The 40,820-nt window shown below is 38.4% G+C and carries 29 protein-coding genes (1 of these 29 cut by a window edge); 15 read left to right on the top strand and 14 right to left on the bottom strand.

Going from position 1 to position 40,820, the window contains the following annotated elements; all coding sequences use genetic code 11:
* The 3 genes from JL102_RS09630 to JL102_RS09620 form a co-directional block, all read right to left on the bottom strand.
* Positions 1–1,747 (bottom strand): GEVED domain-containing protein (locus JL102_RS09630; protein ID WP_202244173.1); only part of this gene is annotated, 1,747 nt, incomplete at its 3' end.
* 393 nt (positions 1,748–2,140) lie between these two features.
* The gene (locus JL102_RS09625; RefSeq protein ID WP_202244172.1) at positions 2,141–4,783 is read right to left on the bottom strand and encodes a GEVED domain-containing protein; all 2,643 of its coding nucleotides are present in this window, start codon (positions 4,781–4,783) and stop codon (positions 2,141–2,143) included.
* Between the two features lie 131 nt (positions 4,784–4,914).
* Positions 4,915–5,667 (bottom strand): NUDIX hydrolase, encoded by a 753-nt coding sequence (locus tag JL102_RS09620; RefSeq protein WP_202244171.1) that lies wholly within the window; start codon positions 5,665–5,667, stop codon positions 4,915–4,917.
* A 206-nt stretch (positions 5,668–5,873) separates the two neighbouring features.
* Between JL102_RS09620 and JL102_RS09615 the strand changes: the two genes are divergently transcribed.
* From JL102_RS09615 to JL102_RS09585, 7 genes are all read left to right on the top strand, one after another.
* Positions 5,874–7,001 carry a formylglycine-generating enzyme family protein gene (locus JL102_RS09615; RefSeq protein WP_202244170.1) on the top strand — a complete coding sequence of 376 codons (1,128 nt, stop codon included), beginning with the start codon at positions 5,874–5,876 and terminating at the stop codon, positions 6,999–7,001.
* A gap of 29 nt (positions 7,002–7,030) precedes the next feature.
* Positions 7,031–8,755: a sulfatase family protein gene (locus tag JL102_RS09610; protein WP_202244169.1), complete on the top strand. Its 1,725-nt coding sequence runs from the start codon at positions 7,031–7,033 to the stop codon at positions 8,753–8,755.
* Between the two features lie 195 nt (positions 8,756–8,950).
* Complete coding sequence (locus JL102_RS09605) at positions 8,951–11,194, top strand: TonB-dependent receptor (RefSeq protein WP_202244168.1); 2,244 nt, start codon at positions 8,951–8,953, stop codon at positions 11,192–11,194.
* Between the two features lie 140 nt (positions 11,195–11,334).
* Entirely contained in the window at positions 11,335–13,656 is a 2,322-nt protein-coding gene (locus JL102_RS09600; RefSeq protein WP_202244167.1) for a glycoside hydrolase family 3 protein, read from the top strand.
* Positions 13,653–14,543: an alpha/beta hydrolase gene (locus JL102_RS09595; RefSeq protein WP_202244166.1), complete on the top strand. Its 891-nt coding sequence runs from the start codon at positions 13,653–13,655 to the stop codon at positions 14,541–14,543. The genes JL102_RS09600 and JL102_RS09595 overlap by 4 nt, the downstream gene beginning before the upstream one ends.
* 9 nt (positions 14,544–14,552) lie before the next feature.
* Entirely contained in the window at positions 14,553–16,910 is a 2,358-nt protein-coding gene (locus JL102_RS09590) for a beta-glucosidase (RefSeq protein ID WP_202244165.1), read from the top strand.
* A 103-nt stretch (positions 16,911–17,013) separates the two neighbouring features.
* On the top strand, positions 17,014–17,556 hold the full coding sequence (locus tag JL102_RS09585) for a hypothetical protein (protein WP_202244164.1): 543 nt from the start codon (positions 17,014–17,016) through the stop codon (positions 17,554–17,556).
* Between the two features lie 439 nt (positions 17,557–17,995).
* Here the strand turns inward: JL102_RS09585 and JL102_RS09580 are convergent, their stop codons facing one another.
* The 4 genes from JL102_RS09580 to JL102_RS09565 all read right to left on the bottom strand — a co-directional run bounded on the left by JL102_RS09580 (position 17,996) and on the right by JL102_RS09565 (position 25,643).
* Positions 17,996–19,543, bottom strand: coding sequence for a S41 family peptidase (locus JL102_RS09580; RefSeq protein ID WP_202244163.1), 1,548 nt, complete (start codon positions 19,541–19,543; stop codon positions 17,996–17,998).
* A 576-nt stretch (positions 19,544–20,119) separates the two neighbouring features.
* Positions 20,120–23,410 carry a T9SS type A sorting domain-containing protein gene (locus tag JL102_RS09575; protein WP_202244162.1) on the bottom strand — a complete coding sequence of 1,097 codons (3,291 nt, stop codon included), beginning with the start codon at positions 23,408–23,410 and terminating at the stop codon, positions 20,120–20,122.
* 1,116 nt (positions 23,411–24,526) lie between these two features.
* Positions 24,527–24,997, bottom strand: a complete 471-nt coding sequence (gene yiaA / locus JL102_RS09570; RefSeq protein WP_202244161.1) for an inner membrane protein YiaA — start codon at positions 24,995–24,997, stop codon at positions 24,527–24,529.
* A 76-nt stretch (positions 24,998–25,073) separates the two neighbouring features.
* Positions 25,074–25,643 carry a Crp/Fnr family transcriptional regulator gene (locus tag JL102_RS09565; protein WP_202244160.1) on the bottom strand — a complete coding sequence of 190 codons (570 nt, stop codon included), beginning with the start codon at positions 25,641–25,643 and terminating at the stop codon, positions 25,074–25,076.
* 279 nt (positions 25,644–25,922) lie between these two features.
* Here JL102_RS09565 and JL102_RS09560 point away from each other — a divergent pair, with 279 nt between their 5' ends.
* Together JL102_RS09560 and JL102_RS09555 are read left to right on the top strand one after the other, a co-directional pair.
* Positions 25,923–26,468 (top strand): DNA-3-methyladenine glycosylase I, encoded by a 546-nt coding sequence (locus tag JL102_RS09560; protein ID WP_202244159.1) that lies wholly within the window; start codon positions 25,923–25,925, stop codon positions 26,466–26,468.
* A 126-nt stretch (positions 26,469–26,594) separates the two neighbouring features.
* Positions 26,595–27,692: an MBL fold metallo-hydrolase gene (locus tag JL102_RS09555; protein ID WP_202244158.1), complete on the top strand. Its 1,098-nt coding sequence runs from the start codon at positions 26,595–26,597 to the stop codon at positions 27,690–27,692.
* An 84-nt stretch (positions 27,693–27,776) separates the two neighbouring features.
* Here the strand turns inward: JL102_RS09555 and JL102_RS09550 are convergent, their stop codons facing one another.
* Entirely contained in the window at positions 27,777–28,634 is an 858-nt protein-coding gene (locus JL102_RS09550; protein ID WP_202244157.1) for an aldose 1-epimerase family protein, read from the bottom strand.
* Positions 28,635–28,792: 158 nt separating this feature from the next.
* Here JL102_RS09550 and JL102_RS09545 point away from each other — a divergent pair, with 158 nt between their 5' ends.
* Positions 28,793–29,221: a DoxX family protein gene (locus JL102_RS09545; RefSeq protein ID WP_202244156.1), complete on the top strand. Its 429-nt coding sequence runs from the start codon at positions 28,793–28,795 to the stop codon at positions 29,219–29,221.
* A 5-nt stretch (positions 29,222–29,226) separates the two neighbouring features.
* Positions 29,227–29,721, top strand: coding sequence for a MarR family winged helix-turn-helix transcriptional regulator (locus JL102_RS09540; protein ID WP_202244155.1), 495 nt, complete (start codon positions 29,227–29,229; stop codon positions 29,719–29,721).
* On the opposite strand, the gene JL102_RS09535 is transcribed toward JL102_RS09540, so the two are convergent.
* Positions 29,710–29,865, bottom strand: coding sequence for a hypothetical protein (locus JL102_RS09535; protein ID WP_202244154.1), 156 nt, complete (start codon positions 29,863–29,865; stop codon positions 29,710–29,712). The two genes, JL102_RS09540 and JL102_RS09535, sit on opposite strands and share 12 nt — an antisense overlap.
* A 219-nt stretch (positions 29,866–30,084) precedes the next feature.
* A complete protein-coding gene (locus JL102_RS09530) occupies positions 30,085–30,555 on the bottom strand; it encodes an OsmC family protein (RefSeq protein WP_202244153.1) in 471 nt (156 codons plus the stop codon).
* 97 nt (positions 30,556–30,652) lie between these two features.
* Between JL102_RS09530 and JL102_RS09525 the strand changes: the two genes are divergently transcribed.
* Positions 30,653–31,603 (top strand): bifunctional helix-turn-helix transcriptional regulator/GNAT family N-acetyltransferase, encoded by a 951-nt coding sequence (locus tag JL102_RS09525; RefSeq protein ID WP_237390533.1) that lies wholly within the window; start codon positions 30,653–30,655, stop codon positions 31,601–31,603.
* Between the two features lie 39 nt (positions 31,604–31,642).
* The gene (locus tag JL102_RS09520) at positions 31,643–32,488 is read left to right on the top strand and encodes an NAD(P)-dependent oxidoreductase (RefSeq protein WP_202244152.1); all 846 of its coding nucleotides are present in this window, start codon (positions 31,643–31,645) and stop codon (positions 32,486–32,488) included.
* A gap of 46 nt (positions 32,489–32,534) precedes the next feature.
* Here JL102_RS09520 and JL102_RS09515 read toward each other — a convergent pair whose 3' ends face one another.
* The 3 genes from JL102_RS09515 to JL102_RS09505 all read right to left on the bottom strand — a co-directional run bounded on the left by JL102_RS09515 (position 32,535) and on the right by JL102_RS09505 (position 35,577).
* Entirely contained in the window at positions 32,535–33,494 is a 960-nt protein-coding gene (locus tag JL102_RS09515; RefSeq protein WP_202244151.1) for a bestrophin family protein, read from the bottom strand.
* A gap of 142 nt (positions 33,495–33,636) precedes the next feature.
* The gene (locus JL102_RS09510) at positions 33,637–34,599 is read right to left on the bottom strand and encodes a YeiH family protein (RefSeq protein ID WP_202244150.1); all 963 of its coding nucleotides are present in this window, start codon (positions 34,597–34,599) and stop codon (positions 33,637–33,639) included.
* An 84-nt stretch (positions 34,600–34,683) separates the two neighbouring features.
* Complete coding sequence (locus JL102_RS09505; protein ID WP_202244149.1) at positions 34,684–35,577, bottom strand: LysR substrate-binding domain-containing protein; 894 nt, start codon at positions 35,575–35,577, stop codon at positions 34,684–34,686.
* Between the two features lie 193 nt (positions 35,578–35,770).
* Here JL102_RS09505 and JL102_RS09500 point away from each other — a divergent pair, with 193 nt between their 5' ends.
* A complete protein-coding gene (locus JL102_RS09500) occupies positions 35,771–38,470 on the top strand; it encodes an ATP-binding protein (RefSeq protein WP_202244148.1) in 2,700 nt (899 codons plus the stop codon).
* Between the two features lie 113 nt (positions 38,471–38,583).
* Positions 38,584–40,119, top strand: a complete 1,536-nt coding sequence (locus JL102_RS09495) for an alpha-N-arabinofuranosidase (RefSeq protein WP_202244147.1) — start codon at positions 38,584–38,586, stop codon at positions 40,117–40,119.
* A gap of 44 nt (positions 40,120–40,163) precedes the next feature.
* Here the strand turns inward: JL102_RS09495 and JL102_RS09490 are convergent, their stop codons facing one another.
* A protein-coding gene (locus JL102_RS09490) for a DUF3298 and DUF4163 domain-containing protein (protein ID WP_202244146.1) crosses the window boundary here: on the bottom strand, positions 40,164–40,820 show its 3' portion. Its footprint extends 294 nt past the window's final position; 657 of the gene's 951 nt are visible here — the last part of the coding sequence; its start codon lies beyond the right edge, outside the window — the gene reads right to left on this strand; the stop codon is at positions 40,164–40,166.

Raw genomic sequence — 40,820 nt, 5'->3', positions numbered from 1 at the left:
GCCCAGTTCCTCCTGTAGTGATTAAGGAGATCGATCCATTATTAGCATTGATACAGCTTAGGTTTTGAGCGGAGGGAGTCACTGCAAGTCCATTACAAGACTCTGAAGCTTCTAAGGTGATAATGTAGTCTTGTCGGTTTCCTAGTCGCGAACTGCTTCCGCACGCTTCATTGGCCCCTGGATTAGTACTAGCTATATCTGTAAATTTAATTCTTATTCTTGTTTTTCCAGGAATAATGTTTTTAGGAATCTGTACAGTATTCTCGATGGAACGTTGAGATTTGCTGGCAATACCGATTTGGAATTTTTCTTTATTTGTCCATTGGTTGTCACGGTTGAGGTCTATATATAACCAGACATTATAACGGTTGTTGTTATCATTAGCGATCTGATTTTTTAAGGAGAAGTTATAGGTTTCACCTCCCTTTAAGGTGGTGGTGTAATTCTCTTCTGGTAATAGTATGAGTTCTTCTTCCTCACTGTTTCTATAATATTCGATTTCGTTGAATCTGAGGAAGCTTATTTTTTCTTTTCCTCCTTCCAAAGGTGATGGCTGACAATAGTCGGGGTATCTTTGAGTAGTAAAAGAAGCCTGACATGAATAAAGGACATTGCCTTGGCTATCTTTAGCTATCCTTTCAATAGTGTAGTTGGTGCTAGGGAGCAGTTGAGGTAAATTAATTTTTTTGTCAGTAAGGTTGCGTGCTAGAGTGTCTGGTGCTTGCCCTGTTACGCTGAGGAGAATATCATAGTTGTGGTCTTTTTCAGAAGCGGCGGCCCAGGCTACGGTTAAGTTGGAGGTAGGGGCTTTAGAGAAGCCATCAAGCAGATTATAGTATCCAATGAAATCAGAATCATCTAAAAGTCGGGTGGACTGTGCATCAGGAAAGCCTTCGTAGGTAATTAAATAAAATGGTTTACTGCAAGGAGGGACAATGCCTTTTGGGGCTTCAAAGTTATAGATCCACCAGTCAGTCAGCTCGCCTTTAGGGGCTACGAAAATATTTTCTTTCACCTCGCAGACGGCATTAAAGTCGTTTACTATTTCAGGGTCAGCCCAGGTATTTACTCCTTCCTGAATATTGAGTAATGAAATGTTGCCTGCTGAATTCCCTCTGAGGCCTACAGTAAGTTTTTCAATTTGATGTAGCAAGCCTCCCTTGTGTTGGATATATCCTAATCTAAACGAGTGATCTTTTTCAAACAGGATGAGCTGAGAAGACATTCCACGACGTGAGGTTAGGTTTTGGTATGCGAATACAAAAACAGAAGTTCTTTCTCCGGGAAAACCAAAGAGACTAACTAGAATGTTTTTGACTTCTGGCAGGTAATTGTTGGTAATTCTGGCGTGAGCGATAATATTATTATACAAAGATGAGGTGTTGGAGGAAAATACCTGATCAAAAGAGGTGGGAATACTAAATGGCGCTTGCGAAGTGCCTAATTTAATATACCCATTATTTGAAAATGCTATTCGGTCAAAATAATTTCCACTAAAATAGAAAGGAAAACCCAATTCGTACCCTGTACCGGTAACGGAGTCTTTGTTGACTGCCGTTTGTTCATTGATGAAAATCTTCCAAGGCTCACCTAATTCACCAAATGAGTAGTTGGGAGTGGGGGCGATCGATTCGCCTCCAACCGAAAAAGAGTAGCCTTCAATCTGAGCATGAGCAGTGCTATAAGTAAAATAAAGGAAAAAGAGTATAATGCTCCTCTTTATGAAAAAATTAAAGTAGTCAACCATAACCTTAGAATAAGATCAAAAAATTCCTTACAAAGGTATGAGTTGTGAATATATATTAATTCTTTAATTAGTTACATAACTTACGTTTGAATGTAAAAGGGTTAAAACAAGACTATATATTGGAATGTAATGTGGGTTTATTTTGTGTAAAAAATTAATAGAGAGTTACTTATGGATGCTTGGCCGTATGGTGTGTAGGTGATTTTAAATTTTAATTCCTTGTTTTAATATAAAACGCAGGAATTCGTTTGATTTTAATTTTGTTTGTAAACAGTTGAAAAGTAGTTGATTGTAAGTGTAGGTGCATGGGTAGATTAAATTGCGTCTTACTTTTATTAGAAAGAAATTAATTTATTCCTTAAAATCTTACATTGTATTAATTTTAGTTGATTGCTAATTAATCATTATTCTGAATCGTGATGTGTAAGATAAATAGGTGCACTTCATCACATATACCCCCGGTTCTAACTCTGAGATATTGAGTAGATGGGGTAGGTTAGCCTTTAGTTGCAGATGATATGCTTTTATGATTTGACCTGTGCTGCTAATTAAATTGATGTCTAGGGTCTTGTCTTGCTGACTCTTAATCCAGATGTGGTTTTGAGCAGGGTTAGGATATACTTTTAGGCCTGCCATCACTGGGTTTTGGGTGCTGGTAATAGAAGGTACGTCTATATTTTCTACAGTAGTACTGCAACCTTGGCTATCAGCTATGCTTACGGTGTAATTGCCAGGAGCTAATAAGGCATTTTGTTCTTGAATGGAAGGATCTTCCCATTCATATTTATAAGGCGGGGTTCCTCCCTCGCAGTTGATGAATATTTTTTTTGTTTGCCCTGTGGCGTCTTCTATGGTATAGCTACACGCTAGCGGCAGCAGAGCGTCTATGATGGAGACATCTTTTACTTGTTGGCAGCCTTTAGCATCTTCGAGTATAAGTTGATAATCTCCAGCTAAAAGTTGATCTTGAGAGAAATCATCGTATCCATTGAGTTGATATATTACCTCATCGTTTTGAAGTATTGAGAGCGTGTATGGAGCCGTGCCGCCATTAGGGTAAATCTCAAGTGTGCCTGTTTGCGAATTAGCACACATTGGTGAGGTTGCCTGATATTCAACAGACAAAGGATAGGGTTGGGTTATTCCAATCAATTCGGTTTGTACCTGACAGCCAGTGTTAATGTCCTTAATCCATGCCTGGTAATAGCCGGGAGCTAGATTAGTAATCTGCTCCGTATTAGCGCTTATGGTAGCTCCATTGCGAGTCCATGAGTAGGTGAATTGCCCAGTTCCTCCTGTAGTGATTAAGGAGATCGATCCATTATTAGCATTGATACAGCTTAGATTTTGAGCGGAGGGGGTCACTGCAAGTCCATTACAAGACTCTGGAGCTTCTAAAGTGATGATGTAGTCTTGTCTTCCTCCTCCATGGAGGTCTCCTCCGCAACCTTCATTAGCACCAGGAGAGGTGGATGCTGAGTTAGTGAGTTTGATTCTCATTCTGGTTTTCCCAGGTATTACGTTTTCAGGAATGGGAATTGTCATACTTAAACTTCTATCATTGTATGCAGTGGCCCCTATCCGGAAAGATTCTGTTTCAGGGTCCCAGTCACCATCTCTATTAAAATCAATATGTACCCATACATTATACTTGAGAGGATCCTTTCTACCAATCAGGCTCTTAAAATCAAAAGTATAGCTTCTGTTGGCTTTTAGAGTAGTGGTATATTTGTCTTCTGGTAATAATGTAGCTGCTTCAAATTCAGGATTTTGATTGTATTCTAAAGTGTTGATTTTGATGTGATTGATATAGTTATATCCTCCAGTTAGAGGTTTTGGTTGGCAGTAGTCCTGATAATGTTGAGTAGTAAAAGAAGCCTGACATGAATAAAGGACATTGCCTTGGCTATCTTTAGCTATCCTTTCAATAGTGTAGTTGGTGCTAGGGAGCAGTTGAGGTAAATTAATTTTTTTGTCAGTAAGGTTGCGTGCTAGAGTGTCTGGTGCTTGCCCTGTTACGCTGAGGAGAATATCATAGTTGTGGTCTTTTTCAGAAGCGGCAGCCCAGGCTACGTTTAAGTTGGTGGTAGGGGCTTTAGAGAAGCCGTCAAGCAGATTATAATAATGCTCATTCGACGGGTGATCATTTAAAAGTCGGGTGGACTGTGCATCAGGAAAGCCTTTGTAGGTAATTAAATAAAAAGGTTTACTGCAAGGAGGGACAATGCCTTTTGGGGCTTCAAAGTTATAGACCCACCAGTCAGTCAGCTCGCCTTTAGGGGCTATGAAAATATTGTCTTTCACCTCGCAGACGGCATTAAAGTCGTTTACTATTTGAGGTGCAGCCCAGGTATTTACTTTTTCCTGAATATTGAGTAATGAAATGTTGTCAGCCGAATTCCCTCTGAGGCCTACAGTAAGTTTTTCAATTTGATGTAGCAAGCCTCCCTTGTGTTGGATATATCCTAATCTAAACGAGTGATCTTTTTCAAACAGGATGAGCTGAGAAGACATTCCACGACGTGAGGTTAGGTTTTGGTATGCGAATACAAAAACAGAAGTTCTTTCTCCGGGAAAACCAAAGAGACTAACTAGAATGTTTTTGACTTCTGGCAGGTAATTGTTGGTAATTCTGGCGTGAGCGATAATATTGTTATACAAAGATGAGGTGTTGGAGGAAAATACCTCATCAAAAGAGGTGGGAATACTAAATGGCGCTTTCGAAGTACCTAATTTAATATACCCATTATTTGAAAATGCTATTCGGTCAAAATAATTTCCACTAAAATAGAAAGGAAAACCCAATTCGTACCCTGTACCGGTAACGGAGTCTTTGTTGACTGCCGTTTGTTCATTGATGAAAATCTTCCAAGGCTCACCTAATTCACCAAATGAGTAGTTGGGAGTGGGTGCGATCGATTCGCCCCCAACCGAAAAAGAGTAGCCCTCAATCTGAGCATGGACAGTGCTATAAGTAAAATAAAGGAAAAAGAGTATAATGCTCCTCTTTATGAAAAAATTAAAGTAGTCAACCATAACCTTAGAATAAGATCAAAAAATTCCTTACAAAGGTATGAGTTATGGATGTATATTAATTCTTTAATTAGTTACATAACTTACATGTGGTTTTTTCGCTGGCTGAATGATTCGTTAATTTATGCGCATAATCACCAACTCTCCTGAAGCCCTTCTTTAAGGGTTTTTTCATAAACCTCCTGATTAAAGGAGTATAGATCTGGGGCTTTGTGTGCTCCTCCTTTTCTGGTTTCGTTTAGCTTAGTAAGTATTCCGTATCGCATCATTTTTCGATAAAAATTGCCTCTGTTTAGTTTTTTGTCTAGCAGAGTCTCATAGAGTTTTTGTAATTCAGGCATGGTGAATTTTGGAGGTAATAAATTGAGGCCGATGGGCTTATAGTTCAGGTCTCTTCTCAGTTGGATCAGTGCATCTTCTAAAATCTGGCCATGATCCATCATAAGCTCTGGTAGCTCATGCAGATCTATCCACTCAGCTGATTTGGTGTATTCTCCAGGGGTAGGAGTAAGTGTAGAGAAATCAATAAGTGCATAATAAGCAATGGAGATAAAGCGCTGTTTATTCCATAAGTCATCAGGGTAATCTTTAAAAAATCCCTGAGAGCGGTAAGGAGCTCCGTAGGTGTTAAAGTGGTTAAGGAAAATCTCCCCCGCACCTGTTCGGTCTCTTAAAATACGCTGAGCTGCCGTATGTAGATCTTCTTCCTTTTTAAGGTAGCCGCCAGGTAGCCCCCACTGTTTTGCTTGTTTTAGCCTAATCAACAAGACTTTTAATATTCCTTCACTAAAGCCAAAAACAGTACAATCTATGGATACGCTGGGAAGATATAGCTCCTTGTTTTTGTTAGAATCATCTATCAGTTTCTGTTGTACCTTATATGTCATTGGTATATGATTAATTTATTAGTTGATGCCTTACTTCAAACTAACTAATTATATATGTATAAATCTAAAACGTTTGCAGATTTCTATTGATTCATTTTGAAACAATAGAAAAATTGATTTATATTGCTTCTCAATGAAGCGTTTAGTGAATCAGTTTCAGAAAACGATTGAAATAAATCAAGTCTCAATATAATTTCAATGATGGAATGAGGAGTAAATTGATTATAATAGTAGGCTTGTTGATTGCTTTTTCTTGTAAGCATCAGCAAAAGAATGGGGGGGAAGGAGATGAAATGGCTAAAGATACTGCTGTAACTAGTTGTCATAATAATCTGCCTTCTAGGATTTCTTCGATACCTTCCACTGAGTCGGTAGAACCAAGGAAGGAAAGCAGTACTGAAGGAATGGTGCTTTTGAAAGGGGGCACTTTTTCTATGGGTGCTTCTGATAAAAATGGAAGGCCCGATGAATACCCCCAACATCAAGTAAAATTATCATCTTTTTATATAGATGAAACATCCGTTACTAATGCCCAGTTTGCCGAGTTTGTAGAGGCCACTGGCTATGTTACCACCGCAGAGCAAGCTCCAGACTGGGAAGAGTTAAAAAAGCAACTTCCTCTTGGTACACCCAAACCTGCTGATTCTTTGTTGGTCCCATCATCATTGGTTTTTCATGGTACTGATGGCCCTGTACCTTTAGATAATGCAGCCCTGTGGTGGAGATGGACTACAGGTGCTGATTGGAGGCATCCACATGGGCCGGGAAGTAATATAAACGGGAAAGAGAACTACCCTGTAGTACACGTTTCTTGGTATGATGCTAATGCTTATGCCAAATGGGCCGGTAAGCGCTTACCCACGGAAGCAGAGTATGAATATGCTGCTCGTGGTGGAATGAAAGATAAGCTTTACCCCTGGGGAAATGAAGAACCATACCAAGGAGAGCCTAAGGCCAATACTTGGGACGGAAAGTTTCCTTATAAAAATACGGGCAGAGATCAATTTATATCACTTGCTCCTGTGAAATCATTCCCTCCTAATGGCTATAAATTATATGACATGGCTGGGAATGTTTGGGAGTGGTGTGCAGATAATTACCGACATGATTACTATCAATCTTTAGTAGGAGAGCTCTCAGTTAATCCTACAGGGCCAGAAAGTGGGTATGACCCCAGGCAACCCACAGTACCTGTAAAAGTTACCCGTGGTGGTTCATTTATGTGTAATGAAATGTATTGCTCAGGTTACAGAACTACCTCTAGGATGATGTCATCGCCCGACAGTGGTTTTGAGCACACAGGTTTTAGATGTGTAATGGATTTGGAAGAATAGAATATATATATACTTTAAAACAAGATGTAATGCATAAAACAATATCAGCAATTCTTTTAGCTCTATTTGTAGGGTTGCTAACCGGTTGTGGAGGAGGCTCTTCACAAGAAGTGGATGATAACAGTGCGGCTAGCACTCAGCGACCTAACATTATTTTCATCATGTCAGATGATCATGCGGTAGATGCTATAAGTGCTTATGGCTCTGAGGTGGGGAAATTGGCACCTACTCCAAATATTGATCGATTGGCTGATGAGGGGGCTATTTTTACTAGAAATTATAATACCAACTCTCTTTGTGGCCCAAGTCGTGCTACTATAATTACCGGTAAATTCAGTCATTTAAATGGCTTTAGAATGAACGGAGATAAATTTGACGGTTCACAGATTACCTTGCCAAAATTACTTGCAAAAGCAGATTATAGCACCGCTGTTATTGGTAAATGGCATTTAGGTACTGAGCCTACAGGTTTCGATCATTATGATATTTTCGAGGGTCAGGGTAATTATTATAACCCAGATTTCATCGCTGATGGAGATAGTTCTGTAGTAAAAGGCTATGCCACAGATATTGTTACTGATAAGGGGATTAGCTGGATAGAGAAACAAAAAGAAAGTGGAAAGCCATTTTTCCTTATGCTTCACCAGAAGGCTCCTCATAGAAACTGGATGGCCCCTGCACGTTATTATAACGTTTATGATTCAGTGGAATTTCCAGTGCCTAGTGACTACTTCCGTAAGTTTGACGACACTCAGAAGGCTGCTAAGAATCAGATCATGACTATATATAAAGATATGTATGCTGGTTATGACCTGAAAATGACCGAAAAAGAAGGAAGTCCAGAATTAGCGCATGATCCTTTTCATATTGAGTTTGAACGTATGACTCCTGAAGAAAGAGCTGCGTGGGATAAGGCTTATCAGCCTAAAAATGATGCTTTTCATAAAGCGAATTTAAAAGGTGAAGATTTAGCCCGATGGAAATACCAAAGGTATATGCAAGAGTATCTTGCTACTATAAAAGCAGTAGACGATGGTGTAGGAGAGGTGCTAGATTATTTGGAAGCTAATGGTTTAGCTGAAAACACAATTGTAGTTTATACCTCAGACCAAGGATTTTACATGGGGGAAAACGGATGGTTTGATAAAAGGTTTATGTATGAAACCTCTTTCAGACAGCCATTCTTAATTCGATATCCAAAAAAGATAGCAGCAGGAAAAGAGGTGGCTGCTCTTACGCAGAATCTTGACTTTGCAGAGACCTTACTTGATTATGCTGGTGTAGAAATTCCTGAGGATATGCAAGGAAAGTCTTTCAGACCATTACTTGAAGGAAAGGTGAAGGATGAAGATTTTAGAGATGCCTTATTCTATGAGTTTTATGATTTTCCTGCATTCCATATGGTAGATCGCCATTACGGAGTTTCTGACGGAAAATATAAACTAATGCATTTTTATGATGCTAATGACTATTGGGAAATGTATGATCTTGAGAAAGATCCAAGAGAGCATAACAATGTTTATGATAATCCAGAATATGCTGATGTTCAAAAACGTCTTCAGGAAAAGCTCAATGCTTTAATGCAAGAATATAACGTGCCTCAAGATGAGTGGAAAAAATCGTCTCCGGAAAAAATAGAGAAGTTTTACGATAACTTCCAAAAGATGTATGAAACGGAAGATTATTTCCACAAAGTAATCCTAAAAGGAAACAAAGCTATTCTTAATGGAGAAAAAGCGAAGAAATCTAAATAACAGATGAATTGAGCAAAGAGGTTTTATCGAAAGAATTTATATGAAGGCTTTCAAAATGTGGCTCCGTTCTAAGGAAATGCCATTTAAAGAGGCTTCATTTAAATAAAAGTGGCTTTTGATATAACCTCTTTTTTTATATCCTGTTATTGCTTCAAAAAGAATCTATGAATTAAATTTTACTGTTAACTAAATACCATGAATAAATTTCAAATAATAATTATTGCCATGTGTTTCTGCTTTACGATGCAGAAGTCTTGGGGTCAGGAGAGAGAACTGTCAGCGTCTGATTCTGTAAAATTGAAACAGAAGATTTCTAAAGATAAACCCAAGGAAGGAGGAGACAGAAATGTAATGCTTAATGCAGCAAGCAATACTGGCCCACGAGATGTTAATATTGGATTGCCCCCTTCGGTAGGTGGTATTACCATTTTAGAAAATGATTTGCCAGCAGTGTATTATTTCTGGCCTGAATTGCCCAATAGAACATGGAGGCCTAGTGTAAGCTTGGAAAGAACAGGTCTTTTGAAAATGGATGAATTGGCCACTTCCATGGGAGATTTAGGTTTCGCTGTTAATAGTTACACTCAAACAGGTACTAAAGACTTTCAATTTAAAGGGAAAGTGTCAGGTAGTCATTATGGATGGATTCAGGGAGATGTGAATGTATCGGGCCCTATTAGTAAAAATGGATGGTCTTATTCTGCAGGAGCATTTTTGAATTATGATCCAGATACTTATGATCTAAAGTCTGTGAGAAATGCTGATGAAACTAAAATTTTTAGAGCAGGCATCACGAAATATTTTAAAGACAATAAAGGAAAGATTACCGCTGCTTATAAATATGCCAATTCTTACTCAGTAACTAATTATGCTTTATTTAGATACAAAGAGGGAGGAGAGGCGAAAGAGCTTGACGGCTTTACTTTTGGAAAAGGTTCTTTTGTTGTAAATGATGGCAAATACCGATTCAAAGATTTAATGACGGGAGAATATTATACGGCTGATATAGATGGTAATGAAGCTACTACTGAAAGTCACAACATAGATATATTTGGTAACTATCAATTGAATAATGGTTGGGATTTTCAATATTCTACACGTTATCACAGTGCCAAAACAAGCTTATTATATCAAATTCCTTTAAGTATTACTGAAAGTGTAGATGCTTCTGCAGGATACACTTATGCCAATACAGGGGATGCTTATACCGGAAATGTGGCTACGCAATTGGCTATGAATTCACCCAATATACCCACTAAAACTTTGATGGGAAGGTTCTCATTGAATAAGACTATAAAGAATCATGAGCTTCAGTTGGGTGTTTTAGAGCAATACTATCATGTAGATGACTATCATTCAAACCGTTCTTTTTTCTACCAGACAGTAGAGGATCAGCCTAGCAAATTAATAAGTCCAAATACAGATGAATTTGGTTTCTTTGGCTATAATACTGGTGGTGAATTTTATAGGGGGTCTGAAAATAAATTGTCATTCTTCGGTACTGATAACTGGAAAGTGAATGATAAATTTAACTTGAGCTACGGTGTGCATATTCGTTACCACCATATCAATGGAGATTTTGCCAGAGAAGCGGTAAATACTTCTACTATAATGAACGAAGAGCAGACAGCTTCATTCGATGAAGGTTGGTTGCAGCTAGGAGGTAAAATTAACGCGAACTACAACCTTACTAAAAACTTCGGTCTAATTGGTAACTTCTTATATACTGAAGAAAACGGACGATTAAATGACTTTTCTACTTCTTTCGTACCTAACTTAAAGAGTAGAAAATCGCCTCTTGGAGCTTTCGGTGTGTTTTGGAATACGCCTTTCTTAAGTTTAGTTTCTCAAGCTACCTACCTGTATAAAAACAACTACTTGCAAAGGTTTAATTTTGTGAATCCGGTAAATAGTTCTGAGTCGCAAAACGGTTCAGTTAACTATGACATTCAAACCATAGGATGGACTACCGACTTGGTATTAACTCCATTTAAAGGATTCAGATTACACTACCTCATTACATTACAAGATCCGGTATATAAGAAGTTCAATTTCAGTGCCTTTGGAGATGACTATAATTATAGTGATAATAATGTTTTGCAAATCTCTAAGACACTTATGGAGATTGACCCAAGTTATACTTTCGGTAACTGGAGAATCTGGGCGAGCTTCAGATACTTTAGTAGACAATACGCCAGCCTTACCAATGTACTTTATTTCAAAGCCCGTTGGGAAAATTTTGGTGGTGTAAATTATAAGTTAAACGATCATGTTGATCTGGGAGCTACTGTTGTGAACTTCCTTAATCAGCGTGGAGCAAAAGGAACTATTAACGGCTCTGAGCTTATTACTGATCCTAGTCAATATTATGGTCAGTTGCTTACAAGTTCATATATCCGTCCTTTTACCGTGCAGGCTTCAGTGAGTGTGCATTTTTAAAGCTTGATAAAGCTATAATGTTTATGGTGTGTAAAATGGAGTAAGGCAAAAAATATAAATGTGCGGATACTTGAAAAAGTATTCCGATCTGTGCGTTTGCCGAAATGTTTTAATGCACTGTTAATTCAAAAAGATTAGTTATGAAAATAAAAAACATAATGAGGACCGCTGCTGCGGTCTTCATGGCATGTAGCATTCAGACTTCAATGGCTCAAACTTCTGATATTCATTGGATGGATGTGAAGCGTGGACCAAAGTTAGGGTGGAGTGAGAACTCAGGTGTTAAGATTATTAAAGTAGGTGGAAAGGCTTTTAAAGATTTAAACAAAAACGGAAAGCTTGATCCTTATGAAGATTGGAGACTGACTCCAGAGAAGAGAGCTGAGGATTTGGCATCTAGAATGACCGTGGAGCAAATAGCTGGTCTTATGTTGTACAGTAGGCATCAGGCTATTCCTGCTTCGAAATATACTCCTTACCCTGGTACTTATAACGGTAAGGCCTTTGAAGAGGGAGATATAGATCCTTCTTTATTAACAGATCAACAGAAGAAGTTCCTCAAAGAGGATAACATGAGGCATGTTTTAATTACCAAAGTACAGTCTCCTGAAGTAGCCGCCAAGTGGAATAATAACCTTCAGGCTTATGTAGAGGGCCTGGGTTTAGGTATTCCTGCTAACAACAGCTCAGATCCGAGGCATACAGCTACTGTTACTTCAGAGTTTAACGCTGGTGCTGGCGGTCAAATTTCTTTATGGCCTGACGGTCTGGCAATGGGAGCTACCTTTGATCCTGAGTTGGTGAAACAGTTTGGAGAAATAGCTTCTAAAGAATATAGAGCACTGGGTATTTCTACTGCACTTTCCCCACAAATAGATTTGGGTACTGAGCCTCGTTGGTATCGTATTGCCTATGTATTCAGCGAAAGTCCTGATTTGGTAAGAGATATGGGTAAGGCATACGTAGAGGGCTTTCAAACTTCTGAAAAGGACTTTGAAATAAATAAAGGCTGGGGATATCACAGTGTGAATGCTATGGTGAAACACTGGCCCGGAGGTGGACCTGAAGAAGGAGGTAGAGATGGACACTGGGCTATGGGTAAATTTGCCGTATATCCCGGTAATAATTTTAATGACCACGTGAAGCCCTTTACAGAAGGGGCATTTAAGCTAGACGGAGGTACTCAATCAGCCTCAGCGGTTATGCCTTACTACACTATTAGTTATGATCAGGATAAGATGTATAATGAAAATGTAGGTAATGGCTTTAGTAAATATATGATTACGGAGCTGCTTAGAGATAAGTACGGTTATGACGGCGTAGTTTGTACTGACTGGCTGATAACTGGAAATGAAGGAGCTACTCCTGGTACTTTCGCAGGTAAGCCTTGGGGAACAGAAGAGCTAAGTATAGAAGAAAGGCATTATAAAGTGCTTAAAGCAGGCGTAGATCAGTTTGGAGGTAATAATGAAAAAGGACCTGTTTTAGCTGCTTATGAAATGGGAGTGAAGGAGTTTGGAGAAGAGTATATGAGAGCACGCTTTGAGCGTTCGGCAGTAAGGCTTCTGAAAAATATCTTCAGAGTAGGGTTGTTTGAAAATCCGTATCTAAACGTAGAAGCCACCGTCGCTACAGTGGGTAAGCCTGAATTTATGAATGCTGGCTACAAAGCTCAGTTGAAATCAGTAGTAATGCTGAAAAATAAAGCATCAGTATTGCCAGTACAGGAGAAGAAAACGGTTTACATTCCTAAAATTTATACACCTGTGAAAACGGATTGGTGGGGCAATGCTACACCTGCCAGCTTTGATTATCCGGTAAATATCGACTTGGTGAGTAAGTATTATGATGTTACTGATGATCCTAAAAAGGCTGATTTTGCCATAGTTTTTGTTAAAAATCCACAAAGTGCTGAGGCGGGTTATAGTGATGTAGATCGTGAGCAAGGAGGAAATGGCTACTTACCTATTTCCTTACAATATCAGAGTTATACTGCAGAGTACGCGCGTGAGCAGAGTATCGCAGCCGGAGATCCGGTGGTAGATCCTGAAGTAAAGGACAGAAGTTATAAAGGAAAAACAGCTACAGCTTCTAATATCATGGATCTGAAAACTATTTTGGATACTAAAATGATGATGAAAGATAAGCCGGTAATAGTTTCTGTTACAGCTGATAAGCCAATGATTTTCTCTGAATTTGAAAACAGAGTAGAAGGAATCGTCCTGAATTTTGGTGTATCTACTCAGGCGGTACTTGATATTATTTCAGGAAAGGAAGAGCCTTCTGGTCTGCTTCCTTTGCAAATGCCTGCTAACATGAAAACAGTGGAACAGCAGAAAGAAGATGTGCCTTTTGATATAGAGGCATACAAAGATACTGAAGGTCATATTTATGATTTTGGCTATGGCCTAAACTGGAAAGGTGTAATTAATGATGATCGAACAAAACGCTATAAACCATGAATAAAATAAAAACAATATTGATATTATCCTTAGCTATGTGCTTTGCTCAGTCACAAGCTCAGGATCAGACCATCTCCTTGTATAAAGGCAAGGCGCCAGGTTCTGAGAACTGGAAGCAAAAAGAGGCAGAAATGTATTCTGACCTCTTTAAAACACAGGTAGTATATAACGTAACTGACCCAAGTTTGCTAATGTACAAACCTGAAGGGAAGGCTAATAAGACAGCCATAATTATTGCTCCGGGAGGAGGCTTTCAAAGCCTTTCAATTAACAGAGAGGGTATTGATCTGGCTAAAGAATTGGCAGCAAAAGGGGTTACAGCTTTTGTGTTAAAGTACAGATTGTTAGAAACTAAGTCTAACGATCCTGCTAGAGAAATGATGGCTAATCTTAAAAATAGAGACGATTTCAATAAGAAAACAGCTCCTATTAAAGTGATGGCTGGTGATGACATAAAAACTGCCATCTCTTACATCAGAGATCATGCTAAGGAGCTGGGAGTTGACCCTCAGAAGCTTGGAGTAATAGGTTTTTCTGCTGGTGCAAGTGTAATATTAGAAAGTGTTTTCCATAGTGAGAAAGAGACACTTCCAAATTTTGCGGCGTCTATTTATGGAGGTCCTAGCAATGATATATTAGAAGCAGATATGCCAGCTTCAGAAATACCCCTATTTATCAGTGCTGCTACTGATGATCAGTTAGGGTTGGCTCCCAGAAGCATAGATTTATATAATAAATGGCTGCCTTCAGGTTATCCTGTAGAGTTGCATGTGTATGCTAATGGAGGCCATGGATTTGGAATGGGTACGCAAGGCTTGCCAGTAGATACTTGGTATAAGCGCTTTGAGGATTGGCTTATACAGTTTGAATTTTTGAATAAACAATAACTCAATAAAATGATTGATAAACTAAAAAAACTTGCCTTAGGAGCATCGTTGCTGGTTACTTTTAGCCACGTGAGTGTGGCTCAAAAAGCACCTCAGCTTGGCAAAGCTTCTGTAGACGAAGTAATAAATGCAATGACTGCCGAAGAAAAGGCAGACTTATTAATAGGACCAGGAATGCCTGGTTATGCTGGCTTAGTGCCTGTAGAAGGTGAGCCAGATGTACGTGTACTGGGAGCCGCGGGGGGTACTCGTGCTATTCCTAGGTTGGGCATACCTGAAACTGTTGTGGCTGATGGCCCTGCGGGTTTAAGAATTCAGCCTAAGCGTAAAGGTGATGATAATACTTACTATGCTACAGCTTTTCCCGTAGGCACAGCTCTGGCTTCTACCTGGAATACTGAGCTGATAGAGGAAGTGGGTAAAGCCATGGGAGAAGAAGTGAAAGAATATGGTGTAGATGTGCTTTTGGCTCCTGCCTTAAATATTCACAGAAACCCTTTAAATGGTAGAAACTTCGAATATTATTCAGAAGATCCATTGGTGTCTGGTGAAATTGCTGCTGCTTATGTAAATGGTATACAGTCTAACGGAGTGGGAACTTCTGTGAAGCACTATGCTGCTAATAATCAGGAAACCAATCGGTTGACTATCAATGAGCATATCACTGAGCGTGCTATGAGAGAGTTGTATCTAAGAGGGTTTGAAATCGCGATTAAAAATTCTCAGCCATGGACTGTTATGTCGGCTTACAATAAAATAAATGGAGAGTATGCATCTTCTCATAAAGATATGCTTACTACTATTTTGAGAGACGAATGGGGATACGAAGGCTTTGTTATGACTGACTGGTTTGGTGGTTATGCTGGTTTTCAATCTATCATGACAGAAGGAGCAGAAAGTGATGTAGTAGCGCAAATAGAAGCCGGTAATGACTTGCTTATGCCTGGTATGGAAGCGCAATATGCTAGATTAGTAAAAGCCTTGAAAGAAGGTAAGATTTCTGAAGAAGCTGTAAATAAGAGCCTTAAGCGTATTTTAAATATGGTGCTTAATTCGCCAACATTTAAAAAGTACAAGTATAGCAATAAGCCAGATTTAAAAGCTCATGCTGAAGTAACTCGTCAAGCTGCAGCTGAAGGTATGGTACTTTTGAAAAACAATGATAACGTACTTCCTTACACTGCTAAATCATCTCCTATAGCTGTTTTTGGTAATACTTCATATAACTTTATTGCAGGTGGTACAGGTAGTGGTGATGTAAATGAAGCTTATTCTATTTCTTTAATTGAAGGGCTGAAAAATGCAGGTTATCAAATTGATCAGGATCTGAAGAAAAGCTATGTTCCTTTTGTAGATGAGTCCGTAAAGAAAGAAATGAAGCGTAGAGAGGAGAAAGGATTACTTGCTGTGCCTCAAAGGTTATTAGAAATGCCTCTAGATAATAAGGTTGTAAGTGAAAAAGCAAAATCATCGGAGGTGGCTGTGATTACCATTGGCCGTAACTCTGGTGAAAATGAAGATAGACACATTAATGAAGATTTCTACCTGGCTCAGGACGAAGTTAAATTGATCAATAAAGTATCTAACGCTTTCCATGCCGAAAACAAAAAGGTAATCGTAATCCTGAACATAGGTGGTGTGATAGAAACAGCAAGCTGGAAAGATAAAGTAGATGCAATTTTATTAGCATGGCAACCAGGCCAGGAAGGTGGTAATTCTGTAGCAGATGTATTCTCAGGAAAAGTAAACCCATCAGGTAAGTTAACTATGACTTTCCCTGTTGATTATAATCAGCATCCTTCTGCTTCTAACTGGTTAGGTACCCCAATAGCTAACCCTGAAGAAGTATTCTACAAAGAGGGTATTTATGTTGGCTACCGTTATTTCAATACTTTTGACGTAGAACCTGCTTACGAATTTGGTTACGGAAAATCTTATACCTCTTTTGAGTATTCAGACCTTAAGCTGAGTGATGGTACTTTTAAAGATGAGATAGAGGTTTCATTTAAAGTAACTAACACCGGAAAGGTGGCAGGAAAAGAGATAGCTCAATTATACCTTAGTGCGCCTGCAGTATTGGTAGATAAGCCTGAGGCTGAGTTGAAAGCATTTGCAAAAACCAAGGTTTTAAAGCCTGGAAAATCAGAGAAAATAAGCTTTACCTTAAAAGCTAAAGATCTGGCTTCATTTGTAAATGAGAAAAGTGCTTGGATAGCTGAAAAAGGTGAGTACAGTGTTAAGATTGGTGCTTCATCTAAAGATATTCAACTGTCTGATTCTTTTAAAGTAGACAGTAACATAACAGCAGAAAAGGTTAATAACACATTTGACTTAGATGCTGAAATGGAAGTATTGAAGAATAACTAGTAGTTTAGTTTAATCGGGCAAGGCCACCTTCTTAAAGAAGGTGGCCTTTTTTTATGATCTGGAAAATTTTGATATTTGTCCTGGTTTTTAAATTAAAATATAAATGAAGTATTTTTTAAATTTATCTTTTTTAGTGGTGTTAAGTGCCATATTTCTTATCTCATGCTCGGATGATGATGATGATGAGAGTAATGAGATTACGAATAGTTATTTCAAAGTAGCTGAATCTGAGTATAGTCTGAAAGGAGGCACTCTTGTGTATCAGGAGAATTTGGGTGAGATAAATGGAGTATTTTTTAGTTCGATGTCATTGATGTTGCATTCTGAAGGGATAGAAGTGATCGAAACAGAGGTTCAAGGAGAGGGTTTCGGTATTTATCTGAATTTGTTGTCTTTAGAGAAAGGCGAGTTGGCTTCAGGGGAATATAAATTTGGTGAAGACCAAGGATTTGTTTCTCAAATTAGTGAAGGTGAATATGAAGATGTCGGAGGAACTTTAAGTGGTCAAATAACTTCTGGAGCCATTACAGTGGAGAAAAAAGGTGATAACTATGAAATTACCTTGGATTTAGTTAATGAGAAGGGGCAAGAAATTACAGGGTATTATAATGGTAAGTTAACCTATTATGATGATGTAAATAATTGATTAATCACAAGCTAAGGAAAAATATAAACAAAAAAGGCAGCTGTTGAGGCTGCCTTTTTTATTGCTGTAGAGGGAGGATTCGAACCTCCACGGAGCGGTTAGTGCTTTAAGTGTTATTGGATACCTGAAAGAATTTATCCCGTGACCTCCACCCCCGAGACCGGAGGGCATGTCTGCCAGTTTCATCACCCTACAGTGTAGATCAATTCGGTAATTGATATTTCAAAGTTAATAAAAGGGTTTGTTTATTCAAATTAACGCAACTATTTAGCTTTATTTATATATTAAATTTAATATAATAGTATTTTAGTTGCGATAATTTTAAAATAGAGGATTTGAAGGGGAGCTGTATTGTGAATTTTTCAAAGAGAGATACTCGGTAGCGTAGGGAGGTCAGCTCAAAAGTGACTAAATAGTGCTTAGAGCTGACCGGATATGGCTATTTTTTTATATTAATTCTCTTTTCAATCATTCCATTGAATTGAGGTGTTTTACCTATATTAATAGGTTTAAAACTACTTTCTCTGCTGGTTCTGCCGAAGCCGGGTACATTGCCAGTGGCCAAATCAATAGCTACAGATATACTTTGTTCTTTAGGATCACCAAAGTCATGTGTAACATCGTCATCACTTTTGAAATCAGGTTCAAATCCTTGGAAGTAGTCGCCTTCTCCTTTTGAATTGAGCGTGCGGAAATTAGATATATACATGGTGTATTTATCTATATCAATACCGAAAAAGCCTACAGGCTTACCGTAGCTGGTGGTTCCTATGAGAGTGACATTCATATAGGGTTTTAATGAATTAATAACTAATTCACTTGATGAGGCAGTGCCGTTAGTAGTGATAAAATAAACATTTTCTACAGTTTCTAAAGTGCCTTCTTTTTCAAATCGTGTGGTATTGCCGGCTGCACTATAATCAAGATCATAGTAAGTAAGATCGCGGCCATTATAGGGTATTTTGTTACCGTTGCCGTCTTTGTAGATCTTATTTTTAAGTATAGTGGCTTGCCCGTTTTTCATGGTTTCGTTAAAGTGTTCTACAAACATCACTTTTCCATTTAACCTACTTGGGGCAATAAGATTGGTAAGAAGAGTGGCTGTAGTCACATAACCGCCACCGTTATATCTCAAGTCAATAATAAGATCTTTAACATTTGCACTTGCAAATTTTTTAAAGGCAGCCTCAAGCCCTTCTTGTGAGTTAGTTAAAGAAGAAAACGTGTAATAAGCCAGGTAGCCTATTTTGGTATTAGTAGCTTCTATTACCGTATCTTTAAATATAGGGGAAATCTCAAAACTACTTGAGGAGAGGTTAAAATCATCTGTTTCATTATCAGCGTTTGTTATGGTTGCAGTGAATGAATCAGTATTAAAAGCACCGTTAATGAAATCAATATCAGCTTGTGACTTAATACTAAGATTCCGTCCGTTGATGGCTAATAGCCTATCGCCTCGTCTGATGCCTTTTTTATAAGCAGGAGAACCCTTAGTTACATACCTCATTCTGATGTCTTCAGCTCCTACAGCTGTGAGAGCAAAGCCGTACCCCTCTTCTTCACCTTCTAGCTTATTTGCGGCTAAATACCCTAGTTGAGAAGATGATGAGCTATTTTCTTCAATATAAGAGTATTTAGGAGATGTTATTCCAGGTCCTAGGTATTCATAAGGGTAACCAGTTTCTGGATTAATGGGGTATTGAGTAATGTCGAATAAGGCTGATTCAAGATTTTTTAATTCTTCTCCAGATGAAGAGGAATAATTCCTGGGGGCGAACTCATCATATTCAGGCAAAGCTTCATTCCAGAAATATATTTCTTTTGCATATAGAAATATAGAATCCAAAGTAGCTTGTTCGTTGTTTTCAGCTGCCGATCTAGGGCTTTTATTAACGGTGTCATCGTCCGTACAAGAGATAATTGTCATGGCTAGTACCACTGCAATTAGGCTACTACATCTTGCCTTTTTCAATGCATTTAGTAACATAAAAGTATAATTTAAAATCAGAGAAAAATCATGGGTTTGGTTGAATAATGAAAAAACACACGCTGAAGTTAGCGTATTTTCATTAAACACTAATTAACGCAATAAAAATCATTTATTTCTAAATTTTAAAGATAGAGTGTGGCTGGCTTAAAACAAAAAAGACAGCTGAGGGGCTGTCTTTTGGTTGCTGTAGAGGGAGGATTCGAACCTCCACGGAGCGGTTAGCGCTTTTAAGTGTTATTGGATACTATAAAGAATTTATCCCGTGACCTCCACCCCCGAGACCGGAGGGCATGTCTGCCAATTTCATCACCCTACAGTGTAGATCAATTCGTTAATTGATATTTCAAAGTTAATAAAATCGCTCATTCATTCAAATTATATCAAATAATTAGATATATTTATGTGATATTTTAAATAAAATAGAATTTAAATTGATTTATTTTCAATTTCATCGGGTTTTTGGATGTGGTTTTTGATGATTTTATAAAAGAATATCTCATCTGATGTGATTCAGAATAATTGTTCCTAATTTTTACTTTTGCGTTTTAAAAATATAGTATTGCCAATACAATCCTATTCGATAATAATTTTGCCTGTTTTTATAGATTGCATATTAACATAAACCTGATAGATGTAAAGCCCTGATAATAGCTCATCTCGGTATAGCTTCATGTCTGAACTACCTTCTAAACGCTTCATTAACTTTCCTGATTTATCCATGAGAACTACTACGATTTGGTCATTCCTGTGTGTGCCAATCACCTTAACAGTGGTGAATTTTTCAAATGGGTTGGGGTTTATCAGAACATGATAGTCATCCTGATCACTGGCCATAGATATAACGGATGAATACCGGTAGCTGCCGTCAAAGTCTATTTGTTTAAGTCTATAGTAGCTCAGCCCTGCAGAAGGCCTGTCATCTGTAAAATGGTAGTCTAACTTTTCATCGCTGTTACCAGATCCCTTTACCTGTCCTATTTTACTTAAAGATGAAGCATCTGAGCCTCTTTCTACTACAAAAAGGTCATTGTTAATTTCTGAGGCTGTACTCCACTTTAGATGGATTGAAGTATTGTTAGGATCTTTTTTTGCAGTGAAACTGATTAACTCTACTGGTAGTATAGGGTTCACCGTTACGGTGGCGGTACTAAGCTGCTCTATAGTACAAGTAATAGGAGATGTTTTGGTGGAGAGTACATTAAAGGTGGTGGTAGTGTTCAAGGTTCCGGTAGGTAGGGATAGTGTGCCTCCAGTGCCGGCTACTGAGCTACCTATTGCAGAATCATCCGCATCATCTCTTAACAAGTATTCTACACCCGACTCGGAGTTGGCTACTTCAATATTAGTTGATTCTCCAGGTTCAATAGTAGAATTAGTACTGGTAACTGGTCTATCGTTGAGAGGGTTTTCATAAACAGTAATAGCAGCCGTGTTACTATTTAAGCCTGTACATGACAAGTCTGGGATTTTTAAGGCTTTTATCTGTAGTGTTTCACTAGATGTGAGCTCAAAAGAATCAAATGTAATGGCACCTCCTGTACCTAGTAGTGAAGAGCTTAGGTCTACTGTATTTCCGTTATCTCGTAATGTGTATATAACTCCCTCTTCAGAGTTAGGTATTTCCACCTGGGCAGAAGTATTTTCACAGACCTCGCTACTTATTACGTTTACTGTTCGGTTGGTTAGCGGAGGCTTGCAGGCTACTGTATTGCCAGCAGATTCATTACTAGCTGCCTTTCCTGTTTCGGTGGCAGTGGCGGTTAGCACACCGCCGGCATATAAATCAGAATTAGCAGAACTCAGGCCTCCAAGTGTCCAGGTGCCTGAGGAAGTGCTGGTAGAGCCTAGTTCACCACCATCAATATAAACATCTATACCAGTTCCGTCTGCGGATGGAGAGGTGCCTGAAACGGAGGTGTCTCCTTCTGTATAGCTACCGGTAATGGAAGGGGTAGCACTTACAGCTAAAACTGTTATGGAAGATGAAGCTGCGCTTACCAGTTCTCCTGGGGCTGTAGCGGTAGCATTAACTACCTGTCCTGTGCTTAATGATAGGCCTGTTAGTGTCCAGTTGCCATTAGCATCCACACTCGTAGTGCCTACTGAAGATCCTCCTACTCGTACATTTATTATTGTGCCTGAAGCCTCTGTGCTGGTGCCGGATACACTAGTGGCCCCATTAACCAGAGGCCCTGTGATGGTAGGTGTGGTAGATTGCTCCGTAACGGTTCTACTTACTGCGGTGGATAGGCACTTTCCTGTTTCAAGTGCTTTTACTTGTAATACTTGGCCAAGGCTTAGGGTGAGGCCAGAAAAGCTCCAGGCTCCTGAACCGTTAGTGGTAGTGCTGCTGATGTAATTACCATCAATAAAAAGAAATATTTTGAATCCACTGGTGGAGGTTCCACTAAGAGTAGTGGTGGAGGTGGTTACAGAAGTTGTGCTTACTGTGGGGGTAGTGCTGGCCGCACTACTTCCACTGGTACAAAAAGATGCAGAAGGTGAAGATTCACATTTGCCTGGCTCCTGCACTGTAGCCCAATAGCTGCCGTTAGGCTGACAGTTGGTTCCAGAATTACATCCGGAATTGGAGCCATTACAGGCTATAACAAAAATGGTCCCTGGCGTGGTAACTGTGAAAGTACTGATAGGGTTAGGGAAGGAAGCGTGATCAGGGTTATAAGCCTTGAGCACGGTGCCTGCAGGAAGTGTTGTGGCAGTAGTGATTTCGATCCCTTTACGGCCTCCACAGGTGATGGTGGGGGCAGCGCTGCAAGAGGAGCCAACACTCACTTCGTTAGAGCTTAGTGATACAGATTCACCGGCAGCAGTAGCCGTGGCGGTAAGCACGTCATTTTCTGCCAAGGCGGTTAAGCCCGATATAGTCCAGCTACCCCCCGTGACAGTAGTGGTACCTACTGAAACGCCGTTTACATAGAGCTCTATGATAGTGCCATTTCCTTCACTGGAAGTACCAGATACGCTAGTGGCTCCAATAGATACGGGGCTACTAATCACTGGGGCTACACTACGACTAGGAGGAAAGCCAGAGTTGATATCAGCAGGTGCAGTAGCTACCTGATTATCTACCACAATCCCCCATATTTTATCTATATTATGACCGTAGGCATCGTCATCTATACCTCCAATATCTGAAATGCCGCCTCCTATAGCACTCTGTGTGTTGATCACTGTATTGGCTACTAGCCTCATGGGGGTGGAGGTGGAAATAGATGGGAAAAAGGTGGTAATGGTGGAAAAAGGCATGTAAAAATCATAGAAATAGTCTGGGTCGGAACATGATGTAGATTGGGCAATTGACTTTTGAGCGTAGTCATCATAGGCTAAGGTTGTCATAAGAGTAGGGGATGTGGTGCCATCTACATCATAGAGCCTAACGCCAAAGTTGGTGACTAATTCTATTTCTATTTCAAAGCCAGGATTACCACTGACATAGTTGGGGTCACTACCACTTCCGAATAAGTTGTCCGTGTCTATTAGAATGCTATATCCTTTCGAATTAGGAGCATATCCTCCTAACCTAAAGCGGAAGAGCCAGTTATTGGAGGCATCTACATAAGATGCTGCTACATAGCGTGTGGCGTCATCGGCAAAATCTGTAAATCCGCAGGCAGGACCAGAGGCTACATCGCTGGTAGGTTCTACTTCAGGCACGGTAATGGTTTGATAGGGAATTTCACTTTCAGCATTGTCATTGCTCACAAAACCGGAGTTGTCTGCAGAAACATAACCATCACCATTGGGGTCAAGAACAGTTGCGCCAGCTCCTGCAGGGTCTATGATCAACCCTGGAGTTTGCGCATGGGTGTGATGCGCGGCTATGATTAAGGTGGTGACAATCATAATTGATTGTATGAGTACTCTTTTACATATCCATGAAGTTTTAGAGCAGAAGATTTTATGGAGTAGTGGCATTTGTCGCAATCTAAATATTCGGTAAAAAAAGTTAATCTTAACTGCTTTAGGAGGTATTGGATAGTCAACACTATTTCCAAGTTCTGGCCTCAATCATTACAGTTAATTACATAAGCTAAGTATTTGTTGGTTGCTTTTTATTGTTAAACATTATCAAATCTTACACTTCAAGATTGTCTGAGGAATTATAAAATTATGACAGACATTTTATGAGTTGTATAAATAGTTTAATAACAATCAATACTATAATTTGCCTGGTAATGATGAGTGTAATTATGGTTATATTGTTATTTGATTTATAATTTGATAGAGTGGAGTGAATTTAGTCTTATGTGGAAAAATGCGCTGAAGAATCTGTATTTGAAATGTAATATCTTGGCTGAAAGTTAGATAAGGCTTTTCAGTTGAGACTTGCTTTATTTTTTTGTTTAAAAGACGTCTTAAAATTTTGAGTATTTCATCTCATGTTCCTTCTCTTCATAATTGTTAGAGGTGCTGCCGTCGGAAGGATATACATTGCTTGCTTCTATTGATCAGAATAAAAAGGGCAGTAATTAGTTTGCATAAAACAAAAAAGCAACACCATTATCGATGTTGCTTTCTGTGTTGCTGTAGAGGGAGGATTCGAACCTCCACGGAGCGGTTAGCGCTTTTAAGTGTTATTGGATACTATAAAGAATTTATCCCGTGACCTCCACCCCCGAGACCGGAGGGCATGTCTGCCAATTTCATCACCCTACAGTGTAGATCAATTCGTTAATTGATATTTCAAAGTTAATAAAAAGCTTTTTTTATTAAAATTATCGTAATTAAATTAACTTAATTATGAATTATTTTTAAAATAATGATGATCTGTTTTTGAAAATATTAAAACAATGATTAAAAAAGGAGAGGTGGTTATAAAATTTATAATTAGGTAAATGATTTTTGCAGATCTTCGTGAGATTGATGGTGTTTATATATGCGCTTTTTGGGCTGAGCCTGATCTTCTATGTCTGAATCAGTTAATAGGCTCCCTTTTGGGAGCCTATTAACTGATAATTTTTAATCTTTATCTGAGTAACTCTGAAGGTCACGGGTGTTTTTCTGTACGGCAATAGCTGAGAACATACTTAGTAAAAAGCTCATGGCGTAAAACCCTTTTTCACTTAAGGTGAGTTCTGCATTCCATAGACCTACTACTAATAGCGTTACTGCTAATAATGCGGAAAACCAACTGATACCGTAATAGATGTCAGTTACAGGAATTCCTTCCAGTCTATCGCGTACACTTTTTTGTACAGATACCACTGAGAATAAGCCAAACATAATGATTGAAAAGTAATATCCTTTTTCGTTCAATAGCATTTCAGCATTATAAAGGCCAATGAAATAGGCCGTCATACCGACGATAAGTGTGCACCAGGATACCGCCACAAAGGCATTAGAGGGCTTGCTGATGTTCTCTTTGTTGTTTTTAGAGCTCTTTTTAGATATATACTCTTCTGTCGGAGTTGTGAATGTGCTTTGATCCATAACTTTTAATATTTGATTATGAAGCAAAGATGGGCGGCTCTTGGTTGAGAAACATTTACATATGTAAAGAAAACGACTAGTCCCTTTTTGCTCTGATCCGGCTCAGCTGTGTTGGGGTAACTCCCAAATATGAAGCTACATGATACTGGGCAATCTGATTTTCCAGCTTCGGGTATTCCTCTTTAAATATCTTGTACCTTTCAGATGCATCATTCATTACCAGTGTCATTTCCCGTCTTTCCTTTTTTACGAAGAAATCTTCAGCAATTACTCTATTCAGTCTCTCTACTAAGGGATATTCCTCGTAAAGATCAAGAATGTCTTGAAAGCTGGCTTGTAGCAAGGAGCATTCTGTTAGGCATTGGATATTGATCATATTCTTGTTGCCGGTAATTAGCGAAGAGTATCCTCCTACTATGGCAGGGTTAACAAAAAACAGTTTGTTAAACTCTTCTCCTTTGGGGTTTCTGTAATAAGCGCGCATAATGCCCTCTTCTATAAAGCATAGCTTTTTTGAGTATTCTCCTTCTTTAGCGAAATGCGATTGCTTCTCCATAGAAACCGGTTTAAAAAGCCCTAATAGGGCCTGCATTGACTCTTGAGGTAGCTTTACAAAATCATGGAGATAAGATTCAAATGTGTTCATCAATATTTTGAATAAGCAAACTATTAAACCCTAAAACTAATGAATTCCTTGCAAATGGGTAAAAAAGGGGCCAGTGGTTCTGTGTCTAACCTCATTAACACAAGTGTATTTGAGATTTTTGCTTTATAAATGAATTACTTAATAGAAAGAATAGATATGTTATGGTTGGAATTGATGCTAATAATTCTCCAGATAGATGATTTCCAATAAAATGTTTTTCTCAAATATCGAAACAGCATGTTATCCTCGCCGTTTCTTCTATTCTAAACGAAGAATTAAATGTCATACTGTGAAGTTATAAAGACTATGCCTGAGCCGAGGAGGTCTTTACATAAAAAATATCATGATCATCACTATGGTTTTCCTATCCACGATGATAATGAGCTCTTTGGGAGATTAATCATGGAGATCAATCAGGCGGGTTTGAGCTGGGAAACTATACTCAAGAAGGAGGACTCTTTTAGAGCGGCCTATGATAATTTTAATATTGAAAAGGTAGCCGCCTATACTGAAGAGGATAGAGAAAGGTTACTTCAAGATGTTGGGATTATCCGAAATAAACTAAAGGTGAATGCTGCCATTGAAAATGCCAAAAAAATAAAAGAACTACAGCAGGAGTACGGCTCTTTTGAAAAGTGGCTCGAGCACCATCATCCTAAAACTAAAGCGGAGTGGGTTAAGGTTTTTAAGAAGAATTTCCGCTTTACCGGAGGGGAAATTGTAGGCGAATTTCTAATGAGTATAGGTTTCTTAAAAGGAGCGCATGATGATAATTGCGTTATTAATAAAGAGATCGAAAAACAGGATCCTAAATGGATGGAATAAAAGGTTAAATTGAAAAATAAGAATTGTTAAATAAAATAGAGTCGAAAATAGGTCTTCTTAAAATATAAATGTCTTACGTACGTCTAGTAATGCATGAATCGATTTTTTAAAATTATAAAGCGAACAATGATAGTAATTATAGGGGTGGTAGTAGCGGTTGTTATTGCCACATACTTTTATATGTCACAAGATCTGTTTGGTAAGAAGCCGGAGGGAGAGCGATTAGAAAGGATGAGCAAATCGTCACATTTTAAAGATGGAGTATTTGAAAACTTTCACCATACCCCTACGCTAACAGAAGGTTATAGCATGATGGGGGTTATGTATAAGCAGATTTTTGGAAAACACCCCAGGACGCAGCCTAAAGATAGTATACCTTCTGTAGTTACAGATCTAAAGAGTTTCGCTCCTGATGAAAATGTATTGGTTTGGTTTGGGCATTCTTCTTATTTTATTCAGCTTAATGGCCGTAAAATTCTGGTGGACCCTGTTTTTAGTGGCAATGCCTCGCCTATTCCTAGTTCTGTAAATGCCTTTCCGGGAGCTAATGGTTATGGCGTTGAAGATATGCCGGATATAGATTATCTGTTCATCAGTCATGATCATTATGATCATTTGGACTATCAAACTATCGTGGCTATGAAGGATAAAGTACGTAAAGTAATGTGCGGATTGGGTGTAGGTTCACATTTTGAGTTGTGGGGGTATACTCAAGATCAGATTATAGAAGGAGACTGGTATGATGCAGTGGATTTAGATGATGGATTTAAGGCTTATTTTACCCCATCAAGACACTTTTCAGGGCGAGGTTTTAAAAGAAATAATACCTTGTGGAGTTCTTACGTGTTAGAAGCAGAAGGCTTTAAGCTGTACATTGGTGGGGATAGCGGGTATGATACTCATTTCGCTGATATCGGTAATAAATTTGGCCCTTTTGACTTAGCAATATTGGAAAACGGCCAGTATAATAAAGCTTGGGAAGCGATTCATATGTTGCCAGAGCAAACGTTAAAGGCAGGATCAGATCTTAAAGCGAAGCGTGTGTTTCCGGTGCATTCGTCAAAATTTAAACTGGCCTGGCACCCATGGGATGAACCTCTTTCTGAAGTCAGTCGTTTAAGTGCGGATTATAATTTTCCTCTGGTTACACCAAAAATCGGTGAGGTGGTACGTTTAAAGGATACTACTCAGACCTTTGATCATTGGTGGGAAGGGATGGAATAATTTTTTCTTAGCTGAGAAAGGTATTACAAAAGAGACTTTGAAAATCTATGCTATAATCGATTTTCGAAGGCTTTTTTTAAGGATTTAATAAAATGATACCTCGTACTTGAAGTGGTCCACCTGACCTGCTTCAAGCTTCATTATACCTTTCTTTTCAGACAAGTCTCCGCTAAAATCCTTTACATCTGCAATGCCTAGCCAAGGCTCAAGGCATAAGAAGGGTGCACCGGGCTTAGTCCAAATACCGAAGAAAGGAAAATCTTCAAAGTTCATGGTCAGTAGCTTAGATCCTTTATTTATAAGGCTTATTTTGTTTGAATTCAAGCTTTCAAAAACCAATGCGTCTTCTGCAAAAAGAGGATAGTTGAGAGGTAATATCTTTTCATTCTTTAATTCGAAGGCTTTCTTTTGGTCTAATAGTCCATCATGCAAGTGTGTTCTTTTTAATTCTGGCTCTTCTTTTTCAAAAGAGAGTTCGTAGGTGTCAAAATCACCTTGTATGCTGTAGGCGGGGTGTCCTCCTATAGAATAAAGCATGGTGTCATCACCCGTGTTTTTGATTTCATAGAAGTGAGTGATGGTTTCATCCTGTAGCTCATGACCCAGTTTAAGTTCGAATGAAAAGGGATATTTCTTTCGAGTGTCGGCATTGGATTTTAATTTGAAAACAATTTTACTGTCGGATTGCTGATCCAGTTCAAAATCCATATCTCTGGCAAAGCCGTGTTGGCTCATGGGGTATTCGGTACCTTGGAAAGAAAAACTATTATTGTTTAGTTTACCTACAAATGGAAATAAAATAGGGGCGTGTCGGCCCCAGAAATCAGGATTGCCTTCCCAAAGCATTTCTTGTCCTGTGGTTTTATTGAAAATAGAGGTGAGCTCAGCTCCCTGCGATTTCGCACTTATTTTTAAATGATTATTTTCTAATGTGTAAGTCATGATCTATAAACTTGTACGTAGTTAAGATAGTCTTTTGTGATAACTCTACGCTTTTAAATAGCCAAAAGTTATTGAAACCATGACTTTTGTTTGAACCTATCTAATATGAAACTGTTATATTTATATCGCACACGATAAACTAATAGACGATATTAAAAATGATAGTTAAGAATATTCACACCAGTACAGTTCAAAAAGTATTCAGGATAATTTTAGGGCTGTTTATGATTATGGCTGCCGTAGGGCATATGACTTTTCAAAGAGCAGAGTTTCAGGCTCAGGTGCCTGATTGGGTGCCTTTATCTAAAGATTTAGTGGTAATTTTGTCAGGAATAGTAGAGTTGGTTTTAGGGGTTTCGATGGTTTTTCTATCTAAGTTTAAAGTTTGGGTAGGGCTTGCTTTAGCCATTTTTTATGTACTTATATTTCCAGGAAATATTGCTCAGTACGTAAACGAAATAGATGCCTTTGGCCTTGATACTGATAAAAAGCGTTTAATAAGATTATTTTTTCAGCCGGTACTTATATTATGGGCCTTGTGGTCTAGCGGTGCATTAAAGGCTTTATTAAATAAAAAGTCTAGTTAAAAAGAATGAATAAAAGCGATGAATACAGTAGTTCTGAGCAGTTGTGGTTGGAAAATCAAATATGTTTTCCATTATATGCTGTTTCCAGAATGGTTACTAAATTATATACTCCTTTGTTGGCCGATCTGGATATCACTTATCCGCAATATTTAGTGCTGCTGGTATTATGGAAGGAGGATCACCTGTCAGTAAATGAAATTAGTAGCCTGCTGTATTTGGAATCTAATACGTTGACGCCTCTGCTGAAGCGAATGGAGCAGAAAAACCTGGTCAGGCGTAGGCGTTCTCAGCTTGATGAAAGAAAAGTGATAGTGTCATTAACTCCTGATGGGAAGGGTCTTCAAGAGAAAGCGGCTTGTGTTCCTCAGTCTATTGTAAATCAAATGAGCACTGACGAAGTCTCATTGCAGGAGGTGCAAAGCTTTAAGCAAACGTTGACTAAGCTCATGCACCTGCTGAACGAGAATAATAACCGTAATAGGGATGAGTTAACTGATTAACCCCAGTTTTCTAAAGACCATCCATTCAGCTCCTGTGAGCATGGTCCAGAAAGTGACTTCAATGATGTTGTTTAAAGCTAGTTCATAAAAAATAATGCCTAATCCTAGCAATAGGTGGAACCAGATGATTTCAGACTTGATCATAACAATAAATTAAAAAATGTAAGTCAATACTAAAGAAATCGTCTCATTTTAAATGAGGCGAATAACAAAATAAGTTAAAAAATGTTTTTGGATCAAGAATAAAATTTTGACATGTAGGAATTATGGATGAATTGCCTTTTATTTCGGTTGAAAAACAACTGCTAAGTAGGTGAGTTGCCTATAGAATAAATATCACTAAAGTGTTACCGTCCCTATTTATTAAACTGCTTTTATTTCTGCCACATGTTTCACTGGAAAATTGCACGAGTTAGCAATGAAACACATCTTGTTAGCTTCTGAGTGGAGCTCTTCAGCTTTTTCTATTTGACTTTCATCAGTAATTTTAACTATGGGTTTCAATATTACTTCTGTGAATCTACCACTTCCATTTTTGTGTTCTTCCATAATTCCTTCAGCATTATCTTCGTAGTGAGTAACCGTAATTCCAGCAGTGGAGCAAAGGTGCAAGTACCATAGCATGTGGCAAGATGATAATGAAGCTAAGAGCATTTCTTCAGGATTATACTTGCTGGCATCACCCCTAAAAGCAGGGTCAGCTGAGCCCAAAATATCAGTTTTACCCTCTGTGGATATGGTATAAGAGCGTTCGTAACTATTGTAATTAGAAGTGCCTTTGCCTTGGTTTCCCGTCCAGGTGAGAGAAGTGGAATAAGAATGAGATCGGATCATCTTTTTTTGAGTACAAAGGTAGAAAAATTGGATACTTAAAATTGAGAATTTCAAATTATAATTATATTTGCGTAACTGATTACGTAACTGAAATTGTATGGAGTTTTTTAACGAAGTAGGAAAGATGGCTATCGGCAGTAGGTTAAGGTTGTTGACAGAAAAAGTCACAACTGATGCTGCCAAGGTGTATAATTTATATGGCGTACGCCTGCAGCCTAAGTGGTTTCCTGTTTTTTATATACTTTCTAAAGGAGAGGCTAAATCTATTACAGATATTTCTAAAGAAATAGGTCATTCGCATCCATCAGTAAGCACAATAGTGAGAGAAATGAATAAAGAAGGACTCATTAAGGAGGAAAAAGATGAGACGGATGGCCGTAGAAATGTCGTTTCTCTTTCAACAAAGGCGATTGAGATTAATAAAAAACTGCAAAGTCAGTTAGCAGATGTTAATAATGCTGTGGAAGATATCATGTCTCAAACTCAAAATAACTTGTGGCATGCTATTGAGGAGTGGGAGTATTTATTAGAACAAAAACCGCTCTTGCGGAGGGTTTTGGAGCAAAAGAAATTGAGGGAAAGTAAAGAGGTAGAGGTGGTGGAGTATCAACCCAAGTATAGGGAGGTTTTTAAAGCATTAAATGAAGAATGGATTTCTCAATATTTTAAGTTGGAACCTCAGGATATAAAAAGCCTGGAAGATCCGCAAGGTTATATCATTAATAATGGAGGCGCTATATTAGTTGCTTTATATAAAGGAGAACCTCTTGGCGTGTGTGCGCTGGTAAAGATGAACGATGATACTTATGACTATGAATTGGCCAAGATGGCCGTTTCCCCTAAAGCTCAGGGCAAAGGAATTGGACTTATTTTAGGCAATGCCATCAAAGAAAAAGCTAGGTCTCTTGGTAGTTCTAATTTGTACCTGGAAAGTAATACCACATTAAAAGCGGCTATTTCTTTATATGAAAAGCTTGGCTTTAAAAAAGTCGCTGGCCGAACTACGCCATATGAACGCGCTAATATACAGATGGCTATGGACTTATAACCTATTGCAATCAGCGATGTTTAGAAAGTAAAAAAGTAAATGATGAAAATAGGATGGATAGGAATGGGGAAAATGGGAGTACCCATGTCAGAAAAAATATTACGAGCGGGACATGATTTATTGGTATATAACCGCACCAAAGAAAAGGCCAAGCCGCTGATCGATCAGGGAGCGCAATTTATTGATTCGCTAGGGAGTATGTTAGAAAAAGTGGAGGTGATTTTTGTAATGATCTCTGATGATGATGCTGTGGAAGAAATTTTCACAGGAGATAATGGTCTGCTTTCTTCATCTGCTTCGGGCAAAGTGATAGTGAATATGAGTACTATTACTCCGGAGATGAGTAAGAAGATGGCAGAAAGATGTAAGGCCCAGCAGCTGGAATATATTGATGCGCCAGTGTCTGGTAGTGTGAAACAAGCAGAAGAGGCCAGCCTGGTGATAATAGCCGGAGGAGATGAAGATGTGGTAGATCAGGTGAGGCCTCTGCTGGAGAAAATCGGTAAGGCTGTAGTGTATATCGGAGAAGTGGGTACTGGCAATGCAGCTAAATTAGCGGTGAATACTTTTCTGGGGATTGTAACTCAGGGCCTGGCAGAAACCATTAAGTTTAGTAAAAGTATGGGGGTAGATGCTGCCACCTTCCTAAATATTTTGAAGGCCGGAGCATTAGGTAGTCCATATTTAAATATAAAAAGTGATGCCGTGCTTAATGATAACTATAAAGCGGCTTTTACGCTAGATCATTTGGCCAAAGACTTGAGGTATGCTAAAGGCAGTGGCTTGAAAGGGAAAGTGGGGCTGGCTACACATGATACATTTCAAGAGGCCGTTAAAGAATTTGGAGATGAAGATGTGATGGCAATTTTAAAACACTTGAAATAAAAGATGCCTGTCGATTTCGACAGGCATCTTTTATGGCATATTCTCATTAAAATACTACACCGTGTACTGGCTCAGGTTTTGGTGGTAAGTCAGTACGATCCTGCATTTCTTTTAGATTTTCTTCTATCGTAAGACTAATAGAGGTGATAGGCGTATCTTCCAGTTTATTTTCAAAAGGATCTTCATGTCTTTCACCTATTAAATCTAATGTCAAAAACACAAAGTTGATTAATAAGGAAAGAGGAATGTTAATCCAGCCCAGTTCTTCAATGAAAGCAAAGGGAATTAACGTACCATGAATGAGTACAAAAGCTCTTGAGAAAAAACTATAAGGCCTGGGGAAAGGGGTGTTTTTAATTCGCTCGCTCATTCCCTGATGATTGTTGAACTCTGTGAGCGTCTCATCTAGTCTCACAAAGCGGTAATCAGAGATCCATCCATTTTTAAAGGCGGTGGTTAGGTCTTTACCTTGTAGCTTAAGTAGATAGTTAGGGGGGTTCTTTTTGGTTAAAATAAGCTTATATTCTTCTTCGCTTAAAAAATCTTTAAGGTCTTCATAGCGATTGTTGTCCTCGATTATTTCTGTAATGCCATTTTCATTATAGGCATGCTTTTTTCTCAAAAATACCCTTAAACCATGAACAAAGGCAATGTGTCTGTTGATGACTTTAGTTTGCCACTTTTTAAGTGCTTGATCATCTTCATAATCAGCTGAAATGGATAAAGAAAGTACTTCTCGGCCCCATGCACGGCTGTAGTTCACCAATAGTCCCCATATTTTCCTGGCTTCCCACCACCTGTCATAGGCATTGTTACTTTTAAAACCCAGAAATATGGCCAGTGCCGTACTTAAAGTGGCTATAGCATTAAAAGGTATTGATAGCTTAGAGAGATCAAACTCAACATGAAGCGCATAAACCGTAACGGAAAGAAGAGAAAAGTAAATGATGCTTCTCCATGTATAGTGGAGTATATGTTTCCATTTTAGATTTCTATCAACTATCATAGCATTCCGTTTTAGGTGTAGAGAATAAAACGGCCATAGAATTGAATTGTTTTGCCCTTCTATGATCGAATAAAAAGCTGAAGCCAGTAATTGTCACTTTTTTAAAGGAATTTTAGCGTTTATTATGTTGGTGGGCGAAAAATTATAAATTAATAATTACTGATAAAGAAATTAGTGATATGGTTACCCAAAGGATGATGCCTTGTAGCATTGGTTTTAATCCCACAAAATGTAGTACCTTTTTTGATAGTCCACTTCCAATTAAAAATAGGGTTAATGTGAGGCCTGCTTTAGCAATGTTTACCATAATTTGATTGTGAGCCTGCACCCATGGGAAGTAACTGTTGATGCACATGGCAATAATGAAATAGCCAATGAAGTAGGGAATCTTTACCTTTTTCTTGCCTTGCTTAAAGGCTAGGGTAGTGATTAAAGCCACAGGAATAATCCACAAAGCGCGGGCTAGTTTTACGGTGGTGGCTATTTCTAAGGCTTCGTTTCCATAGTTGGCAGCTGCACCTACTACTGAGCTGGTATCATGGATAGCAATGGCGCACCATAGGCCAAATTGCTGCTGGCTCAACTGAAGTGCGTGACCTACCAAGGGAAAAATAAATAGGGCAATGGAGTTAAGAATAAAGACTATTCCTAGTGCTACAGATATTTGTTTTTCCTTAGCCTGTACTACGGGTGAAATGGCTGCAATAGCGCTGCCTCCACAAATGGCAGTGCCTACAGAAGTCAGATAAGAGGTTATTTTGTCTATTTTAAAGACTTTCGCTAATCCTATTCCCAATAGCAGTGTGCCGGTTATAGAAAATAGGGTTAAGGTGAAGCCTGTTGACCCAGCATGTATAGCTTCTTGTATGTTCATGCCAAAGCCTAGTCCTACAACAGAAAATTGTAAGAGTAGCTGCGTTATTTTATGGTTAAGGTTTAAGTACGGGTTGCCTACTGTCTGAGCAATGATAATACCTAGGAGCAAAGCCATAGGGGGTGAGATGATGGGTATCAGAGTAAGACAGGCTACAAAGACAAATATTACTTTATGTAATGAAATGTTTTTGTTGAGCCGATTGAGTAAGTAATATTTTTCGCCACTCATGAGTTTTGCTGTTTTTCTTGTTTTATATAAAGCAAAACTGAGCAGAGTTATAATGCTAAGGAAATCACATTTAGTGATTAGTTATTACCTATAGTTATAACGGGAAGTAAATTTGATGAAAAGCTCTACCAGGTTATTGCTTTGTCCTTGAGCTTGTATGAAGTTGAAATATCGCTCAATAGTAAGGTCTTGAATATCGATAATAGACATCTCACCAGTCTTTAACTCTTTTAATACAGAGTGAATAGAAAGAAATGATGCACAGGGTGAATTGAGTAAATAAAGCTTGATGCTTTCGGTATTGCTAAGCTGCATTTCCATTCTCAAATTAGAGGAAGATAAGCCCTTCTCTTTCAATGCGTAGTGTATTACTTCAAGCGTGCCTGAACCCGGCTCACGCATAAGCAAGGGTATTTCTTTCAACTGATCTACAGTAATGGCTGGCTTTCTTGATAAAGGTGATCGGCTGTTAGTAATGAGTACTATTTCATCTTTCAGAAAAGGACTATACTTAAGTCCTGCTGCTTTTGATTGTCCTTCGATAATACCTAAGTCAATTTTACCATCTAGCAGCGATTGTTCTATTTTTTCTGTGTTGCCTGTGTCTAGGGTAATATTGATATCTTTAAACTTTTGATGAAAGGCAGCGATAACAGGAGGTAATACGTACTGAGCAACGGTGGTACTAGCGCCTATTTTTAGTCGGCCGCCATGCTTACTGGCCAGCGCATTAAGGTCTATCTCCAGGTTTTTGTAAATATCAAAAATCTGCTCTGAATACTGGAGTAACATTTCTCCTGCAGGGGTGAGCTTTATTTTGGTGCCATTTCTATCAAAAAGTTTTATTTGAAAGTACTGCTCTATCTCTTTTACATGTTTAGTTACAGCTGGCTGTGTAATAGAGAGCTCCTGAGCTGCTTTGGTGAAGTTGAGCCTCTTGGCTACAGTTTTAAATACCTGAAGTCTGAAATCAAACATTACTACCTGCTATGAAAAGATAAATTGATCAAGTTAATTTTATATAAAAGCGGTGCAAATTTGATTTAAAATAATGGTTTTCTAGTGCTTTTAGTGTTAAGAATAGATCTTTTAATTCTATTAGAAATGCTAGCTTTGCTAGATTTTATAGCTAGTAAGAGTAACTAAACTAGCTTTAGTATGTTTTAAAGTAATGAATTCATCAAAAGTGACTATGCAATTAGATATTGATTCTCTGGACTTCGATCATTGTGAAGATGAGCCCATACATATTCCCGAGTCTATTCAAGGATATGGGTATTTGTTTGGAATTAATTTTGAATCTGGCATTATAGCTATTATAAGTGAAAATGTTCAAGGTCTATTAGCTGAATCTCAAATAATAGGTAGTAACTTTTATGATTTGATAGATGGCTCGGATTACCTTTCATTTTTAAAAGAGACCTATCAAAGGGCTCAAAAACAAGGGGTTAGACTTCCTGTACAACTTAACCTAAAGGCAAGTTATATTAAGGATCAGAAGGCCTTAGACTATTACGCTGTAGTATATGAAAGTTCTCAATACATGGTAATAGAGCTGGAGCCTGCAGGTGAGTTTCGAGAGGCCTATAGTGCTACTCAGTTTATGAAGTTATATGCTACTAGTGTAGCTCCTAAGTTTAAGGCTTACAAGACTTTAGCCCAAATGGCTGATGAGATAGTTTCTACTATAAAATATGTGAGTGGATATGATCGCGTAGTGCTTTTTAAATTTAATGATGATAATACGGGTAAGGTTATAGCTGAGGCCAAGGAGGAAGATATGGACTCTTATATGGATCTTATGTATCCTGCTACAGATATACCTAAGCAAGCAAGAGCCCTTTACAAGAAGAATTGGGTGAGGTTAACGCCAGATGTAAATCTTGAACCTTCTATAATTATACCGGAGGTGAAAGTTGCGGGTAGAGAGCCTTTGGATATGACTAAATCTCTGTTAAGAAGCTTGTCTCCTATACATTTACAATATGTGCGTAATCAAGGGTTAGAGGCTTCCATGTCTATGTCTCTAGTTACTCACGATCATTTATGGGGTATTATTTCTTGTCATAACAGAAAGCCTAAATATATACCACAAAATGTTAGGTTAGAGTGTGAGAATCTCAGTCAGCTTTTTAGCTGGCACCTTTATGCTAAAGAAGAGGAGCTTACTATTAATAGAAAAAAGGTCACCGAGAAATCTATTAATAGCATGCTGGATAAAACTTCTTCTAATCAGCCTATTGTAGATGTATTTAGAAATAATGAAAAAGAGGTGTTGGAAATGACCGATACTGATGGCTTTTTATTTTATACAGAGTCTGAAATAATAAAGCTGGGTACAGTGCCCGATTTAGAGGTTTTGCAAGAAATTTATGATGGGTGTTGTGCAAATGGCAAAGAGACTTTAGTTACTCGAGATGTGAGAGAATGGTATGATAATGAGGATAAACTGAATGGCATACGCGGCGTTTTATTGGCTCCATTAGTAGAAAATAAGAGCTATTTTACTGCTTGGTTTAGAAAAGAAAAGGTAATAGAAGAAAAATGGGCTGGTGTGCCGGAAGAAAAATCAGCACATTCTCCTAAAAAAGAGAGGCTGATGCCCCGCTCATCTTTTAACGTACATAGAAGAACAATACGCAATAAGAGTAAAGAATGGAATACGAATGACATAGAGACTGCAGAGCGCTTTAACAAAGTGTTTATGGCTCATGTATTGGAAGTTCAAGACCTTATGCGTCAAAATATTGATCAGCTGCAGCAGCAGAGCAAGTATAAGAATGAGTTTTTGGCTACACTTGCTCATGAATTAAGAAATCCTCTGACACCACTTACCGTAGGCATTACGCTGCTGGAAGAAGGAGAAAATGACCCTATGGAAACTAAAATCATAGGTACCATGAAAAGGCAGCTAAGTCATATGACTACCCTCATTGATGATCTCATGGACGTGTCACGAATAACACAGGGAAAGGTGAAGTTAGAAAAGGAAAGGTTAACCATTAATAACATTATTAATAATGCGATAGAGACCTGCCAAAGATTATTGGAAGAGAAAAGCCATGAGCTGCAACTTAACCTTGCTGATGAAGATATTGAATTGTATGGAGATAATACTCGCCTAACCCAGGTTTTCGTTAATATCATCAATAATGCGGCGAAATATACAGATGTAGGAGGGATAATTGCTATAACTGTAGAGCAGCAAGAAGATGATAAGGTTAGTGTGAAAATTAAGGATAATGGAGCTGGCATATCAAAAGATAAGTTAGATTCTATTTTTACTATGTTTACTCAGATTGATGCCTATTCCACTAAAACCAAGGGCGGCTTAGGTATAGGCTTAACTTTGGTAGAAAAGCTAGTGACTTTACACGATGGAGAGATTACAGCAAGGAGCGACGGTGAAGGAGAGGGGACGGAGTTTGAAGTGATGCTCCCAACTACTACATCTACTGGAGATAGTGATTCAGAGACAAATGAGAGTGAGCAAATGTCTAAAAAGGGAAAGAGCAAAGTGATGATAGTGGATGATAATGTTGATGTAGTGGAGATGTATGAGCTAATGCTCATGAGTGAAGGGTATGAGATTGCTACAGCATTTAGTGGAAAAGAAGCTATTGAAAAATTTAAATCTTTTAAACCTGATTTTGCCTTGTTTGATATAGGTATGCCTGATATGGATGGCTTTGAGCTCTGTGCAAAGTTAAAGGAAACACCAGAAGCTAAGAATACTATATTTATATCTCAATCAGGATGGGGTAATAAAGATAAAATGGAACAAGCTAGGGATGTAGGGTTTGATGAGCACTTAATAAAACCCGTAGATAAAGCTATTTTAAGAAAAACACTCAGTAAATATATTGAATAAAAACGGCTTTTGGCTTGAAGGTTAATAGTCTAGAAAACGTTTTCTAAATTTTATGGTAGTTGTTTTATTATAAGTGTATATTTAACACATAATAAAAAATCAAAAGCAACTCTATGAAAATTTTTAACCTAAGCATCCTTTTCTGCTGTCTGCTCACTACTCATCTGATGGCGCAAAAAGGAGAAGAAGTGAAAATCAACATTAAGGCTGATCAGGCTGGTGTTAAGATCGATAAAAATATTTATGGGCACTTTGCCGAGCATTTGGGTAGATGTATATATGGAGGATTTTACGTAGGAGAAGATTCAAAAATACCAAATACTGCTGGCGTAAGAAATGATGTAGTAGAAGCATTAAAAGAGTTAAAAATCCCTAATCTTCGCTGGCCAGGAGGCTGTTTTGCTGATACTTATCATTGGCAAGATGGTATAGGCCCTAAAGGTGAAAGACCTACCATAGTGAATAAATGGTGGGGTGGTGTTACAGAAGATAATAGCTTCGGTACTCACGATTTCTTAAATATGTGTGAGCTGTTAGATACTGAGCCATACCTTTCAGCTAATGTAGGTAGTGGTACCGTGCAAGAGGTGGCTGACTGGGCACAGTATGTTACTCATGACGGAGTAAGTCCTATGACCAAGCTAAGACTGGAGAACGGTAGAGAAAAACCTTGGGAGGTAAAGTTCTGGGGTATTGGTAATGAAGCTTGGGGCTGTGGAGGTAATATGACTCCCGAATATTATGCAGATGTCTATAGAAGGTATGTGACCTTTATGCCTGGAGGTTTGTTTAGAATAGCTTCTGGGGCTAGTTCAGGTGACTATAACTGGACAGAAGTACTCATGAAAAACATCCCCAACAACATGATTGAAGGAATGGCCCTTCATCATTATTCTGTTATTGATTGGTCTAATAAAGGACCTGCTTCTACTTTTTCTGAAGAGCATTATTTTAAAATAATGAAAGAAGCCCTTAAAATGGAAGAGCTAGTAGAGAAGCATAGTGAGATTATGGATAAGTATGATCCTGAGAACAAGATTGCTCTTGTAGTAGATGAGTGGGGTGGATGGTATGACGTAGAGCCAGGTACTAACCCCGGATTTTTATATCAACAAAACACCATGCGAGATGCTATGATAGCTGGCACCACACTGAATGTTTTTAATAACCATGCAAAAAGAGTGAAAATGGCCAACCTGGCTCAGGCTATCAATGTGTTGCAAGCCGTGATACTTACAGACGAAGAGAAGATGATACTTACACCTACTTACTGGGTGATGAAAATGTATAACGTACATCAGGATGCAGACCTGCTTCCTATTGAAATGAACCAAAAGTATTATGCATTTGGAGAGGATAAGTTACCAGCTATTTCAGCGTCTGCTTCTAAGGACGGTGAAGGTAATATTCATATTTCTGTAGTAAATATAGATGCTCATAAAGCTAATGATGTTACCTTCAATTTGGAAGGTGTTAACCTTAAGAATGTAACAGCACAAATCTTAACCTCAGATCAGCTGCAAGATCATAATACTTTTGAGCAACCAGAGAAAATAAAGCCAGCTGAGTTTAAAAAGTTCAAATCTAAAAAAGGAGAAATAACTATGTCATTACCTCCCTTTTCAGTGGTAGTTTTTGAAATTAAATAAGTTGTTTTGAATATACCTGTCGGGCTAAAAGTTCGGCAGGTGTTTTACACCGCTATATCTTCTTTAGTCGTCTTTAATATTTCTTTCAGATCCGCATAACTGACAAATACCTCAGAAGGACCCTTGGCGTAAGGAGCTATTTCGTAGCTATTGTAATAAAACTTTATTCCATCTTCAAGTAAAGCAAAATTGTTGATGTTATAGTATAGCCCATCTTCAAACTCATAACCTTCATCTCCCAAGTCCGTACCAGGTTCTATCTTATAGGTTTCTCTAAATTTTTGCTCTACTATCTCATTGAGCTTATCACTGTAATTTGGCTCAAATAGAGATTCGAAATCAATCAGGTCTCCGGTAGAAGGGTCGAAATTAAGGTAATGCAAGTCAAAGCTGCCATGAGCACCTCCGGTATAGATATCGGCAGTAAGCTCTACAGTTACTGAAATAGAGTCATTTCTCAGTACTTTACCATTAATTTTTGCGTACCAGCCAAAAGCTTCACCAAAGGCTTCTTTTACTTCTTTATAATCCTCAATAAAGCCTTCTACAAACATGGCTATAGACTTGTTTTCTACCGTGTCAGGGAAAAACTGATTAAGCACATACGATTCTATTTGCTCATTAATAGCTCTGGCTTGTGATGGGTGTTCTTCTGTATCAAATTCAGGGTAGTTGAGCTGAATTCTGGTGCAATAAGCAGA

It is taken from the genome of Fulvivirga sediminis, assembly GCF_016757215.1.
GTDB lineage: Bacteria > Bacteroidota > Bacteroidia > Cytophagales > Cyclobacteriaceae > Fulvivirga > Fulvivirga sediminis.
Note: the sequence above shows the minus strand (reverse complement) of the source record. Positions and strands in the feature narration are given on the sequence as shown.

Coding starts and splice junctions, on each gene's coding strand:
- JL102_RS09625 (WP_202244172.1), bottom strand. CDS start 4,783: ATGGTTGACTACTTTAATTTTTTCATAAAGAGGAGCATTATACTCTTT.
- JL102_RS09620 (WP_202244171.1), bottom strand. CDS start 5,667: ATGACATATAAGGTACAACAGAAACTGATAGATGATTCTAACAAAAAC.
- JL102_RS09615 (WP_202244170.1), top strand. CDS start 5,874: ATGAGGAGTAAATTGATTATAATAGTAGGCTTGTTGATTGCTTTTTCT.
- JL102_RS09610 (WP_202244169.1), top strand. CDS start 7,031: ATGCATAAAACAATATCAGCAATTCTTTTAGCTCTATTTGTAGGGTTG.
- JL102_RS09605 (WP_202244168.1), top strand. CDS start 8,951: ATGAATAAATTTCAAATAATAATTATTGCCATGTGTTTCTGCTTTACG.
- JL102_RS09600 (WP_202244167.1), top strand. CDS start 11,335: ATGAAAATAAAAAACATAATGAGGACCGCTGCTGCGGTCTTCATGGCA.
- JL102_RS09595 (WP_202244166.1), top strand. CDS start 13,653: ATGAATAAAATAAAAACAATATTGATATTATCCTTAGCTATGTGCTTT.
- JL102_RS09590 (WP_202244165.1), top strand. CDS start 14,553: ATGATTGATAAACTAAAAAAACTTGCCTTAGGAGCATCGTTGCTGGTT.
- JL102_RS09585 (WP_202244164.1), top strand. CDS start 17,014: ATGAAGTATTTTTTAAATTTATCTTTTTTAGTGGTGTTAAGTGCCATA.
- JL102_RS09580 (WP_202244163.1), bottom strand. CDS start 19,543: ATGTTACTAAATGCATTGAAAAAGGCAAGATGTAGTAGCCTAATTGCA.
- JL102_RS09575 (WP_202244162.1), bottom strand. CDS start 23,410: ATGATTGTCACCACCTTAATCATAGCCGCGCATCACACCCATGCGCAA.
- yiaA (WP_202244161.1), bottom strand. CDS start 24,997: ATGGATCAAAGCACATTCACAACTCCGACAGAAGAGTATATATCTAAA.
- JL102_RS09565 (WP_202244160.1), bottom strand. CDS start 25,643: ATGAACACATTTGAATCTTATCTCCATGATTTTGTAAAGCTACCTCAA.
- JL102_RS09560 (WP_202244159.1), top strand. CDS start 25,923: ATGTCATACTGTGAAGTTATAAAGACTATGCCTGAGCCGAGGAGGTCT.
- JL102_RS09555 (WP_202244158.1), top strand. CDS start 26,595: ATGATAGTAATTATAGGGGTGGTAGTAGCGGTTGTTATTGCCACATAC.
- JL102_RS09550 (WP_202244157.1), bottom strand. CDS start 28,634: ATGACTTACACATTAGAAAATAATCATTTAAAAATAAGTGCGAAATCG.
- JL102_RS09545 (WP_202244156.1), top strand. CDS start 28,793: ATGATAGTTAAGAATATTCACACCAGTACAGTTCAAAAAGTATTCAGG.
- JL102_RS09540 (WP_202244155.1), top strand. CDS start 29,227: ATGAATAAAAGCGATGAATACAGTAGTTCTGAGCAGTTGTGGTTGGAA.
- JL102_RS09535 (WP_202244154.1), bottom strand. CDS start 29,865: ATGATCAAGTCTGAAATCATCTGGTTCCACCTATTGCTAGGATTAGGC.
- JL102_RS09530 (WP_202244153.1), bottom strand. CDS start 30,555: ATGATCCGATCTCATTCTTATTCCACTTCTCTCACCTGGACGGGAAAC.
- JL102_RS09525 (WP_237390533.1), top strand. CDS start 30,653: ATGGAGTTTTTTAACGAAGTAGGAAAGATGGCTATCGGCAGTAGGTTA.
- JL102_RS09520 (WP_202244152.1), top strand. CDS start 31,643: ATGATGAAAATAGGATGGATAGGAATGGGGAAAATGGGAGTACCCATG.
- JL102_RS09515 (WP_202244151.1), bottom strand. CDS start 33,494: ATGATAGTTGATAGAAATCTAAAATGGAAACATATACTCCACTATACA.
- JL102_RS09510 (WP_202244150.1), bottom strand. CDS start 34,599: ATGAGTGGCGAAAAATATTACTTACTCAATCGGCTCAACAAAAACATT.
- JL102_RS09505 (WP_202244149.1), bottom strand. CDS start 35,577: ATGTTTGATTTCAGACTTCAGGTATTTAAAACTGTAGCCAAGAGGCTC.
- JL102_RS09500 (WP_202244148.1), top strand. CDS start 35,771: ATGAATTCATCAAAAGTGACTATGCAATTAGATATTGATTCTCTGGAC.
- JL102_RS09495 (WP_202244147.1), top strand. CDS start 38,584: ATGAAAATTTTTAACCTAAGCATCCTTTTCTGCTGTCTGCTCACTACT.